This is a genomic window from Alphaproteobacteria bacterium (assembly GCA_016722515.1).
Lineage (GTDB): Bacteria > Pseudomonadota > Alphaproteobacteria > Rickettsiales > JADKJE01 > JADKJE01.
Genome location: JADKJE010000004.1, coordinates 1 through 56,613, shown reverse-complemented (window position 1 = coordinate 56,613; position 56,613 = coordinate 1). Strand labels below are relative to the sequence as shown.

The window sequence follows — 56,613 nt, the reverse complement described above, 5'->3', positions numbered from 1 at the left end:
AATTAACGATGAAGGTAATTTTGTAGTGCCGGTGGAAGCACGCGATTTCGGTCGCTGGCTACAGCTGCTGATGGGAAACCCTACCTCGGCCGGTGTCGCCGCGACAGGTGATATTACCTTTACCGCCAATCCGAGCGCGAGTCATACCATCACCATTAACGGTGTGGTGTGGACATTCGTGGTATCGGGCGCGACGGGTACACAGACCAATATCGGTGCAAACCTGAATGCTACGCTTACGCAACTGGCAACCGATCTCAATGCTTCGGTGAATGCGAGCATCACGCCCGCAACTTATTCCAACGGTGCTGGCACGAAACTTAACATTGTGCATGATACGCTCAGTGCGGTGGGCAACAGTTTCACGCTCGCCTCTGGCAACCCCAATGGTGGGCAAGCGGTGCCACGCTATCAGGCGGCGGCTTTACCCACACGTTCGTCAGTGGCGCAGCGGCACTACCATCATTCGCCGCTGAGATCGGCCATGTGAATGTGCCTGCTTATTTCGTGCATACGGGCTGCATGCTCAATTCGATGGCACTGAATTTCCAACGCTCCGGTGCGGCGAATGCCACGCTTAATATTCTGGCGCAGGGAGAGACGCGTTTTGTAGCATCGCAAGGCGGCACACCGACAAGCCGTATCTACAAGCCCTTCAGCCAGTTTAACGGTTCGGTCAAACGCAACGGTGCAGCACTGGGCAATGTGACGGGCGCGCAATTTACCTACAGCAACGGCATGCAGGGTGTGCCGACCATCCGTAATGATGGGCTGATCGATGGGGTTGACCCCACCACGATCACCACCACGGGCAGTATCGAAGTGCGCTTTGCCGATACCACGCTGGTGGATGATGCCATCAACAACACCGCCATCGAACTAGAGCTGGCTTACCGTCTGGCGGGGCTGGACGGCAATAACTTCAGCCTCACATGGACATTCCACGAGGTGTATCTGCCGCGCCCGCGCATCCCCATCTCTGGCCCTGGCGGCGTGCAGACCAGCTTCAACTGGCAGGCGGTCTATGACGATGCGCTCGGAAAATCCGTCACTGCCGTGCTTAAAAACGATGTCACCAGCTACCCATAAGGAGCCATTATGTTGAAACTCGACCTTAAAAAAGAACCGTTCTGGATAGCCCTGCAAGCGGATGCGCGCGTGAAGGTAAAACCGCTCACCTCCGCGCTTATGCATATGGCGCAGTCAGATGCGGTGCGCGCCATGCTCGCCCTGCAAGCCGAACGCAAAGCGCGCCTGGATGCAGGGGCGGATGCAAGTGATCTGCCCGATCTGGAAAATGATCGGGTGCGTCATGCGCTATCAGAAACCGCGCTCATTACGGCACTGGCCACCCATGCCATCATCGCGTGGGAAAATGTGATGAAGCCGGGAGGCGAGGAGCTGGCCGAGTTGACCCCTGCGAATATCACGGACTTAATGGACATCTGGTTCGTGAATCAGGAGTTCGGCAAAAAATACATGCGCCAGTTAGATCTGCTGGAGGCAGAGGGAAACGGCTTGCGGCCCGTTGTAAATGGCACTTCGGCGACGGGCCGCGCTACTGCAGGTCGTGCGCGGAAGAAAATCTCCCCTGCAGCCGAGGCGAAGCCAGCACCCTGAACGGCGAACGCTGCCCCTATATTGAGCATCAGGCGATCACCGAGGAAGGTCATGCGGTGTGGGATGTGATCCTGCGCGGTGCCAACCAGCTGCGCGTGGGTGCTGGCGGTCTCGTGCTTGGCTTCGATATCGAAGCCTTATCGGTTATTGGCGCTGCGATTGGTTACGACACCACGCCCTTACTGCTTCTTTTTCACCATGCCGAACATGGCCTTCACCAAGCGTTAAAAAATAATGGCGACAGCAACCACGAGAAATGTATCGATCCGACTGGCGGTGATCGAGGGTGATAAAGCGCGGCGTGAGCTGACACTCACCGGCGATACTGGCGAGCGTGCGTTAAAGAAGATTAAGGACGCGACGCAACCCGCATCCCGTTCGCTGGTTGCCGTTAATGCGGTGAGCCAGGAAGTGCGCCTTGGCATGGAAAGCCTTGCCGGTGGCGCAGGGTCGGTTGGCAGTGTGCTGGGTCGACTTGGGCCGATCGGCCTTGCCACCGCCGCCGTGCTGGGCGGTCTGGCGCTCGCCACGGCTAAGGGAATCGCCGAATTCAAGGAGGCTGAACAGGCACTCAATGGCTGAATGCCGCACTGAAAGCCACCGATCAGGCAGCGGGTGTGACTGCCCGTGAAATCACCGCGCTCGGCGAAGCCATCGAGGCCAACACTTTATTCAAGAAGGAGGAAATACAAAACGCGGCGGCGGCCCTGACTTCATTCCAGAATGTGGCGGGCGATGTATTCACCCGCGCGCTTGCACTTTCCACTGATCTCGCCGTGCGGCTTGGCACCGATGTGCCATCCGCCGCCGACATGCTGGGGAAATCGCTGGAAAATCCCGAAGAAGGCCTTGGGCGGCTGGCACGGAAATTCTCAGACCTATCGCCTGCACAGAAAGAGGTGATCGAGAATTTTATTAAACAAGGCGATGTCGCTTCCGCGCAGGCGGTAATACTGGAGCATCTGGAAGGCAAAACCCGTGGGCTGGCAGAAGCGCAAGCCAAAGGACTCACAGGTGCAGCGGATTCGCTCGGCGATGCATGGGACGATCTCATGGAGTCGTTCGGGCGCACGGTCGGTGAATCGGCAGCCGCACAATCGAGCCTCAGCGCACTTACCCGCGTGGTGCGTGGGCTGCAGGAAGCACTTGATCCCACACCTGCCAACCGCAAATCGCAGTTGGAAAAAGAAATCTCCGAGCTGGAAAACAGCTTCGGCACTCGGCTGGATCGCGCTGTGCTGGGCAGCGCACCCGCGCTCGATGCGAAGAAAGAAGAGCTGCGCCGTATTAACGAAGGTATTGCAGCGGAAGAATTACAGGCGGACAAAGAGCGCCGGGAAGCGCGTGCTGCCGCTGATCGTGCCGCTGCCGAGCGCCGCAACGAGACCTTGCTCGGCATCGAGCGGGAATACCAGAAAAAACTGAAAGAAAGCACGCAGAACGAACGTGACCGCATCCTTGAAGAAGCCACTGATGCCAAAAAGCGGATCGACGGATTATTCAAGGATAATCGCAACTCCGATTCCGCCCGCAGCGCACTCGAAGCGGTCGATGCTACCACCCGCGCCAAACTGACAAAGCTCGATGAAGAAGCGGCACGTCCCGCCCTGCAATTGGCGGAGGCCAATAAAAAAGTCATCGCCACGCTGGAAAAACGGCTAGAGCTGGAAGGCACTGCCGATCCGCGCGGGCGTTTTATCAAGGCCGAGACCGATAAGCTCAACGCCAATGCCACCAGAGAATATCGTAACCGCGTGGCCGATCTGGCAGGCTCGCTCTATGACCTGCAGGAGGCAGAAAAACAGGCAAAAGACGCCGAGGAAAGCCGCGTTAAGGCGATTGAGCAGATCACCGAAGCCATTTTAGATACCAGCACGGGCTATGATGTCGCTAAAGAGGCGCTGGATCAGTGGCGGGATAAGCTGATCGATGATCTTGGTGGTGCCACGGAAGCAAATCAGCGCTACCTAGAGCAGATCGAGCAGATATACGCTGTCCGGCTGAAGGAGATTTACGATAAGTCGCTGCTCGATAGTGACAAATGGGGAGATGGTGCCACGCGTGCGCTGAGGCGTTATGCCGACGAAGCCACCAATGCCGCCAAAAATGCTGAGGAATTGTTCGGCAGTGCTGCCCGTAAAGTCGAAGATACGCTGGTGGACATGGTGAGCAGCGGGGAAATCTCAGTCGGAAAGATCGGCGATCTGCTGCAATCACTGCAGCAGGATATTCTGCGCATGTTCATCCGCGAGAACATCACCGGCCCTATCGCGGGTGGTCTCAGCGATCTACTGAAAGGCGGCAGTGGCAGTAGCGGTGGTGGATTTCTTGGCGGGTTCTTCGATGATATTTTCGGCAGCCTGTTTCATGGCGGCGGCACGGTGGGTGAAGGAAGCCCGATGCGCCGCGCTGTTCCTGCCTATGCCTTTGCGGGTGCGCCGCGCCTGCATAGCGGCCTGATGCCCGACGAATTCCCGGCCATTCTGCAGCGTGGTGAAACCGTGCTGCCAAAGAATATAAAATCTGGCGGCAGCAACATTACCTTCAACATCACCACCCCGAACGCACAGAGTTTTATGGATAGCCAGGGCCAGATCATGAGCAAGCTGGCAGGCCAGATGCAGCGCTTTCGCACGAGGAACAACTGATGCCCGCTTTTCATGAAGTCCAGTTTCCGCCTAAAATCGCTTATGGGGCCACAGGTGGGCCGGAGTTTAACACCAGCGTCACCACGACATTTGCGGGGTTTGAGCAGCGTAATATTAACTGGCAAAAAGCCCGTGGCCGCTGGGATGTGTCAACAGGTCTCAAAAACAAAGCCGACATGGAGGCGCTGCAGGCGTTCTTCCGTGCGCGGTTTGGTAAAGCCTATGGATTCCGCTTCAAGGACTGGTCGGATTATCAGGCCGTGGCGCAGAATCTTGGGACAGGCAATGGATCGCAAACCACATTCCAACTGCTCAAATTATACAGTAGCGGCGGCTACAGTTACAGCCGCGAAATCAAGAAACCCGTTTCCGGCACGGTAAAGATTTACCTCAATTCCATCCTGCAATCCTCTGGCTTCAGCGTCGATCATGCAACAGGTATTGTCACTTTCAGCGCTGCACCGGCCGGTGGTGTGAATGTCAGTACCGATTTTGATTTCGATGTGCCGGTGCGCTTCGATACCGATGCGCTGGCGGTGCGTGCCGATGGGCCGGGTATTTTTGTGTGGGATGCAATCCCCATCGTGGAGATTCGCGCATGAGAACCGCATCTTCCAACCTCACGGCACATCTGGCAGGCGAAGTCACCAGTCTTGCCATCTGCTGGAAGCTCACGCTGGTGGGAGGCACGGTGATGGGTTTTACCGATCACACCTCCGACCTCACCATCAGCAGCCAGCTTTATAAGGCCGCGACGGGATTTTCCCCCACCAGTATTGAAACCAAGGATAGATTCTCCGTTGATAATCTCGATGTTGCAGGCATTCTCGATTCGGCTGCGATTACCGAGGCCGACATCATGGCGGGCAAATATGATTTCGCCGAAATCGAGATATTCATGGTGAATGTCACCGATCTCGCACAAGGCATCATCACCCATCGCCGTGGCTGGCTGGGCGAAGTGAGTGTTAAAAACGGCCAGTTTGTGGCCGAAGTGCGTGGTCTGGCTCAGAAATTCCAGCAGAATATCGGCGAGCTTTACAGCCCCACCTGCCGCGCTGTGTTCGGCGATACGCGCTGCAAGATCAATCTGGCAAGCTATACGGCGAGTGGTGCCATCAATACCGTGACCAGTCGTCAGGTTTTTATCAGCAACGCCATGACACAGGCGGCGGGCTATTTCTCTGGTGGTGAAATGGTATGGCTTACGGGTGCAAATGCTGGGCGGCAGATGGAGATTAAGGAATTCTCCAACAAGCAATTTACGCTTGTATTGCCCATGCCCAATTCGGTGGCAGTCGGGGACACATTTAATGCCATCGCTGGGTGTGATAAAACCTTCAATACCTGCTTTACCAAATTCGCCAATGCTGTGAATTTTCGTGGTGAGCCGCATGTTCCGGGGATGGACAAGGTGCTCGCTACCGCTGCAACCGCTAACGATCTACAACACTCATGATCTTAGAAAATGACATTGTCGTGCAAGCCCGCACATGGCTTGGCACGCCGTTTCATCATCAGGCCCGCCTGAAGCGTGTCGGCTGTGACTGCTTGGGCTTAATCATCGGCGTGGTGGATGAATTGGACTGGAAGGACAAGCATGGTCAGCCACTCGCGGCCTATGACGAAATCACTTATTCCAAAGAGCCGGACGGTGCGTATCTCACGCAGAAAATTGCCGCATTGCTGGATGAAGTGCCGATAGAGAACGCTCAGGCAGGTGATCTGGCTTTGTTCAATATGGCGGGCAACCCCCAGCATCTTGCCATTCTGACGGACTATGAAAATGCGCTCGGCATGATCCATTGCTATGCACAGGCGCGGCGCGTGGTGGAGCATCGTCTGGATGATGACTGGAAAAACAGGCTTGTGAAGGTATTCCGATGGCATCAATCGTCCTAGCAGCAGCGGCCAGTTCTGCCGCCACATCGCTGGGCGCAGGGACGTTCTTCGCTGCTGTTGCGGGTGGTGCTGGCGGCTTTCTCGGTGGGTTTGTTGACCGCGCAATCTTCGGTGGCGGCAAAACCCGCATCAATCAGGAGGGCTCGCGTCTCACTGACCTGATGGTGCAGTTTTCCACCTACGGGAAAGCCATACCCATCATTTATGGCAACAGCCGCATTGCCGGCAACGTCATCTGGTCGCGCCCGATCAAGGAAACCGTAACCACCAGTACGCAATCCTCTGGCGGCGGCAAAGGTGGTGGCGGTGGTGGCAGCGTGGAGACCACCACCACGACCTATAGCTACAGTGTCAGCATGGCGATTGCCATTTGCGAGGGGCCGATCACTGAGGTGGTACGGGTATGGGCGGATTCCAAGCCGCTCGATCTCACGCAGGGCAGCTATAGCCTTTATCTTGGCAATGAAACCCAGCTGCCTGATACTTTCATCTCGTCTTTCCACCCTGCGGGGCAAACGCCAGCATACCGGGGAATGGCCTATGTGGTGATTAAGGATTTCCCCCTAGCCGATTATGGTAACCGTATCCCCAACTTTACCTTTGAGGTACGCCGCACGCTGAAAAAACCCTTCGATCTTGAAGATAAAATCAAAGAGATAGCCCTAATTCCTGGCGCGGGCGAATATGTCTATGACACGGTGGTGCAGGAAAAGACGTTCGGCCAGCAGGATGTGGCGGGCAATTTCGTACAGGGCGGTAAGATCAACAAGCTGAACCTGAATAATCTCAGCAATAAAGCGGATAGCCTGGTCGCGTTGGATAATTTGAAAGCAACGCTGCCGAATGTCGAATATGTTTCAGTTATCCTAAACTGGTTTGCGGATTCAGTTGATCCCACCGTATGCATCATCAAGCCCGGTGTCGAGTTCGACAGTCAGGGCGCGCGTGTTGCCCCCGATGATTGGGTGGTGGCTGGGTTTACGCGCAACACTGGCCACCCCATCCTCGAATTCCCGGACGGATCGCCCACTTACGGCGGTACGCCCACCGACAAAAGCATCGTGCGCCTGTGTCAGGAATTGAAGGCGCGAGGCTACAAGGTGCTGTTTTACCCGATGCTGCAAGTGGATACGATCACGCCGCAAAGCAAGCCGTGGCGTGGGCGCATCACCCCCACCACCGCAACAGATGCCAATAATTTCTTCACGCGCAGCAACGGCTACAACGCTTTTATTAATCATTACGCCAATTTGAATGTCGGCGGCGTGCTGCTGAAAAACACCATCGACGCTTTCATGATCGGTTCGGAATTGGTGGGACTCACCACCTATATGAGCAGCGCAGGCGTATTTCCTGCCGTTGCCCAGCTAAAGAGTCTTGCCGCCAGCGTGAAATCAGCCGTGGGTTCGGGCGTGAAGGTGATGTATGGCGGTGACTGGAGCGAATATCATTCCTCGAACGGCTGGTATCACCTCGATCCGCTCTGGTCGGATAGTAACATCGATGTGGTGGCGATTGACTGCTATTTCCCACTCACACCCGACCTGCCGCAAACACAGATTGATTACCAAAAGGTTTATGACGGCTGGACGCAGGACGAAGGCTGGGATTATTACTATGCTGATTCGGTGAACCGCACAGGCTTCACCAGCTATGGCGGTTCGCCCACTTACGCATGGAAAAACGTCAAGCACTGGTGGAATTCCACCCATACTAACCCCGATGCCAGCGGCACGGCATGGGCTGCCAAAATGAAGCCCGTGTGGTTCTCTGAGCTTGGCTTTCCTTCTGTGGATTGCTGTGCCAACCAGCCGAACGTGTTCGTTGATCCTGATTCGGTGGAGAGTTTTTATCCCCGTGGCTCGCGTGCGCGGGTGGACTTTCTGGCACAGCGCACCGCGCTCGACGCCTCCATTGATTACCTTGATGACGAAAATGCGCTGGAAGCCAACTTTATCCCGCGCAAATTCATCTGGACATGGGATGCGCGGCCATTTCCATTCTGGCCAGATCTGCTCGGCGTCTGGTCGGATGGCGGTAACTGGAAAACAGGCCACTGGATTCAAGGAAAGCTGGGACTCTCTAATCTCGGGCAGATCGTCGCCGATTTGCTGAAGCGCGTTGGCTATGACAGCACTATGTATGATGTTACGCGCCTGACCGATATCGTCAGTGGCTACATCATCAATAACCGCCAGACGGTGCGCGGATGTTTGGAGCAGCTGGCGGCAGCGTATTTCTTTGACTGCGTGGAATCCGATGGGCTGCTGAAATTTATCAAGCGCGGCAAAGTATCGAATGTCACGCTGGATTTCACCGAACTGGTGGCACAGGACGATGCCAACGATACACTTGCCATCACCCGCACGCAGGAGCTGGAGCTGCCGCGTCAGGTAGATGTGATTTACCTGAACCGCACGGCAGATTATCAGGCAGGAACGCAGTCCTCGCAGCGGCAAACAGTCAAAGCCGTGGATTATGTGACGGTGAACCTACCCATCGTACTGTCCGATCAGGAAGCCAAGGTGGTGGCGGATGTGACCCTCTACAATGCATGGGTTGGGCGTGTGCAGTATCAGCTGACCGTGCCTCCGAAATATGCGCTGCTGGAGCCGACCGATGTTATTACCATCACCAAGGATGGTGCAGCCTATCTCATGCGTGTGACGGCATCCAAGCTGGTGCGAAACGGTGTGCAGGAGCTGGCAGCGGTCGCGGAAGATGTCAGCAGTTACGACTTTTACAATCCTGCAGGTAGTGGTGCACCCGCGATTCAGCCGCCCACAACGGTTTCCGCCACGCGACTGGATCTACTTGATCTGCCAGCATTCCCGACTGATGCGGTAACGGATGCATATCTGCGCTATGGAGTAGTTGGGCTTGGTGGTGAATGGACGGGATCGGCAGTCTACCGCTCCGACGATGGCGGTGCCAACTATGCTCTGATGCAATCCTTAACCGCGCAGGCAACGATTGGTGCCGCCTTAACCATTCTACCTGCTGGCACGGCCTACACATGGGATGTCACGGGCAGCGTTGATGTATTGCTCACCTTTGGCGAGCTGCAGAGCGTGACCGAGATTGCGGTGCTGAATGGTGCGAATGTCTGCGTCATTGGCGATGAGGTGCTGCAATTTCAAACGGCAACTCTCATCGGCGACAACCAGTACCGTCTATCGCGGCTTCTGCGCGGCAGGCTTGGCACGGAATGGGCAGTTTCTGGCCATGTGGCGGGTGAGCGTTTTATTCTGCTCACCAACGCCCTGGCGCGAGAGCTGGTGGCATCATCAGGATGGAGCATCAGCAAAAAGTACAAACCTGTTACCATCGGCTCCACGCTAGGGGCGACAACTGCGCAGGATTTTACCTATGCCGCAAGGCGCTCAAGCCATACGCGCCAGTGCATATCGTAGGCAGCCGAAATGTGGCTAGCGATCTGACCATCGGCTGGAAGCGTCGCACACGGATCGGTGGGGATTGGCGGGACGCGGTGGACATTCCGCTTTCCGAGGAGTCGGAACGCTACGAGGTGGAAATCATGCAGGGTGTAACGCTCAAACGCACGATTACTGGTCTGACTTCGCCCATAACCATCTACACCGCCGCGCAGCAGGTGACCGATTTCGGATCGGCGCAAAGCAGTGTCAGCGTGAAAGTCTATCAGCTTTCAGCAGCAGTCGGGCGTGGCAATGCAGGCATAGCCATGGCGCCTCCCGGCCTTCTCGCGGGGCCCGCCCGCTGCGGGGCCCCCCCGCCGCCCCTTTCCCCGCCCTCGCGCGGCCTCCCCCGCCGCGCCGGGCCCCCGCCCGGCCCGCCGGCCGCGTCCGGGTCCGGCCGGCGCCCGGGACCCGCTTTCTCACGGGTATCGTCTTTTTTTGTCAGAGGGTTCTCTTTGGTGGGTGTCTTCCTGGAGGGACTTTGGGGGGCGGGCCGGGGGGGGGGGCTGGGGGGGGGCAGGGGGGTGGGGAGGGCGGGGACCGGGTTATGTGGGGTGGGGGGGGGGGCGCGGTGGGGCGCGGGGGGCCGCCCCGGGGGGGCGGGGGCTTGGACGGGGGGGGGCGCGCCCGGCCGGCGGGGGGTGCGGGCGGGCGCGGCGGGGGCCGGCCCCCCGCGCGGGGCGGCCCTCCCCCCTGCGGGCGCCCCCCCCGCCCGACGCCGGCGTGGCCGTCCCAAAACTGAGCGTAACGCCCCACGAACGCATCTGAAAACTTACCAATGGCCCCTTCAACCAGGGGACCATCCGATGCCCAACAACACCGGACGATTACTGCTGCCTTATATTCTGCAATCGCAAAGCCAGAAGGAAGTGACACATAATGATGCACTCAATATTCTCGACGTGCTGATTCAGGCGGTCGTGCAGGATGTGGGTTTGAACACGCCACCTGGTAGCCCCACAGTCGGGCAATGCTGGGTGGTGGGTTCATCCCCCACAGGCGCATGGGCAGGCAAAGCAAGCCAGATTGCTCAAGCGGTGGATGGTGGTGGCTGGTTTTTTGTTGCCCCATTCAAGCGGCTGAAGCTCTGGAATGAAACCACCGACGAATATGTGATGTTCGATGGCACAAACTGGGTGCCACAAGGTTTGCTGCTCAAAGAAACCGGTGAATATCTGCGTGTGGAACATAAAACCGAGGATGTGACGGTCAACACGGGCGCATTCAAGGATACCACGATTCAGATTCCCGACCGCGCTATTGTGCTGGCGGTCAACGTGCGCGTGATTACAGCAATCACAGGCGCGACATCCTTTGGCATTGGGGTGGTTGGCGATACCACGCGATACGGCAACCTGATCGGCATTGCGCTTGATTCCACCAATATCGGTATCACCAGCCCTCTGGCGTACTACGCCAACACGGCCATTCGCTTGACTGCCAACGGTGGAAACTTCACGGGCGGCGTGATCCGCACCACGATGCAATATCTCAAACCACGCGGCCCATGGACATGGTAATTTTATGACCACACACCCAGCCAAGCATAATTTCTATGTGTATCGCGGCGCGACGTTCAGCGAGCAGATCGAATGGAAGGACGAAAGCGGCACGCCTGTGAACCTGACTGGCTTCACCGCCCGGATGCACATGCGTGAAACACTCGAAGCCGCTGATCCGTTCCTAACACTCACCACGGAAAACGGCGGCATCACCCTCGGCGGGGTGGCGGGAACCATCCAGCTACTGGCCAGTGCCACACAAACCACAACCATTACCGCCATCAGCGGCGTGTATGACCTTGAGCTTGTCTCAGGCGCGAACGTCACTCGCTTGCTGGAAGGGCTGGTGATCATCAGCCCGGAGGTAACGCGATGACGGAAGTAGTCACCATTAACGAAGTGATCCATATCGTCAAAGTCACCGAGCCGAAAGTGCAAGTGGTGACGGTTGGAACGCAGGGACCACACGGCACCGGCGGAGATATTGACCACGCCAGCCTGAACGGGCTGGAGGCCGATGATCATCCCCAATACCACACCGATGCGCGTGGCGATGTGCGCTATTACACCAAGGTGCAGGTGGATGCCGAGCTGGCTGGCAAAGCAAACGCAGCACACGGGCATAGCGTGGCGGATGTCGCAGGGCTTCAGGCGGCACTGGATGCAAAGGCAAGTACCAGCCACGGACACACGATTGCCGATGTCGCAGGGCTACAAACCGCGCTCGATACCAAGGCAGATCAATCGGCCATGCCAAACACGGCGCTGGCGCAGGTGGACTTTGGCCACGCATCCGGTGGGGAAAGCAACTTCGCCCGTGCATCGGTGTCTGCTGCATGGGTGGCAAGCGGGTCAGTGATCCTCTGCGCGGTGGCGTCAGGATCAGCGGATCATGATCCCGAAGATGGGGCGCTCGAAGGCATTACGGCCACGGCCTGCAATCTGGTGGAAGGTTCTGGTTTCGACGTGATTGCCCATGCGCCGGGTGGCAGCTGGGGACGGTACAACATCAACATAATGGGGTTATAGCATGAGCATCATTCTCAAATCGGGTGATTCTGCCGATCTTGCATCGGTGGACGCCAATAAACGTCTGAAGATCAACCTGCCGATGGAGCTGGTGGATGCTGGCTACTCGGTGCTTGCCGGGGAATCTCACGATGGGCAAAGCGGCGAGCCGCGACTGGTTCGTGCCGCACGGGTTTCAACCGATGGCCGCCTGCGCGTGGGCGTGGATAATATCTACTGGGCGGATACCTTCAATCACACGGTGGTGGATGGCAGTGCCTATCAATTTGTCAGCGTGACGGCCACCATCGCCATGACAGGCGGCTTTCTGGTGCTAAATGCTGGTAACTCGGTCGCATCGGCAGCGGTAGCACGGGCGCAAACCTTCCGAACTTTCCCACTGCATCCGGCAGGATCACTGGAAGTTGCCTTCAGGCAGCGCTTTGCCAATAATCCCATCGCCAACAATGTCTGCGAGTTCGGTGTTGGTTTTGCCGCAACGACTGCCACGCCAACGGATGGGGTATATTTCAAACTCAACACCGCTGGCGTGCTGGTGGGCGTGATGAATATCAACGGCACGGAAACAACCACCGCGCCGATGCCTTCGCCCGTGGCCGGACAAGTGAGCCACTACCGCATCGTGATTGATCAGGATCGGATCGAGTTCTTTATCGACGGGGTATTAGAAGGCGTGATCCTGTCACCAAATACTGCCGCCGCCGTATCGCTGTCACGCTGGCAGCCGCTGCTCATGCGCTGCTACAATGCCGCCGCAACCGGCACCGCTCAGCGCATGGAAGTGGCCGATGTATCGGTGATTGCCCGTGATCTGGCACTAAACCGCCTCTGGCCTACGGCAATGGCTGGCGCAGAGTGTGGCAGCTACAACAACCCACGCGGCGCAGCGGTGGCGCAGTCTGCCAACTATGCCAACAGCGCAGCGCCGGTATCCGCCACGCTTTCCAATACGGCGGCGGGCTACACCACGCTGGGCGGCCAGTTTCAGTTTGCAGCCGTGGCCGGTGCGGAAACCGATTACGCGCTCTTTGCCTTTCAGGTTCCAGTAGCGGCAGCCGGTGGCGGCAACCGCAATCTGGTGATCCGTGGGGTGCGGATTGAAACTTTCAATATGGGCGCGGCTTCTGCCACCACACCCACGCTTTTACAATGGGCATTGGGCATTGGCTCCACCGCCGTGTCGCTTGCCACAGCGGATTCCAACACCGCAGGCACACGCTCGCCGCGCCGGGTGCCGCTGGGTATCCAGTCCATGCCGGTGGGAACGCCGATTGGTGGCGCATTAACACCCATCGACGTGAACCTTGATGCACCGCTCTATGTGGCGGCAGGCACTTTTGCCCATGTCATCCTTCGCATACCGGTGGCAACCGCCACCGCATCCCAGATCATCCGTGGGTTGGTGATGATCAACGGCTATTTTGAGTAAAAACTTCTCAAAATACCCCCAAGACACCCACAAATCCCAAAATGAAACACCGCCCTTTGAGGCGGTTTTTTTATGCCCAAACTTAAGGAGGAACCATGTCACCAAGCGACGATATTGATGTGCGCTCACAGCTGGCTGTGATGAATGCGCAGATCCAAACACTCACCAAAACGGTTGATGTGTTGGCAGAGGAAGTGAAGTCGCTCACCGCGCTGGCCAACCAGGGCAAGGGCAGCCTGCGCACGCTGTTGATCGTTGGCGGCTTATGGACGGGCTTGGTGGCCTTTCTCAGCTTCGCCGCTGGTCATCTTTCCTGGAAATAATGGAGGTTCTTATGATTACGCTACTCGGTTCTTTACTCGGCTTCCTGTCTGCAGCCTTTCCTGATTTCTTAAAACTGTTCCGCGACGCGCAGGATCGCAAGCACGAGCTTAAAATCTTAGAGATGCAGATGGAGCAGCAGAAGCTCGGGGCTTCCCAGCGGCTGGAAGAAATCCAAGTGAACGCCGACATCGCCGAATCCCAAGCTCTTTATCGGACGTACAACACAGGCATTCGCTGGGTGGACGCACTCAACGGCACCGTGCGCCCCGTCATCGCTTACAGCTTCTTCATTCTCTATGCGCTGGTGAAGGTGATGCAGTTTTCGGCAGATCTTCCGTGGTTGCTATGGACGGCTGAAGACCAGGCGATTTTCGCAGGCATCATCAGCTTTTATTTCGGCCAACGCGCTATGGCTAAAGTTCGGGGTGGGAAATGAGACACGTCACACAAGAAGGCCTGAGCCTGATTAAGCGCTTCGAAGGCTTTTCTCCGACGATCTATGTGGATGCGGCAGGCCTGCCCACGATTGGCTACGGGCATTTGCTGCGTCCGAATGAAGCGGAGATGTTTCGGCGCGGTATCAGCCACGAGGCTGCTATCGCGTTATTGAACAAGGATGTGGAAGCCGCCGAGCGTTCGGTGCTGCGCCTGATCACCGTGCCACTCACCAACGGCCAGTTCGATGCGCTGGTGTCATTCACGTTCAATCTGGGCGGTGGGGCGCTCCAACGCTCCACCCTCCGCCGCAAAGTAAACCGCGAAGAACATGATGACGTGCCAGCCGAATTTCTACGCTGGGTCTGGGCTGGCAGGAAGAAGCTGCGCGGGCTGGTAAAGCGGAGACAGGCAGAGACCAAGCATTACGCATCATAGCAAGTGCGGTATTAAACCCACAACCTAGCCAGCTTTAACCGCTTCTAAGCAGCCTTTTCCAGTTCCTGACGCGGTCCGAAGAACTCGAAATGCACCTGCGATGCCGGGATGCCCCATTTTATCAGGTCGTGATAGATGGACACCATGAAGGGCTGTGGTCCGCAGAAATAATAGTCCGCATCCCGCGCTGGCAATAACCCTTCGATATACTCCGCAGTGACAAAGCCGGTACTGGCATTGCCTGTACGTTCTCCGGCATCACTGTAGCGATGATAGATTTTCAGATTTGCGTGCTGCTGTGCAAGCGTATCCACCGTTTTGCCAAAAGCCTGCACGCTTTCGTTCAACACGGCATGGACGAAAATGATGTCGCGTTTAGGAAATGCCTCCAGCGCCGAAAGCAAAATGCTCATGATCGGCGTAATGCCAACGCCAGCGGCAAGCAGTACCAATGGGCGTTCGTGCTTCTCGGTTACATCGAGGAAGAACTCCCCGCACGGCGGCGCGAGTTCAATCGTATCGCCCGGTTCCACTTTGTCGTGCAGCATGTTGGAAACATAACCGGCTGGCGTGTTTGCTTCAGGCGGAAGCTCGCGTTTCACGCTGATGCGGAAATGCGGCTGATCCGGTTTGTCAGACAGGCTGTAATTACGCATGGTGGTTTGGCCATCCGGGGTTTTGACCCGCACGGTGATATATTGCCCCGGCTTGAATGCAGGAAGCGGTGCGCCGTCGGCGGCAACCAGATAGAACGAGGTAATGTTGCTGCTTTCTTTTTCCTTACGACTCACTCGGAATGACTTAAAGCCTTCCCATCCACCCGGCTTTTTGGCGTTTTCATCATAAATTTGTTTTTCACGACCAATCAGAATGTCGGCAAGGAAACCATAGGCAGCAGCCCATGCGTTGATAATGTCATCCGTTGCTGCTTCGCCTAGCACTTCGCGAATGGATGCAAGCAGGTTTTCCCCCACAATCGGGTAATGCTCTGGCTTAATCATCAACGATGCGTGCTTTTGTGCGATTAGCTCTACTGCGCTACCCAATACTTCCAGATTGTCTATGTTAGCGGCATATGCCGTAATCGCGCCAGCTAAGGCGCGTTGCTGTTTGCCTGCGGTTTGATTCGCCGGATTAAAAAACGGGGCTACTTCCGGATTATGCGCGAACATACGCTTGTAAAAATGCCGCGTCAGGGTTTCACCATGCTCGGCCAGCACGGGTGCGGTGGATTTAACAATCGCAATGGTTTTTTCGTCTAACATGGCATCTCCTTTATAATATGTAGATAAAATACATATTATGGTTATGATCACTTCTCAGATATTTACAAGGCGATTATGCAACTCACCCAATTTACCGATTACGGCTTGCGAAGCCTGATGTATCTGGCCGCCCAGCCGGATAGATTATGCAGCGTGCGTGAAATAGCCGAGCATTACGCCATCTCCAGAAACCATCTGGTGAAGGTGGCGCATCGCCTTGCCCAGCTTGGCTACGTTACCAGCAGCAAAGGCAAAGGCGGCGGCATTCGACTGGCGTGTAAACCTCAAGAACTATGCTTAGGCGATCTTGTTCTCGCACTGGAGCCGAACATGTATCTGGTGGAATGCTTCAACCGTGCAGCCAATACATGCACGGTCGTCAGCGCTTGTAAGCTGAAGCATTTTCTGGCAGATGCAAGCAAGGTTTTTATTAACACACTTGACCAGCATACGCTGGATGACGTGGTGATAAGCAACCAATCGGTTGTGGGCTGTCGGTAAAAAACTTGGAGGACTCATCCGACGAAGATCAGCGGAAAGTGTTTTTTGTATTAATTTTAAACCCCGCCTTCTTGCGGGGCTTTTTATGCCAGAAGCATCTTCCCACCCGCTATCACCAATACCAGCGCCAGCATGATGCGGATGCCTGGGATGGTAAGAGTGCGTGTGCCAAGCTGTGTGCCTACAAGTCCACCAAGCAGCACTGCGCCTGCCCACACCGAAAGTGCTGATGGCAAAGCCTGAAGCGAAGATATATTCCCAAGAAGTCCCGAAATAGAATTAACGAGAATAAAACTGGCTGCAACTCCCGACACATTGCGCGTAGGTGCCCAGCCCATGAATAACAGCAATGGGCTAAGGAAAATGCCGCCACCTGTGCCGCTTAGTCCCGCAAGCAACCCAAGTCCTGCGCCTGTGGCGAGTGATGCTGCAAGCGGAGGTCGCTGCACCTTCCGATCTTTTTGTTTTGATGTTTTAGCAGTACGTAAAAGTTGAAATGCCGAGAGTAGTAATATGATTCCAATCAGAGGTTTATAAAAAGCAGGTGGTATATGGATCATCCCTCCGACAAACGCAGCGGGTATGGAGGCCACCACAAATGGTATCAGCAGCTTCAAGTCATTTTGGCCTGCGCGCGCGTAGCGATAGGTTGCAAGTGAGGCCACCAGTACATTCAGCGCAAGAGCGGTGGGGCGCATGGTTTCGGGGGCAAGCCCGAACAAGGCCATCGCCGCCAGATAGCCGGATGCTCCTGCATGACCCACGCTGGAATAAAGCGTAGCAGCGATAAAAATCAGAGCGGTAAGAATGAGTTCTTCTGGTGTCATGGTGTTTCTTTTATGTTTTTTCGTAGGCTATATTGCATAGCAGCACAGAATAAAAACTGATGCAGGTCAAATGCAAGCCCCTAGAATCGACTAATTTATCGCCATGACACACTATATCATCAGCCTTACGCTACTCTTTTTATCACATGCGCTACTCTCATGGCCGCAGGTCAGAAAAAAGCTGGTCGGCTTCTTTCCCAAACCAGTTTTTTATACGCTGTATTCCGCTATTTCCTTGGCCGCATTGTTTGCGGTGATTCACAGCTACCAGCAGTTTGATGACTATATACCGCTTTATGAGCCGGCATTGGCCATAAGGCCATGGGTCGTTGTCTGCATGCTGATTGCCTTTTTCTTTATGGTTTGCCGCATTAGTTCGCCATACCCAAAAACATCGGTGCCATATGGTATTTACCGCGTGAGTCGCTTTCCGGGAAGCGTTGGGATTGTGCTTTGGGCGTTGCTACACCTCTTAAGCATTGGAGATACAAAACGCGTCCTGCTGTTTGTGTGCATGCTTGTCATTGCGGTTTTTGCGATGGTTAAAAATACCCTGCAGATGAAGCAATCATCCCCAGCATTGCTTAAAAACACCTCCATTATCCCATGCGTGAAGATGCCAAGAGACACTATCGTAAGTGCCTTCAAGGAGATAGGTTTTGTGAGAGTTGTCGTCAGTTTGGCTCTGTATGGATGTGCACTGCTACTCCACGAGCACTTATTAGGTGTTAACCCACTAGGTGGCCTTTAGGAGCTAAGCAGCATTCTGAATTTCAGCGATAAAACTATCAATCTCGCGGTGTAATACCCCAGACTGCGCCGTCAAATCCGAAGACGACTGTTTCATGTCTTTTGCTGCCGTTCCTGTTTGTTGTGCAGCAAGGGACATATCACTCACTGCGCTTGAAACCTGTGCAGTATTCTGGGCCGTCTTTTGAATCGAGTTTGATATTTCTCGCGTGGCTGCTGTTTGCTCTTCCATAGCTGCGGCGATGGCGGTGGCGATTTCATCGACTTTTTGTACTACAGTCGCGATTTCTCTTACCGATGCCGTGGTCTGGTGAATAGCTTCGCGTGTTGCATTAATATATTCAGTGATTTCAACGGTTGCTTTTGTGGTCTGGTTCGCAAGCGTTTTTACTTCAGAGGCGACAACTGCAAAGCCCTTGCCAGCTTCTCCCGCGCGAGCAGACTCAATGGTTGCGTTGAGAGCCAAAAGATTAATCTGGCCAGCAATCCCGTTAATCATGTCAATAATCCCGCCAATTTTCTCCGCGCCGGTGGTCAGGTTGGCAAGCACCGTATTCGTCTGTGTTGCTTTATCCGTTGCCTGACGTGCAATCGTGCTGGATTGGTTGATTTGCTGATTAATTTCTCCAATCGACGCGGATAGCTCTTCCACAGCCGCCGCGACGGTGCTTACGTTTCTGGAAGCGTCATCACTGGCATTGGTAAGACCGGCTGCCTGCGTAGAGCTTTTTTCCGCAACAGTGGATAGCATATCCGACATTGCTTGCAGCTGGCGTGTGGAGGCGGCGAGATCATTCGCCGTCTTCTTTACGGTTTCCTCGAGTTTATTCGCTGCTTTCTGTACGGAGCGAATCATATTGCGGCGAATGGCATCCATGCCGCCATTCATGATTTCGGCACCATTTTTATAGCAGCCATCCATGCCCACCAGCACGATTTTGCGGTAGTATTTTTCCTCTGCTGCATGTTCCAGTGTCGCCAGCGATTCACGCACATAGGCATCAGCCATGTCGATGCTGTCGTTAATGCGGCTGATCATGTTAGCCAGATCGCCGCGTTCTTTGGGTAGCAGAATGCGTGATTCCATATCCCCCGCTGCGCACCGCCCCGTAATCTCAGCGATCACATGCGCCATCACTTTCATCTTGTGTATGTAATAGGCTTGCGCTCCCAGAAGAATGACGGCGACGCTTAGCAGCGGCGCGGCATAGTTGGTCTGAAACAGTGCAATCACAATAGCGATGGTTGATAAAATGCCAAGCCACCCCGTTTTAGAGAGAGAGGATAAATTCATCATAGCTGACTCCTTTCTCAGCAAGGACAGAGTTGAGCAGAGCAAGTGAAGCCGCCATGCCGTCTTTTGCCATGGGGTGTTTTTCTTCTTCCTGTTTCAATAGTTGATAAATCGGGGTGATCGTTTGAATCGCTTGTCTGTCTGGGCAGCGACGATTTGAATGTGCGCCGACGATATTCTTTGCGGCATCAAACGATGGAGTGATGTGCGCGAACACCCAGTAATGATCGCCATTCCTTGAGCGATTCACCACATAGGCAAATATCTCTTTGCCGCTTTTAACGCGCTCCCAGAGCAGTTTATAGACCAGTTTCGGCATATCTGGATGTCGTATGACATTATGTGGTTTTCCAAGAATCTCCTGAAGGCTATAATCCGCCAGTTTCAAGAAAACCTCATTGGCATAGGTGATGATGCCTTTGGTGTCAGTCTTGCTGACAATCACCTCATTCTTAGCGAATGTACGCTCAACTCCTGTCAAGCTCTGGCTTCTGCTCATAGATCACCTGCCGCCGCACCCGCCGCAGCAACCATGCTCGGCGCTGCTGGCGCTTTGTTTGAAGAGGAACTCATTTTCCAATCGGATATGCTCCATCAGATCATCGCGTAATTCGCCAACACCTGCATAAAGTGTACGCCAGCTGTTACATGCAGCCTCTGGAAATTGAAGTTGATGGGCAAGCATCAGCATTTTCTGAAGTGCCTCCATGTGCTGAACATGCTCGGATTCCATCACGGAGATGGGGCCAACAGCCATGTTTTTCTGACCACGCAGAATCATGGGAAACAGGATGTGCTCTTCCTTCTGCATATGACTTTCCAATTCCTGCAGCATATCCACGAGATGCGCTGCTAAGCCAACAGGCACATCCGGATGCTCGGCATGTACGCGCTCTACCTTCTCGGCCAGTCCAATCAACTCTGGTAACTGCTCACGGTGCCTGACATGATAACGCTCCAGCACATGGGCAATGAGTTCTTTATCAGTTGCTTTCGCCCAGTCTCGCGGGTGTTGCTGAGGTGCAGGTTGATTCGATGTGTGTGCGTGCAGCATAGCCAAAACTCCCTATTGTTAATTCAAGCCTATGGAGTTCGTGGCGTTTGTGGATTGATTCAGATCAACTGTTTTCAGTGAGAATGCAACCTTTGGTTAACAAGAGGTTAACGAGTTGGTTGCTTTCTGATTTCTAGTTCGTTCAATTGTGTTGACCCAGATCAATCACCAGAATCTTCCAGAATTCTAACGTGAGGATATGAACCGTTATGCTCGTCAAACAGTCCTTCCCGAAATGGGACAAGAAGGACAGGAACGTCTGAAATCCGCCTCGGTGCTATGCATCGGCGCGGGTGGGCTTGGCTCGCCTGCGTTGCTTTATCTGGCGGCGGCGGGCATTGGCTGCATTGGGCTGGTGGATGATGACGCGGTGGATATCAGCAACCTGCAACGGCAGGTGTTATTTAAGGAAGCCGATCAGGGAAAGCCGAAGGTAGAGGCGGCGAAGGCGGCACTGGCCGAGCTGAATTCCGAATGTCAGATTGAGGCGTATTTTGAGCGATTCAGTGCAGAGAATGCAGAAGCGTTACTGAAAAATTATGATGTCATTATCGACGGCACGGATAATTTCAGCAGTAAGTTTCTGATTAACGATGCTTGCGTGAAGTTTGGCAAGCCACTGGTTTACGGCTCGATACTGGGCTTTGTAGCGCAGGTGTCGGTGTTCTGGGCTGGTCATGGGCCATGTTATCGTTGTTTGTATCCCAAACCTCCAAGCGGCCATATTCCCAACTGCGCCGAGGCGGGAGTGATTGGTGCAATGGCAGGCATCGCCGGAACCGTGCAGGCGCTTGAAGCCATTAAAATGGCGCTGGGCTTGGAGTGGTGCAAAGAAAAAAATCTGGAGCCGCTGCTGGGTACGCTCTGGATACTCGATGCACGCAGCATGCAGACTAAAACGCTTAAACTTAATAAACGGCATCAATGTGCCGTATGCTCGGCTAATCCGAGCGATATTGTGCTCGAGCAGGCAGAAGAAAGTTGTGCGGCGAAGACGGACGTAAAAAATATCAGCGCAGAAGATGCGGCAAAACGGATGGGTAAAGCGGTGTTTATTGATGTGCGCGAGGCACATGAGCTGGCATCAGGCAGGATTCCAAAGGCGATGCATATACCGCTTGGCACATTGCTATCCAACGAAGATTCGGTGGGCGATATTACTTCAGACACTCCCGTGATCGTCTATTGTCAGCATGGCATACGCAGTTTCTCGGCGGCATCTCATCTTGTCGCGCTGGGCTTCAGAGACGTTGCCCACATCACTGGCGGCATTGTGCGATGGAAAGATGAACTAGCATGAGCGAAGTCATCGGCTTTCTGATTACGCTCTCTGCTTTCTGGCATGTGCTGGGCTTCGCGTTCGGGCTGATTTACATCCATTTCTCACTCAAAAGCCTGCTGGGCATTATTTCCTACGATAAAACATGGACGCGCATGATTCGCTCTGCCGACGTGCATTTATGGCTTTCAGGCTTTGCGCTTATCGGCCTTGGCATTTGGCAAAAGGGATTTGATGCGTATCTCGCCAATCCCAAACTCTGGTGCAAGGTCACCGTGGTTGTTCTGTGGTTTCTTTCCACGCAGGCCATGCGTCGTTACGCGGTGCCGAAGCTCAGATTGGGAAATCCTCGGCCAATGCTGCGGCTTGCAAGCGTCAATATTGCCTGCTGGATTTACGGTGCCATTCTTGGATGCGCCAAACCGCTCGCTTATGGCGTATGGTCTTATCCAGAATTCCTGGCAGGCTTTGCTGTAGTAGTGATGTTGTGCTTCGTTGCTTTAGGACAAATGGAGCAACGCGCGCAGCGTCAGCGTTTACGCCGGACATCCACTTCCAGCACTAGTTCAATCTGAGCGCCATTCATCGTGACCGTTTGCTCAATCCCTTCACGTGAGGGCAATGATGCCAGAAACTGACTAAAATCTTTGCGATCCACCAGCAGCTTCCACGCAGTTTTCTGTACGTCCAATGCCAAGGTTTGTTCTATCTCTGCAAGTGCCACGGAATATTCCACAGTCTGCGCGCCGAGATTGAGCGAGAAAGCAAGCACACCATCCTGCCTTAATAGTTCTGTCTCTCCTTGCGTGATGCGAAAGCGAAGCTGATTTTCACTGATGCGTAGATTCATGAGATGACCTCCTGCCATTCTTCCGGCGTGTTGGTGTTGGTGAGCGCCTTTTCCATCTGCCTTGATAGCGGTACTGATATTGCGTTTAGCCTCGCTAAAAATTCTTTTACGGACAATTTTTTCTTCTTTACCAACTCCTGAATGCAGCTATCTGCATGTCGTGTGGCCGCTTCATCCGTCGGAATAATGCAGGGAAGCGGATGATTTTCAATGTGGTGCGTTTTATGTGCAGGGCAATCCACAAGCAGTCGAATCAGTTCTTCTGTCAGGTAAGGCATATCAACCGGCACAAAAAGCAGCCGTTTGTAATTTATCGACAATCTTAAAATACAAGAACAGATACCACTCACCGGGCCGCACTCTGAAAGCAGATCGGGGAAACTTGGGTAATCAGCGATTTTACCACTCACATAAACACGCGATACACCAGCGGCTCGTATCGTATCCGCCACCACATCCACCAGCCGCTTGCCCTTGTAAGGCAGCAATGCCTTATCCTGCCCCATGCGCGAGGATTTGCCTCCGACTAGTATGACTGCGGCAACATCATCCATGGTGATGCCCACAGAGCGTATGGCCTTTGACCCACTCACTAACACCGTCCACGTAATGTTCCTGCTTCCAGATCGGCGCGCGGATTTTGAGTTGCTCGATCAGGTAACGGCAGGCCTGAAAGGATTCATCGCGGTGGGGCGAGCCGACAGCGATGATGACGCTAATGCCGCCAATCTCCAGCTTGCCTTTGTAATGCTCGATATAAAGCCGCAGACGCTCGCCGAATTGCGCCGTCGCTTCCGCGCAGATTTCCTGAAACACATTGCAGGCCAGCGGCGCGAATACATCGTAACTCACCGCATTCACGGCCTTGCCCATATTGTGATTGCGCACTTTGCCGATAAACATATTCAGCGCGCCATTCTCCGCCGCATCCACAAAATCGGCGGCTTTTTGGATGGATAGTGTTTCCTCGCTGATGCCCGTATAGATGGATTGCGTCATCGTCAGCCTCCGCACACGGGTGGCAGAATGGCGAGCTGGGTGTCGCGCTCGAATACCGCATCTTCGGGCAAAATTTGCGTTTCATCGGCCAGTGCGGAATCATCAATCAGCGGATTGTTATCAAGTGCGGCTTTGAGTGCACGCCGTGCCTCAATCAGCGTCGCGCCATGTGGCAGGCTAAGTGTGAGTGGTTTGCCATTCTCATGCCCACGAAACGCACCGAAGAGATTGACGGTAAGGGTTATGCTGCCTGACATAGTGTTTTATCCTCGTTGCGGCTTGTTGTTTTTAATGCGGCGTAAAGCACGACAGACACGCGATCACCCGCTTTGACCACTGTCTTTTCTTCCTCCAGCACCACCCAAGCATTATTCGCGGCCATCGGGCTGATCTTGAAGGACTCCTGACCATCGCTGATATTTGTGCGCAAGCATCCCGTTTCATCCAGCCAGACTGATGCTTTCAGGAATTGGCGGAAGTTACCTTTCTTGGTGAAGTTGTTTTCCAATGTCGCCATGAGCGGCGGTGCATCAGGCAGGCCTTGCAGTGCTCGCACCAGCGGCATCACGAAGAATGTAAAGCCAATCGCCGCTGAAATCGGATTCCCCGGCAAGCCAAAATAGAAGCTGCCGTTTGGCAATATTGCAAACAACACAGGCTTTCCAGGGCGAATGTTGACGCGGTGGAAGTGGATTGTTGCGCCCATATTTTTCAGACTCTCAGGGATAAAATCCCATACACCCTTCGAGACCGCGCCCGTGCTGATGAGTATCGCGGGTTCTTTGATCGCAGCAATTTTTCTCTCGAACAGTGCAGGATCATCGCGCACAATCCCTTCATATTGGGCATCCAGCCCTTGCTGCTTGGCTACAGCCAGCAAATACGGTACGTTGGAATTGTAAATCTGCGTGCCTTGTAGCTGCGTCGCATAATCATCCGTGATTTCATTGCCCGTGCTGAGGATATGAAGTTTTGGCGTGTGCGTAGTTGCCACTTCCACGATTCCCAAGCTGGAGAGCAGCATAATCGTTTCGGGCGTAATCGTCTCGCCACGGCGCAACACGGACTGACCCTTCGTCACATCCTCGCCCGGAAGCCTCACATGATCGCCCATGTGCGCAGGTCTGGTGAATGTCACCGTATCGCCGCTCGCTGTCACTAGCTCCACTGGCACAATAGCGTCATAGGGTTCTGGCACGATAGCGCCTGTCATGATCTGCGCGGCAGTCTCCGTGTGTCCGGCAGAAGCCACATCTCCTGCAGCAATAGCCGTCTGAATTTTTAAGGTCACGGGGCTTGGTTCGCTGGCGCTTGCGAGCTGCGCCGCACACACGGCGAATCCATCCATCGCGCTATTACGGAAGCTCGGCACCTGCATCGGGCTTGTCACGTCCTCAGCTGCAATCTTTCCCAATGCCTGCATGAGCGGAACTTGCTGCACCTTTGGCGCGCCTGCTTGGCCAGTGATAATCTTTAATGCTTCTTCGTATGAAATCATTATTTTTCTCCGTTTGAAATGCGGATAAGATGTGGAATGAGTTTCGGCAACAAGGTGCCTAAGCCCTCGCTGACAGCGGCAGGGTTGCCCGGTAGCGTGATAACCAGCGTAGAGCCGATAATGCCGCCGACTGCGCGACTGCTCCACGAAAGTGGTGTGTACTGTGCGCCGTGATTACGTAATAATTCTCCTACGCCAGGGATTACTTTATCGAACAGCGGCAACAAGGCTTCGAGTGTATAATCGCGGGGCGAAACACCCGTACCGCCCGTGGTGATAAGCAGATGCGGCGTGTGGCGCGTCACCATTTCCTGTACTGTCGCAGCGATACCGTCTTTATCATCAGGAATGACCTGGTAATCGCAAATGCTGCATCCGGCTTCTTCCAATTCGGCTTTGAGCGTCGCACCCGAAACATCCTCATATTCGCCCTTGGCGGCGCGATCACTTAAGGTAAGCACGGCGGCTTTACGGCCTGCTAGTAGTTTTGCAACTGGCGGATTCACCAGTTCCAGCACCCAATCTGGAACGCCAGCAGGGTTCAGCCACAAGCCAGATTTCCCGCCTTTCTTGGCGAGGAGCTTAATCTCGCGCATGGCAAGATTCGCCTCGATCATCTTGCTCAAATCCCAGATGGTGAGCAGCGCGGCGTTCACCCCCGCCAGCACCTCCATCTCAATGCCGGTTTTTGCATGCACCGAGGCCACGCAAACACACGCAAGGCATTCACTTCGGGCAAGAGTTCGGTGAAAACACGCACCATGTCCAACCCCATCGGGTGGCAGAGCGGGATCATCTCGTAGGCCTTTTTAGCCCCCTGAATACCAGCGATTTCCGCCAGCATCAGCACATCGCCTTTGGGTAGTTTGCGATCACGAATCAACGCAAATGCTTCTGCCCCGACGACAATTTCACCACTGGCAACAGCAATACGGTGCTTAATGGGTTTATTCCCGACATCGATCATTTGAAAACTAGGCTTCATCTATCCTCCGAGTGTCGCAAGGTGCGGCGTGGAGCCGGTGATTCCTTGCTGTAAATAATGTGTTTCATGTTTGAAATGCAGCGCCGAAGCAATGGCATCAATGAGTTCTTCGCGTTGGTCATCGGCTTGTAAGTATGGGCGTAGATCGTAGCCGCCTTCGCCAAACAGGCAGAGCATCAGCTTGCCGCGCGAGGTAACGCGCAGGCGGTTACAGCTTTTGCAGAAATCCTTGGAATACGGCGCAATGATGCCGATTTTCCCCGCATAGTCAGGATGGGTAAATTCCTGCGCTGGGCCACTATCGGGCTTGCGAAGCTCTGGCACGAACCCATGCTCTAAGAGCTGCTGAATAATCACACCAGCACCGATATGGTGTTGTTTGAAGAAGGCTAGATTCTCGCCCGTTTGCATCAACTCGATAAAGCGCACCGAGAGTGCCTCTCGCTGAATCCACAACAGGAATTCCGGCAGCGTGTGGTCAGTCACTTCTTTGAGAAGCACCGAGTTGATCTTGATATTGGTGAATCCTGCCGCTTTTGCCGCTTCGATACCTTCCAGTACATGCGTGAGCTTATCCTGACCGGTGATGGCGTGAAACCGCTCGCTATCAAGGCTATCGACACTGACATTGAGTGCATTGATGCCCGCATCGCGGAAGGCTCTGGCATTTTCCTTCAGATTATAGCCGTTGGTGGTGAGTGCTACCGTGCGAATGCCCGGAATGTTGCTGACGACGCGCGCAATCTGGGTCAAATCCTTCCGCACCGTTGGTTCACCACCCGTCAGGCGGATTTTATGGGTGCCAAGCTCAGCAAAAGCCGTTGCAAGTCGGGTGATCTCAGGGAGTGTGAGGAAGTCACGGTCAGTTTTCTGGTAGCCATTGGGCAAGCAATAGGTGCAGCGGAAGTTACACACTTCCGTCACGGACAGTCTTAAATAGGGGAATTTCCTCCCAAATGAATCCTTCAACACCTTCATATCCTTTCCAAACGCGGGAGGCAGAGACGTTTCCGCCGCTACCCGGTGAGCTTATGCCCACGGCCTGAAATCCTTGGACTGGCACATGTCAGCCGTTAGGCGTTTCAGGCTTCGGATGATGGAAGGGTAAAAAGGAAAGGCGTTTTAGCAATTGATGTGGATCAACTGCCTGAAACTAATTCATACAAACAGGGTTTGGGCATTCGGGTGTATTGTGGCGGCTGCACTGAACGGCAAGGTCACTATCACAGAAATCGCATAGTGCGAATACATCGGGCAGACTGATGCTGCTTCGCTCCACATCGATGCCTTGCTCTTTGAGTGTTTGAAGCGTGCGTGAGAACGTCTCAGGTTTCATGCCGAGATAGCCAGCAATCAGCGATTTATCATAAGGCAGCTTGAGATTTTTTGTACGATCACCGCTTTCTAAGAACAGCTTCAGTAGGAACCAGCCTACACGCTGTGTCACGGTTTTAAGCGTCAGTTGCTCAAACTGGCTAATCAGCGCCTGAGATCTGCCAGAAACGGTGGAAAGCATATTCACTGCCAATGCATGATTATTCTTAAGTTTCTCTCGAATCATTGAGGCTGGAATTGAGAGCAGCTTTACATTGTCGACTGCTTGTGCATTCACCGGCAGCGGCGTATCATTAAAAATGACGGTTTCCAGCAAATTGTCGCCCGTACTCAGCACCTGCAGAATGGACTCCTGACCATCAACATTGCCCTTAAACAGCTTCACCCATCCCTCTAAGATGATGTAAAAACGTGAAGCCTGTTCACCCTGCATAAAAATGAGGGTACCTTTATTGTGATTAGTGATGCGGGCATATTTCAGAATATCATTCAAGTTGGCGGCATCGAGTCCTGCAAAGAGCGGCAGCACTTTGATCGTATCCATATAAGCACGCACACCTGACTCAATTCCGCTTGCATCTGCAACGCCCTGACTGAGGGCTGGCACAGATGCTTCGGGTGCTTTGCCATTCGTCTTTGCGAGCTTCTGGGCAGGCTCATCTGCTTTAGAGAGCTGCTTAATCATCATGCGGCTGACTTCGTGCAGTACATCCATTTTTGCGGTAAACAAATTAAACCACTCGGTTGCGTTCAGGGCTTCTAGTTGTGGAGAAGTGCCGTTTTTAAGGGCTGAGTGAATCTCTTCCACACGCTTAAAGCTGTCATTTTCCTTCTTCAACTTCTCGATAGCTTCGCGGCCTTTGCTATCAGCCAGCATCATGAACATGCGCTCATAGGCTTGCTGCTCGGAAATGATGTATTGCAGCCGCTCTCTGAGTTCGGGGGACTCTTTCCAATCCATTGTCAGCAGTTGCGTTCCAAGTGCTCGTTCAAGCCCAACACGCTCTTTCCACTGCAAAAAATGCATAAGTGCCGCAACTTTGGCAGGTTGATTATCGGCATCAAACACCGCCAGTTCCTGCGTAATATCAATGGCAGGGGCAATAATCTCGCGGCTGTAAAAAGAGATCGCTTCCGGCGCTTCAATCATCCGCGCAATGATATATTTGCGTTTCGCCGCCAAATAATGGGCAGCATGCAAAAATGGCTCCAGCTTAGCATTTTGCTGCTTCGGCAATGTGTTCAGGGGCTTCAGGCGCGTATCAACGACCGCAAATTGTGATTCCAGCTCCTCGGAAAACTGTTGTCCATGGCTTCGCAGATACAGAGATACAGAGCCGCGTTCCTTCTGGGCTTCATGGATAAAATCACAAAAATCGTATAACACACTGGTCATCAGGCATAGTTCCGCTATTTTTTCAGTGACTATAGCCGTAACGGCAAAAATCTCAAATAGAAATCCAGGCCCCCTTCTCGGGGGGGCCGCGGCCCGCGGCGGGCCAAACCTTAGGACGTTAATTTTTCAGCTTTCTGAAGTTGACCTGCATCAAGTGAATTTACCCTCTTGCGCCTATTTTCAGGGAGAACTATGGAGGGCTAAACATGCAGAATTCCTACGATGTGGCGATTGTCGGTGCTGGCCCAGCAGGGCTTTGCTTCGCACGCACCCTTTCTGGTTTGGGACTATCTACGCTGTTAATCGAAAAACAATCCCGCACAGCAATCGAAAATCCTGCGATTGATGGGCGTGACATTGCACTCACACATTTCTCTCGGAAAATGCTCGATGCATTAGGAATGTGGGAATACCTGCCACCTGAAGCCATTTCAATCATACGCGAAGCAAAAGTGTTTGACGGAACATCGCCCCGCTACATGGGGCTTTCTGCTTCTGAAACCGATCAGCTGGCATTTATCGTATCCAACCACCATATCCGCGCAGCCGCCTATGCAGCAGTGAAGAACGATACCAATATCACACTGATGGATAACGTTAGTCTGGAGCAGATGGAGCTGGAAGACTATGTAACCAAACTTCAGCTTTCAAACGGTCAGGCGATACATGCTAAACTCGCCGCCGCTGCGGATAGCCGCTTTTCTGAAACTCGCCGCAAAGCTGGTATCTCTGCTTCAATGCATGATTTTGGCAAAACGATGATTGTTTGCCAGATGGCGCATGACTTAAGCCACGAGGGCGTGGCGCATGAATGCTTCCACCATGGACATACGCTGGCGGTGTTGCCATTGAATGGCAAACGATCTTCGGTGATTATTACCCTTGCGCCTGCTGAAGCTGAAAGAATGATGAAGATATCTGCGCTGGAGTTGAATGCTTGGGTCGCTAAACAATTTCAGTATCGGCTAGGCAACATGCGGCTTGATAGCGAACGCTTTGCATACCCGCTGGTGGGTGTGTATGCGGATCGCTTTGTGGCGCAGCGTTTTGCGCTGGTGGGCGATGCGGCGGTGGGGATGCACCCAGTGACGGCGCATGGATTCAATTTTGGCCTCAAAAGCGCGCACGCACTGTGTGAGTCGATCAGAGCCGCTATGAACACTGGCAGCGACATTGCTTCAGCTGCCGTGCTGGCGCATTATGAGCGAGAGCACAAACAGGCGACTAAGCCTCTCTATCTGGCCACTAGCGGTATTGTGCGCCTTTACACCAACGACAGTATGCCTGCAAAAATTGCCAGAAGAGTACTGCTGCGTGCGGCAGACCGTATGTTGCCTATCAAATCTATGATGATGGCAAAACTCACGGAGAAAGAATCGAGAGATAGAGGCTTAAGCATTCCAACGCCAATTAGTGTTGCTCGCCATTTGCTTAAGGTTGCAGCATAGCCTCGTACCAATCGTCATCACGCAGGTAATAAATGTGACGCTCGTGAATGCGATATGCGCCGTTACCCCAAAATTCAAAATAATCAGGTACGATCCGAAAACCTTTCCAGTACGGTGGTCTCTCAACGTTTCCCGTTGCCCATTTAGCCGTGTAATAAGCAATGCGCTTCATGAGTTCGGATCGGTCTTTAAGCGGCCTCGACTGCTGCGATGCCCATGCCCCGATTCGTGATTTGAGAGGGCGCGTATTAAAATACGCATCTGCCTCCGTATCGCTCAGGTTGGTTACAAAGCCCTCCACGCGAATCTGAAGGCCGCATTCAGGCCAATAGAAACACATGGCTGCCTGCGGATTATCATCGATATCGCAGCCTTTGCGGCTCTGTGCATTGGTATAGAAGGTGAAGCCCGACTCACTGAAATCTTTCAAAAGCACCATGCGGCAGGAAGGTGCGCCGCAGCGTGTGGCAGTTGCAAGACAAACTGCCGAAACATCCTGCTTTTCTTTTAATTTCGCTTGCCCATACCACTCAGAAAACTTGAGTGTTGGACTGGATTCTGCCCGCTCTCCATAGGGCGGATCGAATGGCATTTGTATGTCGATGCGCTTCATGCTCGGCCTTCCGAAAAAGGGTATAATCCGCGCTCTTCATGATCAATTCGGCGCTCAAGGTCCGCAATCAGCGCCTGCGTCTGCTCGCAAAATTGCTTTGGTTTGCGGGCAAGAGTCTGCGTATCAGGCCAGTCATTTAGATAGTGCTTAAGGCTATCCGCAAAGCAACCCATGCTTTGTGCGTGATTTCTGGCAAGCATTCTGGTGGGTTCATGTTCGCTGAGTAATAGCTCCTGATAAACGCTGCGGTCTTCATGAAGCAGATGCGCCAAGGTTTTTCGGGTCAACTGCGCAAGGAGCGCATGTAGCATGCCAGCATTTTTTGACACGTGATCTGGTTGCAGCAGATGGCGAATCTCATACGCAATTCCCAGTATTTCTGCATGTTCATGACGAAAACGATCCAAGTTTTTCATGTGGGATTCTCCATCGTTAGGATACTCTCGAATACTGAGCAGAGTCAGGTAGTTGATACTGATCAAATACCGCCGCGACCGCGCGCGATGCCATGCGATACGGCGTGGCAATCTGCACTAGGTTTCCCTTTGTATGTGCAATATCGCTGTAGGCACATTCCTGCAGCAATGTCAGCTCGCGCGCGCAAATATTTGCGTCCTGACCGTGCTTAGCAGCAATTTGGCCTATGTCGGCCTCCATGTAGCACATTAGCGTATCGATAATTTCTTTGCGGAAGCTATCCTGTGCGCCCGCTTTCCAGCCTCGGCATGTGGCGAGCTGACCCGCTTCAATCCGTTTACTGTACTCGTGTGTGGCGCTGTAATTCTGGGTATACCCGCCCGGAAACTGACTAATGGCAGAGGTACCAAAGCCCAGCAAAATATCGGTGGTATCGGTGACGTATCCTTGAAAATTACGCCGCATGCGATGAGAGTTCGCTGCAACTGTGAGGCTGTCATCCGCGCGCGCAAAGTGGTCGATACCAATCGCTGTGTAGCCATTTGCGAGCAAAAACTCTGTCGCCATCCGATAAAGCGTGAGCTTCGTGCGATCATCGGGTAGCGCATGTTCATCAATTAAGCGCTGATGCTTTTTCATATGCGGCACATGGGCATAAGAGAAGAGCGCAATGCGTGATGGTGTAAGCGACAGCGTTTGCTTTAATGTATGCTCAAAACTGGTCACGGTTTGATAAGGCAGACCATAAATCAGGTCGGTGTTGATCTGATGAATTCCTGCTTCATGCAGTCGCTTCATTAATCCTGCGACCATCTCAAACGATTGGATGCGATTCACCGCCTTCTGCACCTTTGGATCAAAGTCCTGAATTCCCATACTGACGCGCGTAAAGCCGAGGCTGCCGTAAAACGCTATTTTTTCTTCGCTGGTCGTGCGCGGATCAAGCTCAATCGCAAGCTCGCCGGGCGGCGCAAACTCAAACGCTGATGCCAGTGCATACAAAATTGACATGAGCTGTGATTCGTTCAGCAGGCTTGGGCTTCCGCCGCCAAAGTGAATCTGCTTCAATATTCCTTTCCCAGCGGCGTGCTTTCCAATCAGTGCAATCTCATCCAGCAATACGCGCACGTATTTTTCTATCGGTTCATCACGGTAGGTCATCTTGGTGTGGCAACCGCAAAACCAGCATAGCTCCCTGCAAAACGGAATATGTACATAGGCAGAAACCGTTTGATCCTTGCGTATGGAGGCAAGCCACGACGCATGTAGATCCGCATTCACGCCAGCATGAAAATGCTGCGCCGATGGGTAGCTGGTATAGCGCGGCGCTTGCAACCCCAGCCAAGTTGGCGGTTTCTCAGGTGTTTCAAAGGACGGCGCGGCTAGAGTGCTTGACACAGATCAACCTCATTTTCATGACACAGCCCGATTAAAAATCATCCTCCATTAAAAATACTTGATACGGATCAAATAGGTTTTCTCGGGGTTGGGACAGTCTGGGATCATCACAAATAGGTCGTGAGGTCTCTTATGGTTAACTTAAAAACAATCCCTGCCAGCCAGCAAAATCGTGCGCTTTACAGCACGACGCTGGAGTTTACGCTGAACTTTGCCGTCTGGACGATCTTCGCCATTATTGGGGTACAGATTAAACAGGAGCTGAATCTAAACGATACGCAGTTTAGTCTGCTTATCGGCACACCAATCCTCACCGGATCGCTGGTGCGGCTGTTTTTAGGCATCTGGGCGGATCAGTTTGGCGGTCGGAGAGTGATGCTGCTGGTTTCGCTTTGTGCAGCGGCCTCCACATGGATGCTCACCTACGCAGAAACCTATGAGATGATGTTGATCACGGCACTTGGCATGGGGCTATCAGGCGGTACATTCGTGGTGGGTATTGCATATCTCTCGAAATGGTACAGCAAAGACAGGCAAGGCACCGCGCTTGGCATTTTCGGTATGGGAAATATCGGTGCTGCCGTCACCAAATTCGGTGCGCCATTTATCATGGTGGCTTATGGCTGGCATAGTGTGGCGCAGATCTGGGCAGTTGCGCTTGCGGTGACCACCATCCTCTGGTTTCTGATGACCAAAGATGAGCCTGAGCTAGTCGAGCGCCGCAGAACGGGCGCACCTGCAAAAACCACTAAAATGGCGCTTGCACCTCTCAAAAAACTGCAAGTATGGCGCTTTTCGCTCTATTATTTCTTCGTATTTGGCGCGTTTGTGGCGCTCGCTTTATGGATGCCGCGCTATTATGTCGGAGCGTATGGGCTAGACATTAAAGTCGCAGGGATGCTCGCTGCCAGCTTCTCTATCGCCGCTTCGGCTTTCCGCGCTATCGGCGGCTGGATGTCGGATAAATACGGTGCGCGCAAAGTCATGTACTGGACGTTCAGCGTCTGCATCATCTGTTGCTTCATCCTCAGCTATCCATCCACCGATTATGTCATTCACGGCATTAACGGCGAAAACATAGAGTTCAGCACGGGGCTTAGCGTTGTTCCCTTCACAGTGATCATATTCGTGTTGGGTCTATTCATGTCGTTTGGCAAGGCTGCCGTTTATAAGCATATCCCTGTCTATTACCCCGATAACGTCGGCTCTGTTGCGGGAATTGTTGGGCTGATAGGCGGCCTTGGTGGTTTCTTCCTACCCTTAGCATTCGGCATTCTCAATGACCTCACCAACATCTGGACGAGCTGCTTCATGCTGCTCTTCGTGCTGGTGTCGGCAGCACTTATCTGGATGCATTTTGCCATCATGTTGATGGAAAAACAGAAACACCCCGAACTGCGTGGGCCGAAATTCCTGCCTGAGCTGGATGTAGCACCCAAGCATTAGCAATCCTCAAACCCAAGAAGGCCTTTTTATGTCAACACATCTGGAACAATGGAACCCCGAAGAGAATAGTTTCTGGGAAAAGCACGGCAAGAAAATCGCACGCCGCAATCTATGGATTTCGATTCCCTGTCTGTTTCTAGGGTTCGCCACATGGATGATCTGGTCGGCGGTCGCCGTCAATCTCAATAGTGTTGGCTTCAATTTCACTAAAGAGCAGTTATTTACGCTCGCGGCAGTGCCAGGGCTTACGGGCGCGACGCTGCGGATCATTTATTCGTTTGTCGTACCTATTTTTGGTGGGCGCAACTGGACAGTCTTAAGCACCATCACACTCCTGATTCCGGCGATTGGTATTGGGCTTGCCGTGCAAGACCCGAATACGCCTTATGAAACCATGCTGCTTTTGGCGCTGGCCTGCGGTTTTGGTGGCGGCAACTTCTCTTCTTCGATGTCGAATATCAGCTTTTTCTTTCCGAAAAAGGCGCAAGGAACTGCGCTGGGGCTGAATGCTGGCCTCGGCAATCTGGGCGTTAGCGCGCTCCAATTTCTGGTTCCCGTGGTCATCGGTGCCAGTGTGTTTGGTGATCTGGGGGGCATTTCGCAAACCATGACTGCTGCAGATGGCGCAACCAAAACCGTATGGCTACAGAATGCAGGTTTTATCTGGGTCATTCCAATTATTCTGTGCACCCTCGCTGCTGCATTTGGCATGGATAATTTGAAATCTGCCAAAACGCCGCTCGCTGAGCAGCTTATCATTTTCAAACGCAAGCATATGTATCTCACCACATGGCTTTATGTCATGTCGTTCGGTTCGTTCATTGGATATGCGGCGGCGTTTCCGCTGCTCATCAAAACCCAGTTCACGGATGTCAATCCACTTGATTATGCGTTTATCGGGCCGCTCTTAGGTGCGCTCATCCGCCCTGTTGGCGGCTGGATGTCGGATAAGACCAGTGGCGCATCGGTCACATTCTGGAACCTCATCGTTATGATTGCGGCGGTGGTTGGCGTTATTCACTTTATCCAACCAGAGACCAAACAATTCGCAGGATTCTTTGCCTGCTTCATGGTGCTGTTCACCACCACTGGCATCGCCAACGGATCTGTTTTCCGCATGATTGGTGTGATTTTCCCACCCAAGGAAAAAGCACCTGTTCTGGGTTTCAGCGCGGCCATTGCTGCTTACGGCGCATTCGTACTGCCCAAATGCTTCGGCTGGTCGATTGAAGCAACCGGTGCCGCTGACACCGCCCTATGGGGTTTCATCGGCTACTACGTCACCTGCCTGTTTGTGACCTACATCTGGTATTTCCGCAAAGGAGCCGAGGTAAAATGCTAAATTTCATGAAAAAGCGAGAAGTTGATCCACATCAATCACGCGAGGCAGTTCGCCACCTAACATCCAGCAGCATAACATCCTAGGAAGAGCACAATATGAGCTATTTAATCGACAAGCTGACCTTTTTCAAACAAGTGAAAGAGCCATTCGCGGGCGGCCACGGTATCACCACCGATGAGTCACGCGAGTGGGAGCACACCTACCGTGATCGCTGGCAGCATGACAAAATTGTGCGCTCCACCCATGGCGTGAATTGCACTGGCTCGTGCAGCTGGAAGATTTATGTGAAAAACGGTCTTGTCACATGGGAAACGCAACAAACGGACTATCCGCGCACCCGCCCGGATATGCCGAACCATGAGCCGCGTGGTTGTTCGCGTGGCGCAAGCTATTCCTGGTATCTCTATAGCGCCAACCGCTTGAAATACCCGCTCATTCGCAGCCGCTTGCTGAAAGCCTACCGCGATGCGAAAAAAATCGCCAAAGACCCTGTGAATGCATGGGCAGCGGTAGTGGGTAACGAGCAAACCCGCAAATCCTATCAGAAAGTGCGCGGTCTGGGCGGCTTTGTTCGCACCGATTGGGATGAAGTGAATGAAATCATTGCTGCCGCCAACGTCTATACGGCAAAGCAGCACGGACCCGACCGTATCATCGGCTTCTCGCCGATTCCTGCCATGTCAATGGTGTCCTACGCCGCAGGATCGCGCTACCTGTCGCTGATTGGTGGCGTATGTATGAGCTTTTACGACTGGTATTGCGATCTGCCTCCTTCCAGCCCGCAAACATGGGGCGAGCAGACAGACGTGCCAGAATCCGCTGACTGGTATAACTCCAATTTCATTATTGCCTGGGGCAGCAATGTGCCGCAAACGCGCACGCCGGATGCCCACTTCTTCACCGAGGTGCGCTACAAAGGCGCAAAAACCGTGGCCGTTACGCCCGATTATTCCGAAGTCGCCAAACTCTGCGATTTGTGGATGCACCCCAAACAAGGTACCGACGCCGCACTCGCCATGGCGATGGGGCATGTGATTGCCGCCGAATGGCATGTGAAAGGCAAAAGCGATTATTTCGATGATTACTGCCGCATGTACACGGACATGCCGTTTCTTGTGCGCTTAATCAAAAATAAGGATGGCTATCTGGTGCCGGAGCGTATGCTGCGCGCCTCCGACTTTGAAGGCAATATGGGTACGGACAATAATCCGGACTGGAAGCCAGTGATTATGTGCGGCCATGAAGAGAAAGTGCGTATCCCGAATGGCACGATTGGTTCGCGCTGGGGACAGAAAGGCAAATGGAATCTGGAGCCGAAAGACGAGGTCACGGGTGAGGAACTCTGGCCATTGCTTTCGCTTATGGAGCACAGCAAGCGCGAAGTGGTCAGTGCGGCGTTCCCATATTTCGGCAATCTGGAGCATGAGCATTTTAATTCGACCGATCATGCCAGTATTTTAGAGCGCAATATTCCTGCGATTAAAATGAAACTCAAAGACGGTGAAGCCATCGTTACCACCTGCTACGATTTGTTCATTGCCAATTATGGCGTGGATCGTGGCCTTGGCGGCGGCAATGTTGCCAGCTCGTTTGACGATGATGTGCCTTATACCCCCGCTTGGCAGGAGCATATTACTGGCGTCAAGCGTGAGCATGTGATCAACGTGGCGCGTCAGTTTGCAGAGAATGCCCATAAAACCCACGGCAAATCGATGGTGATTATCGGTGCGGCGATGAACCACTGGTATCACATGGACATGAACTACCGCGCGATCATCAATATGCTGGTGATGTGTGGGTGTATCGGTAAATCGGGCGGTGGCTGGAGCCATTATGTAGGTCAGGAAAAACTCCGCCCACAAACTGGCTGGGCACCACTGGCATTTGCCACCGACTGGAATCGCCCACCGCGTCAGCAGAACTCCACCTCGTTCTTCTATGCCCATACCGACCAATGGCGCTATGAGAAGCTCAAAATGGAAGAGATTCTCTCGCCGCTGGAAGATAATACGGATTGGAAAAATGCTTCTTTCATTGACTGCAATGCCAAGTCCGAGCGTATGGGCTGGTTGCCTTCTGCGCCTCAAATGGAGCGTAACCCGCTAGAGCTGGGTAAAATTATCAAAGATTCGGGTGAGGCCGTGGGGGCTGCGGTTGCGGCTGGGCTGAAATCGGGCGAACTAAAACTCTCCTGCCATAATCCCGATGCACCGCAAAACTGGCCGCGCAATATGTTTGTCTGGCGCTCGAATATTCTAGGCTCTAGCGGTAAAGGCCATGAATATTTCCTCAAGCATTTGCTGGGTACGCAGCATGGCGTTCAGGGCAAGGATTTAGGCGAAGAAGGAAGAAGCCTAAGCAAGGAAGTGGTCTGGCACGATAAAGCCCCTGAAGGCAAACTCGACCTGCTGGTTACACTCGATTTCCGCATGTCCACGACGTGTATGTACTCGGATATCGTGCTGCCGACCGCGACCTGGTATGAAAAGCACGATCTGAATACTTCCGATATGCATCCCTTCATTCACCCGCTTTCTGCGGCAGTTGATCCGGCATGGGAATCACGCACAGACTGGGATATTTATAAAGGCATTGCCAAGAAATTCTCTGAAGTTTGCGTAGGGCATTTAGGTGTCGAGCAGGATGTGGTCTTAAACCCCATCAAGCACGATACACAAAATGAAATTGCCCAAGGTATTGATGTCAAAGACTGGATGCGTGGTGAGTGTGAGCCTATTCCAGGTAAAACCATGCCAAGTGTACATCTGGTAGAGAGGGACTATCCAAATACCTATAAGAAATTCACCTCGCTTGGGCCAATGCTTGCCAAACTAGGCAATGGCGGCAAAGGCGTCTCGTGGAATACCGAGCATGAGCTGAAGGCGCTAGCGGATTTGAACTACACTGTTACCGAAGAAGGCATCAGCAAAGGTCAACCGCGTATTGAAACTGCGATTGATGCGGCGGAAACCATCATGATGCTGGCACCGGAAACCAACGGTGAAGTGGCGGTGAAAGCGTGGAAAGCGCTCGGTGAGGCCACAGGGCGCGATCATACGCATCTGGCGGATACCCGCGAGGATGAGAAAATCCGCTATCGTGATATTCAGGCGCAACCGCGCAAGATTATCTCGTCACCGACATGGAGCGGGATTGAATCTGAGCATGTGAGTTACACGGCAGGCTACACCAACGTGCATGAGCTGATTCCGTGGCGCACACTGACAGGCCGTCAGCAGCTTTATCAGGATCATTCGTGGATGCGGGCATTCGGCGAGCAGCTTTGCACCTACAAACCGCCGGTAGATTTGAAAACCACGGACGAGGTGAGCAAGCGCTTCGGCAAAGGCCGTAAGGAGGTGGTGCTGAACTTCATCACGCCGCACCAGAAATGGGGTATTCACTCGACCTATACAGATAATCTGCTGATGCTAACGCTATCGCGTGGTGGACCAATCATCTGGGTTTCGGAGATCGATGCGAAAAAAATCGGTGTCATCGATAATGACTGGGTGGAAGCCTACAATGCCAACGGCGCGCTCACGGCGCGTGCGGTGGTCAGCCAGCGCGTACCGGAAGGCATGATGATGATGTACCACGCGCAGGAGAAAATTGTGAACGTACCGGGCAGTGAAATCACCGGCGCACGCGGTGGTATCCACAATTCCGTTACACGCACCGTACTAAAACCTACGCACATGATTGGTGGCTATGCACAGCTTTCGTATGACTTTAACTATTACGGAACGGTGGGCAGTAACCGCGACGAATTCGTCGTGCTGCGTAAGATGGATAAGGTGGAATGGATGAACGAAGACAGCTACGGCGACAAGCTCTTCCACGGCGAGATTCCACGCTTAGAGCAAACCGCGCTTGGCAAACAGGGAGCATAAGGCAATGAGAGTAAGAGCACAAATCGGTAAAGTCCTCAATCTGGACAAATGCATCGGTTGCCACACCTGTTCGGTCACCTGCAAAAACGTATGGACGTCGCGTCGTGGGGTTGAATATGCGTGGTTTAACAACGTTGAAACCAAGCCTGGTATTGGTTATCCGAAAGACTGGGAAAACCAGAAGCGTTGGAATGGCGGCTGGACGCGCAAGAAAAACGGCAAACTGCAACCCAAGCAAGGCGGTAAATGGCGGAGCTTGGCGAATATCTTCGCCAATCCGAATATGCCGTCTATCGATGATTACTACGAGCCATTCACCTTCGATTACGAGCATTTGCAAAAATCGCCGGAATCGAAAACCATGCCTTCTGCCCAGCCCGTGTCGGTCATTACGGGTAAGAAAATGGACAAGGTGGTCGGTGGGCCAAACTGGGAAGAAATCCTTGGCGGTGAGTTCGAGCATCGCGGGAAGGATTACAATTTCGAGAACGTGCAGAAGGAAATGTACGGCCAGTTTGAAAACACCTTCATGATGTATCTGCCGCGCTTGTGTGAGCATTGCCTGAACCCCACCTGCGTGGCTGCGTGCCCATCGGGCGCGATTTACAAGCGAGAGGAAGATGGCATTGTGCTGATCGATCAGGATAAATGCCGTGGCTGGCGCATGTGCGTCTCCGGTTGTCCGTACAAAAAAATCTACTTCAACTGGGAGTCTGGCAAGTCAGAGAAATGTACCTTCTGTTATCCGCGTATTGAAGCGGGTGAGCCAACCGTATGCTCGGAAACCTGCGTCGGCCGTATCCGTTATCTGGGCGTACTACTCTATGATGCGGATAAGATTGAGGCAGCTGCAAGCACCGAAGATGAGAAGGATTTGTATCAGGCGCAGCTAAATATGTTTCTTGATCCAAATGATCCCGAAGTGATTGCCGCAGCGAAAGCGGAAGGGATTCCTGATAGTTGGATGGATGCTGCTAGACGTTCCCCCGTCTATAAAATGGTAATGGAATGGAAGATTGCATTCCCATTGCATCCGGAATACCGCACCCTACCAATGGTATGGTATATCCCGCCACTTTCGCCGATTCAGAACGCTGCAGAAAGTGGTGATATGGGGATGAATGGGGTGATTCCCGATGTAAAAAGCCTTCGCATTCCGGTGATGTATCTGGCAAATCTGCTCACGGCTGGTAAAGTTGAGCCGGTAGTGGTTGCGCTCGAGAGGATGCTTGCGATGCGTAGCTTCATGCGCTCCCGCCATGTGGACGGGGTCGTGAACACCGAAGTGCTGAAACAAACCAATACAAGCGAGGCAATGGTCGAGGAAATGTATCGCTATATGGCGATTGCAAACTACGAAGATCGTTATGTCATACCCACTTCGCACAAAGAATATGCGATGTCGGCCTTTGATGTCCGTTCTGGTTGTGGCTTCTCGTTCGGCGATGGCTGTAACAGCGGCGGCAACGATTACAACATGTTCAGTAAACCAAAACGTAAAAACCTGTTCGGAGGCACCCATGCCAGCAGCTAAATTTCAAACCTTCAAGGCCCTTGGCATCTTGCTTTGCTATCCGACAACGGAATGGCAGGAAGGAGTGGTCGAACTCGCCGAGCTTATTAACCGTGAGGCTATCTTAAAGCCGCAAGACAGAGAGGCAATTCATGCCTTTGCGGCAGATGCAGCGGAAAGCAACCTGTTTGATTTGCAGGAGGCGTATGTCGATGCATTCGACCGCGTGCGCTCGCTCTCACTGCATTTGTTTGAGCATGTGCATGGTGAATCGCGGGATCGCGGTCAGGCCATGGTCGATCTGGCAGGGATGTATGCGGAGCATGGTTACGAACTATCGGCGAGTGAATTGCCAGATTATCTCCCAGTGTTTCTGGAGTTTCTCTCTATTCTGCCAAACCATGAAGCCGTCGAAATGTTGGGCGACCCACTGCATGTGATTGAAGCACTCAGCAAACGTCTGGCCGAGCGTGGAGCGGCGCAGCACGTCATCCTCGATAGCCTGATCCGGTTTATGGGCAAAGAACCTGTAAAAGTAATACCAAGACCGCGACCAGAGGTGATTGATTTCGCTGCGATGGATAAGGAATGGGAAGAAAAACCCATTGAGTTCCTCGGCGCTAGCGCACCCGCAGCTTCTGCAGGTGGCTGCGGCGGAGGAAGCTGTGGTGGCGGTGGATGTGGCGGAGGGAAACCACAAGCAATGGAGCAACGGATATGATTACTTTCTTTCATGAGTTTTTCTTTGGCATGTTGCCCTACATTGTGCTGGTGGTGATGGTGCTTGGCACCATCATCCGTTATGACCGCGAGCCTTATTCATGGCGCGCTGCCTCAAGCCAGATTCTGGCGGATAAAGGCCTGCGTGTTGGCAATATCCTGTTTCATATCGGCGTGATTTTCCTATTTTTCGGGCATCTGATCGGGCTGCTCACGCCGCACAGCGTGTACCATCACGTCATCAGTGCAGAGAATAAGCAGATGGTTGCGATTGTGATGGGTGGGCTTTTCGGCACGATCTGTTTTATCGGCCTGACCATTCTGTGCGTCCGCAGATTGTTTGTAGCACGGGTACGCGTGACCAGTGCACCGGCAGATGTAGCAATTCTGGTTATCCTCTGGGTGCAGCTGGTGCTTGGGCTAACGACGATTCCATACTCACTCGGCCATTCTGATGGCAGTGTGATGATGGCGCTGTCAGAATGGTGCCAGAGCATCATCACCTTCCAGGGTGCTCATCCAGAGTTGATTGAGCCGCTGGCATGGCCTTACAAGGCGCATTTGATTCTGGGGATGTTCATTTTCTTCCTGTTTCCCTTCACCCGTCTGGTGCATATTTTAAGCGCACCAGTGCGTTATGTATGGCGACCTTATCAAGTCGTGCGTAGCCGAGCAGCGAGGAGATAACTATGCCCGTATTTGTGAATAAAGTTGAAATCACGGATGATGAAGTGTTTGCAGAAATGCAATACCATCCCGCCGAGAATGTTGCCGAAGCACAATATCAAGCCGCGCTCGCACTCACCATTCGTGAGCTTTTATGTCAGGAAGCGTCACGGCTTGGCATCACACCTCCGGTGGAGCAGGACGATACGGAGCTGGCACGGGAATATCTGGTGAACAGCCTTCTCGAACAGGAAATCACTGTACCAACGCCGACGGAAGAAGAATGCGAGCGTTATTATCAGCGCAATCCGTCCATATTCAGAGATCAGGGCAGCAACGTGGCACCTTTTGCTGCCGTGCGTGAGTCGATAGCAGAATATCTGCAGGAAGCCAGCGAGCAACAAGCGATGAAGCAGTATGTGAAGATACTCGCTGGACAAGCAAGTATTGCGGGTATTACTCTGGAGCGTGCCAGCAGTCCTCTGGTGAACTAATCCAAGGATTCTTCTTTGTCATTGATCTAAATCAATGACTTTTTCTTATTTTAACTCAGTATGGTAGAGGTGGGGTTCTATCCAGAAAGGCAGGTTCTTATGAGAGAAGATGCTGAAGATACGGCGATGCGGGTGGGGTTGGCGTTAGCGGTCGATATATGTCCCGGCTGCACCCATACAGATAAAAGCGTAACCCCACGTAATTACTGCCGAGGGCAGAAGCCTTGCCCAATGTTTCATCCAGATAACTTTTACTACGATAAAGAGATGCACCGCTTCTGGTGTCACAACTGGGTGGACTCAAAGGGACACGAGAAGCCTCAGGTAGGCTCTGTGTTATGCGGCTAAAAGGTGTTCTTGGCAATCGAGGCGGATATCTTCCAGATGCAGTGATTGTTGCAATAAATTGCAATAGGGTACGCCTTTGCGCTTTTCAAAATGCTGGCAGCTAAAGCACATCCGCAGCGGGATCACGCCAGTTTTTTGTAAATGCCCGATGAGCAATAGCAAGCCTTCCCATATCCTTTCGCGCTCACTTTCAGGAATCAAGGAAAGTGTTTCATCAAAACGCTTGGTAAGCGAGGCAAGTTCTTGCAGTTGCTTATGGCCGCCTGCGGTGAGGTGCAGAGAAAATGCTCTGGCATCATCGCCAGATTGCTTTTTGAGTAGTTTCTTTCCGAGAAGCGTCCGCACAGCATCGCTCACGGTTGCTTTTGTGACGCCAAATTCTTTTGCCAGGCACGACACATTATTCAGTGTTTGCGTATGAGACGCGATAAACAGCATGATCTGCACTTGCAGAGGGCTTAAACCACATTGTTTGGCCTCGTCCCACAAAGCAGCACGAAACAACGTTGATAGGCGTTCAATACCCAACACTATTTTTGTATTTTCATTCATGCTCTTACTCATCGGTAGGGATTGGGGCAGCCTTCCATTTGTAGAATGTAATGCCCGGATTTGGCAATCTCCGCTTCAACAAAAGGAGGGGCATTTTCGCTATGGCAAAAATTACAACGCTCGGATTTGACTGCATCTGCGGCTTCGCCAATCGATTCTAAAAACGTCCGCGCATGTTGCACGGCGGTTTCTTTACTACCGCCGCTTGGTAAGAACACATCAAAATGAATAGTCTTTCCTGCGTTGGATGTCGCGTAGGTGTCGTATACGTCAAATTTCATGAGTCCTCACAATGTGGTAAATCAGGCAAGCAGGTACAAACCCACTCGCCTGATTGCTGTATTACGCGACAGCTTTTTTTACATCGTTCATGCTCGCACCATAATTGATATGCAGAACATTACCATCAATGACGAGCGCGGGAACTGACTTAACACCAGCTTTTTCTGCTTCAGCAATCCGGTCTTTGCCACCTTGGGCAAAATGCACCACTTCAAGCTGGACTTTGTTACGATCAACAATGTCGAGCACTTGTTGTTCGGCGGAAACACAAACTGGGCAGCCAGCATGATAAAATACGGCTTTAGAAGACATAGGTAACTCCATAGTTAATGAGTCCCAACACCATTGCTGGGAAGTCATATAAGTAAGGAGTCCTAACTATATTGTCAACGGGCAATATCTAAAACTTCACCTGCAAGTACGGCATGATCTTCACCGTGTCGGTATAGAGATCATCGGCATTGTAAGCGCCGAGCTTGATGCCTGCCGTGTAGTATTGCTGGAAGGTTTGCTCGACTGAGGCATCCCACTCCGTGCCGTAATCGGCACTGCCGCGTTCGGCTGAGAAATCATGATACACCAACATCGCCTTCGTGCCGTTCAGCCACGCATTCTCCGACTTGGCGACATAGGTGATGCCGATATTGGCATCGACCAAGCCGTTTGCGGGTGTAGTGAGGAATTTATCCACCCAGCCATCGAACGCATGGTTGGTGCCGAGCGCAAATTGCATCGCATTCGTGCCGTCGCCCTCGATGGATTCATATTGTCCTTTAAGCGTCCACTGGCCAAACGTCACCCCAGGCTCGATAGAGTAATAATTGAAGCTGATGCTGTTGGGATTATCAGCATAATCATTCTGGTGGGCGTATTCGAGGTTCAGCAAACCAACGACGCCTTCCGCTACTGGATGTTTTCCTTCAAACCGTGCGCCGTAAGTGGCGCTGGAGAGCGCCAGTGAATCCTGAATATCGAGCAGGTAGCTATAACCCGTGATTTTGCCAAAAGGCAGACCAGCATAGGAGCCGTTGATTAAGTGGATATGGCTGTCATCCCATGTTCCCACAGGTGAATCCGTGCCAAAGATACGATTCACCTGATTGGCATAGGCGTAATACAGCGTGGTGTCTTTGAGCGTATTATTCTTCACGCTGATAGCATCGAATGTCTGGTCATTCTGCCGCCATGCGATACCACCCACGAAACGCTGGTTGTCCAGCACGATGTTTTGACGACCCAGCACCAGTGCCGTATCGGGCAGCCCCGTATAGGTCAGCTGCAGACGGTTAAGCGCGGTATCTTCCGGGTCAGCCACCGTTGGGTGGGACGTTTTCCCGTTGATTGTATCGTTGTAATTTTCTCCGCCAATATCGGTGATATTCTCAAACTCCAGCAGTGTGCTGAAATCTTTGAACTTGCCCGTTTCATAGCCCAAGCGCGTGCGGATCGTATGCGCGTTGGCTTCGTCAGCAAGTCCATCCTGATCGACATATTCATAGCGATAGCGCGCATCGAGGATTGGTTTACCCTCTGTCAGCGCCTTGGCGAATTCGCTCTTCGGTGCTGCGGACGTTGCAACAGGATCAGCAGCATAGGCTGGAAAGCTGGCAGCGATGCACAGTGTTAGTGCGCTTGTCAGTAGTAGTCGGCGGTTCGTCATAGTGTCCTCATAGAAGTGATCATCATGCACGAAAACCTAATGGGTAAAAGCGTCATACGAATTGATCCGGCTCAAGTGTTTTTGTGTGTTTGAGCCGTAGCATCGCCATCACATCCCAATATGGAAGGCGCTGCACATGACCTTAATCAATATCTCCGAGCCTGAAAGACCATTGCTAAACGGATTTGCCTTGTTCCGGCTTGGCTTTCGGCCATTCTTTCTGCTTGGCAGTCTGTGGGGACTCTTGGTGCTTGGCTATTTCATCCTGCTGATAAGCGGCATGGCGACGGAGCTGCCTAGCAGATGGGGTATGGTGGAGTGGCATCGCCATGAAATGCTGTTTGGTTTTGTGGGTGCGATTATTGCAGGGTTTTTGCTCACGGCAGTACCCAACTGGACGGGGCTTCCTACCGTGAAAGGATCACGTTTGGCAGCCCTCACAGGGCTTTGGTGCGCCGGACGTGCGTGCGTGTTCATGTCAGCAAAGCTGCCTGAAACGCTGGTAATGGTAGTGGATGCCAGTTTTTTCGTGGGCTGTGCGCTTGCGATTGCGCCTGCGCTCATTCGTTCAAACAATAAACGCAATTACGGATTCATCGCGTTATTGCTGCTTTTGGCATTGGCATCCGGGCTCACGCACGATGAATATGCCGATGCAGGCATCCGCCTTGGCCTTGGTGTCGTCACACTCATGATGACGCTGATTGGCGGGCGGGTGATTCCCTTCTTCACCGAGCGACGACTGGGTATTAGCGTCACACGCAACCCACGCATCGAAAAGCTCACGATGATTTGTACGGCGCTTGCTGTTCTGTGCAACGCCATTGCACCCGATGCGCCATGGCTGTATTTGCTTTTCATCGCAGCGGGCGTAGTGAATCTCTGGCGATTTACTTCCTGGCAAACAGCCAAAACCTTCAGCATTCCGCTGCTATGGGTGCTGCATGCAGGCTACATCTGGCTGATCTTCAGCTTCTTTGCCAAAGCAGCCGTGCTGATGGAGCTTTCAGTGCCTGCGGCCTTTGCCACCCACAGCCTGACCGCTGGTGCGATGGGCACACTCATTCTCGGTATGATTGCGCGTGTATCGCTGGGGCATAGCGGCAGGCCTCTGGAAATCGGAAAAGCCATGCATATCGCATTTGTGGCGATTAATCTGGCCGCATTGCTTCGCGTATTTGGCTGGTGTCTGCCGATGGATACGATGACAGGATTTCAGCTTGCGGCTTTGTGTTGGCTCACCGCTTACGGCATCTTTGTGGTGATGTATACGCCGATTCTTCTTCGCCCAAGACTGGATGGCAAAGATGGATAATCAACCACCACTTCTGACGCTGCCCGAAGATGACATGCGCCGTATGGCGGAGAAGGTATTTGGCCTGATTGTTGATCATTTCGCTGGTCTTAAGGACTTACCCGTCACCACACCATCCACGCTGGAGCATATTACCGAAGGCCTGCACGAGCCGATGCCGACGCAGGCCGTGCCTGTTGAACAGCTTCTCGCGCAGCTTAAAACCCATGTGTTTGACCAGATGACGCATCTGGATCACCCGCGTTATTTTGCCTTCGTGCCGGGGCCAAGCAACTTTGTCAGCGCCATGGCGGATGCGATTGCTTCCTCATTTAACGTCTTCAGCGGAGCATTTATCGGTCCGTCCGGTGTGGCGCAGATCGAAGTCACTACCATTGAGTGGCTGCGTGAGCTATTCCGCTTTCCGCAAGATGCAGGCGGGTTATTTGTCAGCGGCGGCTCGATGGCGAATATGACAGGGCTAGCGGTGGCACGGCATGTGATGTTGGCAGGCAATACCACCAACGCCACGGTGTATTTCTCGGATCAAACCCATTCATCCGTAGCCAAAGGTCTCAAGATTCTGGGTTTCCAGCAGTTCCAACTTCGCAAGATTGCCTCCGACGCGACCTTCCGCCTTTCAGTGGATGCATTGCGCCAGCAGATCGCGACGGATCGGCTGCAAGGGCTGGTGCCATTTTGCGTGGTGGCCAATGCCGGAACCACCAACGCCGGTGCGGCTGATCCTATCAAGGAACTCTCCGCGTTTTGCAAAGCCGAAGGCCTGTGGCTGCATGTGGACGGTGCGTATGGTGGTAGCGCAGCCATTACTGAGCGCGGACGCAAAGTGCTCGAAGGTATAGAGCTGGCAGACTCGCTGGGCATTGACCCGCATAAATGGATGTTCCAGCCTTATGAGATCGGCTGCGTACTGGTGCGCAACCGCGAGCATCTGAAAAACACCTTCCGCTTCTCGGCGGAGTATCTGAAGCTCAATGAGCAATGCGCCGAGCAGATCAATTTCTGTGATTACGGCGTGCAGCTGACACGTGGATTCCGTGCGCTCAAGCTCTGGCTGTCGCTCAAGGCCTTCGGCGTGGACGCGTTCCGTGCGGCCATCACCAAGGGCATAGAGAACGCCGAAATTGTCGAATCGCTACTACGCAACGGTGATTGCTGGGAAATTATCACGCCCGCACAGCTGGGCATCATCACTTTCCGTTACCGCGCAGATGGATTGGATGAATCGGCACTGAACGAACTGAATAATCATATTGCGCAAGACATCATCTATTCTGGCTATGCGATGCTCAGCCCAACCATCCTTGGCGGCAAACATGTTCTGCGCATGTGCACGATCAACCCCCGCACCACCCATGACGACTTGAAGCAAACGGTCGGGATGCTGAAATCCTTCGGCGAGCATATCGAAGTCAAACCAACATCTTAGAGGAAATATCACACCGTTTATCCCTTTTTTAGAGAACTTGATCTGGGTCAAATGCACCCATTAGACACAAGATGTAGTATCAGCTCCGCCTAAAGCACCAACATATAGTCAAAACAAGGGGGATTCTATGCAACTAACCGAAACTGCCACACCAACGCCCACCACTACCCAATTGCCGCGTGCGCTGCAGCCCGCTGCTCAGAAGCCGAATGTCTTTTCGCTCTCGGTACATGCGAGCCTGAAGGAGGCGTTTGTGGCATCGGGCGAAGGCAGTTTCGATGCGTTCATGTCGTTACTCTCCACCTCAAAAGAGGCACTGGCCGATAGCGCGATGGAAAGCGTGATCGAGGACGAGCTTGCAGCAGCGGGTTACGTTAAAACCCTTAAATCATTTATCCTAAGCCGCAATCGCGCCACCGCGCAGGACACGCTAGTAAGCTGCAAACAAGCGGTAGAGGAATATATTTTACAGCAGGATTGGCGGGTCAATGCCAATGCGAACACCGCTTACAGCAATGCGGGGCTGATCAATAACTCGGCAGGCAAGATTATCGCCAATTACTGGCTCGATAATGTCTATTCGCCCGAAGAAGGGCAAGCGCACCGCCGCGCCGATTACCACATTCACGATCTCGATTGCCTCACGGGTTACTGCGCGGGCTGGAGCCTGCGCGCGCTGCTCGATGAGGGCTTCAATGGTGTTGCTGGGAAAGTGTCGAGCCGTCCGCCGCGCCATTTCCGCGAGGCGTTGGGGCAAATGGCGAATTTCCTCGGCATTCTGCAATCCGAATGGGCGGGCGCGCAAGCCTTCAGCTCGTTCGATACCTATCTTGCTCCTTATGTGTTCAAAGATAGGCTGCCTTTCATCGAGATCAAAAAGGCCATCCGCCAGTTCGTTTATAACCTGAATGTTCCGGCGCGCTGGGGGCAAAGCCCGTTCACCAATATCACGCTTGATATCACCGTGCCGCCAGATCTGCGCGATAACTTCCCGACCGCGAACTGTACCCACCTGTTCCGTGATATTGATGATCCTGAAATTCTGGCGGAAGCAGCTAAACGTGGCGTCACCAACCTCGAAGACATGACGTACAAACACTTCCAGCCGGAGATGGAGCAAATCGTCATCGCCTACTACGAGGTGATGACGGAGGGTGATTCGCACGGCCAGCCCTTTACCTTCCCGATTCCGACCGTCAACGTGATGGAGGATTTCGATTGGGAAAGCCCTGTCGCCAAGGCACTGTTCGAGAACACCGCCAAAATCGGCAGCTCGTATTTCCAGAACTTCATCGGCAGCCAGTATATGCTGAACGAACAGGGCGAAAAGGTGCAGAATCCCGATGCCTATGCGCCGCACGCAGTGCGCAGCATGTGCTGCCGCTTGCAGCTTGATCTGCGTGAGCTGATGAAACGCGGCAACGGCCTGTTCGGCTCGGCGGAGATGACGGGGTCGATAGGCGTGGTGACGCTCAATATGGCACGGCTTGGCCACCGATACCAAGGCGATATGCTGGGGCTAATTCAGGAAACCGAACGGCTGATGACTCTCGCTAAATCCACGCTGGAGAAAAAGCGCGTCTTTATTCAGGAAATGTATGATCGTGGCCTGTTTCCCTATACGCGCCGTTACCTACCACACCTACGTAACCATTTCAGCACCATTGGCGTGAATGGCATGAATGAGATGGTGCGTAACTTCACCGGCGATACCTATGATATCACCGATCCGCGCGGCATGAAAATCTGCGAGGAGATTCTCGATTATATGCGCGTAGAGCTGAAGAAGTTTCAGGAAGAAACAGGGCATCTCTACAATCTCGAAGCCACACCCGCCGAAGGCACCACCTACCGCTTTGCCAAAGAAGACCGCAAGGCGTATGGCAATACCATCATCCAGGCGGGCTGCGAGGAGAATATCTACTACACCAACTCCACGCAGATTCCCGTAGGCTATACCGAAGACCCGTTCGAGGCGCTGAACCTGCAGGACAAGCTGCAATGCAAATATACTGGCGGCACCGTGCTGCACCTTTATATGAGCGAACAGATTTCCTCCGGTGAAGCCTGCAAACGGTTGGTGCGGAAGGTGATTGAGAATTATCGCTTACCTTACATCACCATCACGCCCGTGTTCTCGGTGTGCGAAACCCACGGCTACCTCACGGGTGAGCAATCCCATTGCCCTGACTGCGGCAAAGAGACGCTCGTCTGGACGCGGGTGATGGGCTATCACCGTCCGGTGGCCAGCTTCAACCTCGGCAAGAAAGGTGAGCATAAGGAGCGCAAGCATTTCAAAGAAAATGCGTCGCCACACCTGCCGCTCTTTACCACGGAGAGCGCGTGTTGCAGCGGGCATTAAACAAGCTCCCCATCACGAGCATCACTCCCTTCACCTTTCAGGATTACCCTGAGCATACCGCCTGTATTTTGTGGTTCTCCGGGTGCAATATGGCATGTAGCTATTGCCATAATCCTGAACTGGTGAAGGGAGAGCTTGCCAAATTACCGTCCGCACAGGTGATCGAATTTCTTGAATCACGCAAAGGCCTGCTCGAAGGCGTCGTGCTATCGGGCGGTGAGTGCATGATGAGTGTGCAGCTTCCAGAATTCGCTCGCTACCTTAAATCACTCGGCTTCAGAGTGAAGGTGGATACCAACGGAACTAACCCCGACATGCTGGAAGAAATGCTCGACGAGCAGCTGATTGACTATGTGGCACTGGATTACAAAGCACCGCCCGATCTGTTCCAGAGCATCACAGGGTTTGATGGCTATACGCTATTCGAGCGTTCCCTGAAGCTGCTTATCGCGTCTGGCATTCCGCTTGAAATCCGCACCACCGTCCACGCTGATCTGCTGGATGAAGAAGACATCAATTCCATATTGAAACATCTGGAAAATCTTGGATTCAGCGGCACTTATTATGTGCAGAATTTTAGAGCCGGAAAGACGTTGGGCAATCTGGATGAGCCGTTTAATCGCTTCGATGTCAGTCGCTTGAACAAGCAGACTATACGATGTGAAACACGAGGATTTGGAAGGGTGGCGACAAACTAATAAGTTGTGCAAACCTTATCCATATCAATTATGGGTTGTCAGCTCGTGAATATGGTTATTCCCCCGCTTGGGGAATTTCATCAACCATATCACAGGAGTAGACAATGGAAAATCCTTATTTAAAATTCGCCGATCATTTTTATAGCCTCAGCCCCTATGACCTACAGCATCTGAGCGAGTGCGTGCTTTGCAAGATAGAGCAGGTCTTTGAGGACAAGCTCTGCAGCAAGTGTAGCCATATCGAGCTGACCGAGAAGGATATCAAATTCGCCATCACCGAAGCGATGAAAGATATCGTCCTCGATCTGCGAAAGCAGGAGCTTGAAATCAAGAGAATCCAGCTTCAGCAGGCCGAAGCCTTACTGCATGTCGACAGACGAATTGTTGGCTGATTGCTTTGACATTGATTGCTCAACATTTTATCGTATCTCCTGAGGGGGCTGTAATCCCCTAAATACTGCGATTAAGTTTTTAAAGTAGGCTCGTATCACAAAGCCCTGCTTCCGCACGCTCATGCGTCGGGAGTAGGCTCAATACAATACCCGCAAGGGGAATAGGCCTGCGCTCGTATTTAGGCGATTACAACTCCCGGCACCATGCCGAGGTGTGGTAACTTAAAGATGACATTTGAATCCGCGCAGCAGAAATGCTCGCGGATTTGTTTTTGTATCAGTGATTTTTGAGGGAAATGGTGCCGCCTATAGGATTCGAACCTACGACCCCATCATTACGAAAGCCATTTAAGTTATTGATTAACAATAACAATAAATGCCAAACAATACCAAAATCAGCGGGTTTCAGCCCCTAGCGGCACGAGGTCAATCTACGCACATTTCCAAACATTGCCAAGCCTATTGTTGACATCGTGCTGACACGATGCGCGTGCATGTTTTTTGTGCTGATATGGAACACGTCTAAATGCGATTTGCCAAAACAAATCTTTGCGACTAATTTATCTGCAAATGTATGAAATAGTATAGCATTCTGAGGTAGATTATGGGTCGCAAGGTTTTTTTCAGTTTCCACTACAAGCCAGATAATTGGCGCGCGTCGCAAGTTAGAAACATGGGCGTTGTAGAGGGCAACCAAGCCGTCTCCGACAACGATTGGGAAAGCGTAACCAAAGGTGGCGACTCTGCAATTGAGACATGGATTGATGACCAAATGAAAGGAAAGTCCTGCATTGTTGTTCTAATCGGCAGTGAAACGGCTGGACGAAAATGGATAAAGCATGAAATCAAAAAAGCGTGGGATGCCAAAAAAGGCGTCGTTGGTATTTACGTTCACAATCTAAAAGATAAGGATAGCGCGCAATCCACCAAAGGCTCTAATCCTTTTGACAGCGTAACAATCGACGGGAAGAAACTTTCTGACACGGTGAAGGTCTATGATCCGCCATACTCAATCAGTACAAATGTGTACGATCACATCAAAACCAACATTGATGGATGGGTTGAGAAAGCTGTAGAAATCAGAGACAATTACAAGGCTTAACGGCCAGCTTGTCGTGCGGCGGCTTCCACCCACTTCCCAAAGTTGTTATAGCCATCGTTGTCTACCCAATCGTAGATCGCAAATTTACCATCCAGCGCGAACGAGTCGGCGGTGGGAAGGTACAGGGCGGCCTTTCGTGAAATCTCACCAAGCATAGGCGCATTTTTCCATCCGCCTTCTTTATAGTTGATCATAGGCTGAATATTCCCCTGCCGATCACCGTAACCTAAAGCGTAGAACGGACTACCGCCCGCAGTATCTGCACCAGTTTTGGGGTCTTTAACTTGATGAATCCGGATACCAAAAATGCCCATGCCGTTCTCAACTGCCTTCAGGATTTCGTAAAGTACCCAGCGACGAGACCAAGTTTCATTCCCGATGAGGACGCACAAAACGCTGGAGCCTACCATGCCTTTGTCGATCATATTTTTAACAGCTTGATCGCCATCTTTTTTGGCCTTTTCCTCGAGTGACCCATCAAAGAAGCCAGCATTTGTATAACTGCCTTTGGTAACGTGATGGTTCATCACCTGCTGTACACGGAAAACATCGCGCTGGTAATGGAAGCTAAAAAATACTGTGCGAGCCATTGTTAATTCCTCTTTAAAATATCAATAATGGTCGTCACCGACTTTACATGATCGGCGGTTGGATCATTCAGCTCGGCAAATGCGGTTTTTAACGCGTCCGGTGCTTTCGGATAATAGCTCTCAAAATCTGCATTCATTTCGGCCCACAGCTCCTGTGCCATAAAACCTGTAGCGCCAATCGGCAGCAAGCGAAGCCCCTGTGCTTTGGCAATCTCAAACTCGCTGCGCATGCCGTCTGAAAGTACCACTTTACCGCCTACTAATTTATTGCCGAATAGAAAAATAGCGATGCCAGCGTAACTGATCATATCCGCACGGTAAGCAGCCCACGCTTCTTTGCCTTTTTCACTTTGGGGAAATGGCCGCAATAGCAGCTGGTCGTGCAGCTTCTGGCTTTTTGCCTCATAGATATGTTGAAGAACCCCGGTGATTACATGGCTCCCGACACCAAGGCCGAAACCTGAAACAATTTTATAATCCTTCACAATAATCGCTTCGCTGAGCTTGCGGATAAACTCCTCTGCACCTGAAGGCGTGTACCCGTTGCCATATTCATGCGCCGCGCCAGAAATGAAAATGGTGCGCTGGCGGAAGCGATCTTCGATGTGACGCAAGATCGCCGTCAAATCCTCGTACCGATCTATTTGCAGGGTCTGTACGCCGAAGCGCTTTAAATCGTTGATCTGCAGATTCAGCTTCAGAGTGGCATACTGAAAGGTAGTATCGTCAGGATATTCGTCCCGCAGTGGACGCTTCAGAATGCAGTAATGCTGACGCGGCTTATCTTGTAGGCTGAGGCGCACACGGCTCAGAATGTAATCCAAATTGGGATCAGTGAAGCTGAAGCCAAGAAAGAGGAAGGCTTTAGAAACCAGATCGCCGCGCAATGCGGTGGCAAATGGCTCACGCGTTGAACTATAGCGCTCGTAGTCATCCTTGGTTAGTACCGCATCGTCTGGATGGTCGATATCACCATGCATTTTATAGACCAATGCATCACGCTTAGGCTTGGTATTCTTTAGCTGATCGACGGTATATTTGACATCCGGAATCTTACCAACACTGGCGAGCGTTTCCTCGATCAGCTTATCATAGTTTGTTGTCCAATAGGTTTTGATCGGAAGCCGCGCAAGGATACGGTGGTTATCACTCGCCACATGGCCGCGTGAAAACTGTTCAATCAATTCCTGGTTAAGATCGGAACGACTTTGTTTTTCATTCAGATGATACTGAGCAATGGAAATTAAATCCGTTTCGGCATCAATGTTTAGGCCGAGTGCATGTGCTATAGGCGTAAGCAAGCCCTTCCAGCTTACAAAGCCTGCAGAAATCGAGAGGCCAGCGCTCGCAAAGATAGCGGCGTTCTCTTCCTCCAGCTCCTTAACGAACTTATTTTGGCGAAAATGTCGATGTCGCGTGCCGCATTCATTAAGTTAACCTCGCAGGGCCAATCATCATCTTGGTGGCATCTTCTGCGATGGCTAGCGCCTCAAACCGCTTACCGCTTTTAGCAAGCTGGCGAGCCGCTCGGCCTGAACGGCAACGTGCGGCGCAGTCCGGCTGGACGTCGCCGCGTTCACAGATCACCTGCGACAGGCGGGCAAGGCGTGGCAGCGCGGCGCGCGGCGTACATCAGGATGCCCACGAATTTCCCGCACCTCATCACTGATGATCACACCCTTATAAAGGCTTGGGCGGTTTGATTGCTTTGCCGAAAGTGGAATTTTCTCATTCAACACAGCACTGAATTTTGATTCTTTCATCAGCTGATTGAACACAGCAGCTTCGAGCGCGTTAAGGTGCGCTTTCACCTCGGCATCACTGCCCGACCGCGCTTCAAATTCTGGCAATGGCCATACCGCGACAGCATAAACCTCGTAGGGATCAAGCACATTCATTGCCACCGCGTCGGTACGCTGGTTGGTCAGATGCCTGCCGATACGGCCAGAGAGTTTTTCGCGGGTCTGTCCGACATAGATCGGCTCATCATCATAATCGTAAAACGCATATACGCCGAACTTATAACCGCCCAGACGCTTGACGCCGGGCGCGCGCGGATCACTCACCGGCTGGTCGAGGAATGCCTTTAAACCTTTGCGCAGAGCATTGGTGTCGAAAGGCATTTCGACAGTATCGATGGCGGAGGATGGCGAACGTGAGTTTGATGACATACCGGCAGAGATTAACCGGATTTATTTTCAGTCCGCTACAACGGATTATGCAGTTGTAAAACTGAGAATTCTTGGCTTCCGATGCGTCAATCCGCGCCAATACCGGCTCAAATACTGTCTTTGCGAGGAAATGCACGACCGGTACTGCTACACCACGCCGCAGAGCTGGTACGCATCATTATATTTTTGCGGCAATTTATAGTGATCCGGCAGTCCCATGAGGCGTGCGGCCTCACGCGGCGCAAGCAACCGTGAGCGAACTTTCTTGCCTTCCACGATCATGACGGTTTGGCGGCTGCTGCCGCCCGTTGCAGTACGTAGGCATCCAGCGATCCCATCGAACCGCACCTCGGCGCGCTGTTGGCCGTTGCGAACGCGTTTATACAACGTGCCGATGGATCGTTTGCCTGTGGCCTGGTTGTTCGCGGAGTTTGCGACGGTTTTCTCGACATCATGCTAATCAGCCGGTTGGTCGCTCAGCGGTATGCCACTCTACGCCCTCAGCCTGATCGGTGATGATATCTTCCGCTGTCAGTCGTTTGCGGAAGGCTTTTGGCATTTCGAGCCAGAACCATTTGTCCGCGCGCGCTTAAGTGATGTTCAGGCACGCGCCATAGACTCTGGATGCCAGGATTTGGGGATTTTGAACGATGGTACCGAGATGACGCTTATCAAGCCGGATACCGACCACAAAAAAGACGCTCACGGCTCAGGCGGGAAAATCTGAAGCATCGATCACTGCCGATCCGATCCAATAACCAGCTTTTGCCAGCGCCTCACAAATGCTGCAAAATCATTACCAGCATTGGAGGTTAGCAGCCCCGTATACTTACACACACGATATCGAACGGCTTTCCAGCATTGGCCATGCCTTCCACGATACGCATCCATGCCCAAAACATGCCGCTACGCTCGCCAGCAAGCCCAGCATAGCCGCCAGCCAGCGACGTATCCTGACAAGGAAA

General features: G+C 52.8%; 62 protein-coding genes and 1 riboswitch (1 of these 63 only partly in view). Of the genes, 36 read left to right on the top strand and 26 right to left on the bottom strand.

All coding sequences use genetic code 11. The features are described from left to right. The 17 genes from IPP74_10885 to IPP74_10805 form a co-directional block, all read left to right on the top strand. Window positions 1–490, top strand: partial view of a hypothetical protein gene (locus IPP74_10885; GenBank protein MBL0319775.1) — the 3' portion only. The gene continues 185 nt to the left of window position 1, outside the view; 490 of the gene's 675 nt are visible here — the last part of the coding sequence; its start codon lies beyond the left edge, outside the window; its stop codon occupies window positions 488–490. Further along, the gene (locus IPP74_10880) at window positions 487–1,089 is read left to right on the top strand and encodes a hypothetical protein (GenBank protein MBL0319774.1); all 603 of its coding nucleotides are present in this window, start codon (window positions 487–489) and stop codon (window positions 1,087–1,089) included. Before IPP74_10885 ends, IPP74_10880 begins: the two co-directional genes overlap by 4 nt. 9 nt (window positions 1,090–1,098) lie before the next feature. Continuing rightward, a complete protein-coding gene (locus IPP74_10875) occupies window positions 1,099–1,620 on the top strand; it encodes a hypothetical protein (GenBank protein ID MBL0319773.1) in 522 nt (173 codons plus the stop codon). A 56-nt stretch (window positions 1,621–1,676) separates the two neighbouring features. Beyond that, window positions 1,677–1,910, top strand: coding sequence for a hypothetical protein (locus IPP74_10870; protein MBL0319772.1), 234 nt, complete (start codon window positions 1,677–1,679; stop codon window positions 1,908–1,910). After that, window positions 1,897–2,202, top strand: coding sequence for a hypothetical protein (locus tag IPP74_10865; GenBank protein MBL0319771.1), 306 nt, complete (start codon window positions 1,897–1,899; stop codon window positions 2,200–2,202). Before IPP74_10870 ends, IPP74_10865 begins: the two co-directional genes overlap by 14 nt. Before the next feature lie 35 nt (window positions 2,203–2,237). Further along, window positions 2,238–4,268 (top strand): hypothetical protein, encoded by a 2,031-nt coding sequence (locus IPP74_10860; protein ID MBL0319770.1) that lies wholly within the window; start codon window positions 2,238–2,240, stop codon window positions 4,266–4,268. Beyond that, window positions 4,268–4,870, top strand: coding sequence for a DUF2460 domain-containing protein (locus IPP74_10855; GenBank protein MBL0319769.1), 603 nt, complete (start codon window positions 4,268–4,270; stop codon window positions 4,868–4,870). The genes IPP74_10860 and IPP74_10855 overlap by 1 nt, the downstream gene beginning before the upstream one ends. Then, the gene (locus IPP74_10850; GenBank protein ID MBL0319768.1) at window positions 4,867–5,727 is read left to right on the top strand and encodes a DUF2163 domain-containing protein; all 861 of its coding nucleotides are present in this window, start codon (window positions 4,867–4,869) and stop codon (window positions 5,725–5,727) included. Before IPP74_10855 ends, IPP74_10850 begins: the two co-directional genes overlap by 4 nt. After that, window positions 5,724–6,170, top strand: coding sequence for a peptidase P60 (locus tag IPP74_10845; GenBank protein ID MBL0319767.1), 447 nt, complete (start codon window positions 5,724–5,726; stop codon window positions 6,168–6,170). Before IPP74_10850 ends, IPP74_10845 begins: the two co-directional genes overlap by 4 nt. Then, window positions 6,152–9,583, top strand: coding sequence for a glycoside hydrolase TIM-barrel-like domain-containing protein (locus IPP74_10840; protein MBL0319766.1), 3,432 nt, complete (start codon window positions 6,152–6,154; stop codon window positions 9,581–9,583). Before IPP74_10845 ends, IPP74_10840 begins: the two co-directional genes overlap by 19 nt. Window positions 9,584–10,413: 830 nt before the next feature. Further along, a complete protein-coding gene (locus tag IPP74_10835) occupies window positions 10,414–11,127 on the top strand; it encodes a DUF2793 domain-containing protein (GenBank protein ID MBL0319765.1) in 714 nt (237 codons plus the stop codon). 4 nt (window positions 11,128–11,131) lie between these two features. After that, window positions 11,132–11,485, top strand: coding sequence for a hypothetical protein (locus tag IPP74_10830; protein MBL0319764.1), 354 nt, complete (start codon window positions 11,132–11,134; stop codon window positions 11,483–11,485). Then, complete coding sequence (locus IPP74_10825; GenBank protein MBL0319763.1) at window positions 11,482–12,138, top strand: hypothetical protein; 657 nt, start codon at window positions 11,482–11,484, stop codon at window positions 12,136–12,138. Before IPP74_10830 ends, IPP74_10825 begins: the two co-directional genes overlap by 4 nt. Before the next feature lies 1 nt (window position 12,139). Continuing rightward, complete coding sequence (locus IPP74_10820; GenBank protein ID MBL0319762.1) at window positions 12,140–13,567, top strand: hypothetical protein; 1,428 nt, start codon at window positions 12,140–12,142, stop codon at window positions 13,565–13,567. Between the two features lie 95 nt (window positions 13,568–13,662). Next, entirely contained in the window at window positions 13,663–13,890 is a 228-nt protein-coding gene (locus tag IPP74_10815; protein ID MBL0319761.1) for a hypothetical protein, read from the top strand. A 128-nt stretch (window positions 13,891–14,018) separates the two neighbouring features. Beyond that, complete coding sequence (locus tag IPP74_10810; GenBank protein MBL0319760.1) at window positions 14,019–14,327, top strand: hypothetical protein; 309 nt, start codon at window positions 14,019–14,021, stop codon at window positions 14,325–14,327. After that, entirely contained in the window at window positions 14,324–14,764 is a 441-nt protein-coding gene (locus tag IPP74_10805; protein ID MBL0319759.1) for a lysozyme, read from the top strand. Before IPP74_10810 ends, IPP74_10805 begins: the two co-directional genes overlap by 4 nt. 44 nt (window positions 14,765–14,808) lie before the next feature. On the opposite strand, the gene hmpA is transcribed toward IPP74_10805, so the two are convergent. Further along, window positions 14,809–16,029 carry an NO-inducible flavohemoprotein gene (hmpA, locus tag IPP74_10800; GenBank protein ID MBL0319758.1) on the bottom strand — a complete coding sequence of 407 codons (1,221 nt, stop codon included), beginning with the start codon at window positions 16,027–16,029 and terminating at the stop codon, window positions 14,809–14,811. Between the two features lie 75 nt (window positions 16,030–16,104). Between hmpA and IPP74_10795 the strand changes: the two genes are divergently transcribed. Further along, the gene (locus tag IPP74_10795) at window positions 16,105–16,530 is read left to right on the top strand and encodes an Rrf2 family transcriptional regulator (GenBank protein MBL0319757.1); all 426 of its coding nucleotides are present in this window, start codon (window positions 16,105–16,107) and stop codon (window positions 16,528–16,530) included. A gap of 83 nt (window positions 16,531–16,613) precedes the next feature. On the opposite strand, the gene IPP74_10790 is transcribed toward IPP74_10795, so the two are convergent. Beyond that, window positions 16,614–17,357: a sulfite exporter TauE/SafE family protein gene (locus IPP74_10790; protein MBL0319756.1), complete on the bottom strand. Its 744-nt coding sequence runs from the start codon at window positions 17,355–17,357 to the stop codon at window positions 16,614–16,616. A 103-nt stretch (window positions 17,358–17,460) separates the two neighbouring features. On the opposite strand from IPP74_10790, the gene IPP74_10785 reads away from it, so the two are divergent. Continuing rightward, window positions 17,461–18,108: a hypothetical protein gene (locus IPP74_10785; GenBank protein MBL0319755.1), complete on the top strand. Its 648-nt coding sequence runs from the start codon at window positions 17,461–17,463 to the stop codon at window positions 18,106–18,108. 3 nt (window positions 18,109–18,111) lie between these two features. On the opposite strand, the gene IPP74_10780 is transcribed toward IPP74_10785, so the two are convergent. The 3 genes from IPP74_10780 to IPP74_10770 are packed head-to-tail and all read right to left on the bottom strand — an operon-like array spanning window position 18,112 to window position 20,455. Further along, the gene (locus IPP74_10780; GenBank protein MBL0319754.1) at window positions 18,112–19,404 is read right to left on the bottom strand and encodes a methyl-accepting chemotaxis protein; all 1,293 of its coding nucleotides are present in this window, start codon (window positions 19,402–19,404) and stop codon (window positions 18,112–18,114) included. Next, window positions 19,379–19,900: a PAS domain-containing protein gene (locus IPP74_10775; GenBank protein ID MBL0319753.1), complete on the bottom strand. Its 522-nt coding sequence runs from the start codon at window positions 19,898–19,900 to the stop codon at window positions 19,379–19,381. Before IPP74_10775 ends, IPP74_10780 begins: the two co-directional genes overlap by 26 nt. Before the next feature lie 3 nt (window positions 19,901–19,903). Continuing rightward, window positions 19,904–20,455: a hemerythrin domain-containing protein gene (locus IPP74_10770; GenBank protein MBL0319752.1), complete on the bottom strand. Its 552-nt coding sequence runs from the start codon at window positions 20,453–20,455 to the stop codon at window positions 19,904–19,906. 199 nt (window positions 20,456–20,654) lie between these two features. Here IPP74_10770 and IPP74_10765 point away from each other — a divergent pair, with 199 nt between their 5' ends. Both IPP74_10765 and IPP74_10760 read left to right on the top strand, forming a co-directional pair. Then, window positions 20,655–21,755: a HesA/MoeB/ThiF family protein gene (locus IPP74_10765; protein ID MBL0319751.1), complete on the top strand. Its 1,101-nt coding sequence runs from the start codon at window positions 20,655–20,657 to the stop codon at window positions 21,753–21,755. Beyond that, complete coding sequence (locus IPP74_10760) at window positions 21,752–22,309, top strand: hypothetical protein (protein MBL0319750.1); 558 nt, start codon at window positions 21,752–21,754, stop codon at window positions 22,307–22,309. The genes IPP74_10765 and IPP74_10760 overlap by 4 nt, the downstream gene beginning before the upstream one ends. Here the strand turns inward: IPP74_10760 and IPP74_10755 are convergent. From IPP74_10755 to IPP74_10715, 9 genes are all read right to left on the bottom strand, one after another. Beyond that, window positions 22,264–22,584: a hypothetical protein gene (locus IPP74_10755; protein ID MBL0319749.1), complete on the bottom strand. Its 321-nt coding sequence runs from the start codon at window positions 22,582–22,584 to the stop codon at window positions 22,264–22,266. The genes IPP74_10760 and IPP74_10755 overlap by 46 nt on opposite strands. Beyond that, entirely contained in the window at window positions 22,581–23,138 is a 558-nt protein-coding gene (locus IPP74_10750; GenBank protein MBL0319748.1) for a molybdenum cofactor guanylyltransferase, read from the bottom strand. Before IPP74_10750 ends, IPP74_10755 begins: the two co-directional genes overlap by 4 nt. Next, entirely contained in the window at window positions 23,131–23,583 is a 453-nt protein-coding gene (locus tag IPP74_10745; protein ID MBL0319747.1) for a molybdenum cofactor biosynthesis protein MoaE, read from the bottom strand. The genes IPP74_10750 and IPP74_10745 overlap by 8 nt, the downstream gene beginning before the upstream one ends. 2 nt (window positions 23,584–23,585) lie before the next feature. Then, the gene (locus IPP74_10740; GenBank protein ID MBL0319746.1) at window positions 23,586–23,840 is read right to left on the bottom strand and encodes a hypothetical protein; all 255 of its coding nucleotides are present in this window, start codon (window positions 23,838–23,840) and stop codon (window positions 23,586–23,588) included. Next, on the bottom strand, window positions 23,825–25,081 hold the full coding sequence (locus IPP74_10735) for a molybdopterin molybdotransferase MoeA (protein ID MBL0319745.1): 1,257 nt from the start codon (window positions 25,079–25,081) through the stop codon (window positions 23,825–23,827). The genes IPP74_10740 and IPP74_10735 overlap by 16 nt, the downstream gene beginning before the upstream one ends. Then, window positions 25,081–25,788, bottom strand: a complete 708-nt coding sequence (locus tag IPP74_10730; GenBank protein MBL0319744.1) for a bifunctional molybdenum cofactor biosynthesis protein MoaC/MoaB — start codon at window positions 25,786–25,788, stop codon at window positions 25,081–25,083. Before IPP74_10730 ends, IPP74_10735 begins: the two co-directional genes overlap by 1 nt. Continuing rightward, the gene (locus IPP74_10725; protein ID MBL0319743.1) at window positions 25,734–26,066 is read right to left on the bottom strand and encodes a hypothetical protein; all 333 of its coding nucleotides are present in this window, start codon (window positions 26,064–26,066) and stop codon (window positions 25,734–25,736) included. The genes IPP74_10730 and IPP74_10725 overlap by 55 nt, the downstream gene beginning before the upstream one ends. Beyond that, on the bottom strand, window positions 26,067–27,044 hold the full coding sequence (moaA, locus tag IPP74_10720) for a GTP 3',8-cyclase MoaA (protein MBL0319742.1): 978 nt from the start codon (window positions 27,042–27,044) through the stop codon (window positions 26,067–26,069). It lies immediately after the preceding gene. Next, window positions 27,032–27,173, bottom strand: a riboswitch (molybdenum cofactor riboswitch). Its footprint overlaps the gene before it by 13 nt. 46 nt (window positions 27,174–27,219) lie before the next feature. Next, entirely contained in the window at window positions 27,220–28,797 is a 1,578-nt protein-coding gene (locus IPP74_10715; protein MBL0319741.1) for a nitrate- and nitrite sensing domain-containing protein, read from the bottom strand. A gap of 206 nt (window positions 28,798–29,003) precedes the next feature. Between IPP74_10715 and ubiM the strand changes: the two genes are divergently transcribed. Beyond that, a complete protein-coding gene (gene ubiM / locus IPP74_10710) occupies window positions 29,004–30,245 on the top strand; it encodes a 5-demethoxyubiquinol-8 5-hydroxylase UbiM (protein ID MBL0319740.1) in 1,242 nt (413 codons plus the stop codon). Here ubiM and pdxH read toward each other — a convergent pair. Genes pdxH through hemN form a run of 3 tightly spaced genes read right to left on the bottom strand, consistent with a single transcriptional unit; the run spans window position 30,229 to window position 32,673 of the window. After that, on the bottom strand, window positions 30,229–30,837 hold the full coding sequence (pdxH, locus tag IPP74_10705) for a pyridoxamine 5'-phosphate oxidase (GenBank protein ID MBL0319739.1): 609 nt from the start codon (window positions 30,835–30,837) through the stop codon (window positions 30,229–30,231). The genes ubiM and pdxH overlap by 17 nt on opposite strands. Before the next feature lie 17 nt (window positions 30,838–30,854). Further along, on the bottom strand, window positions 30,855–31,274 hold the full coding sequence (locus tag IPP74_10700; protein MBL0319738.1) for a hemerythrin domain-containing protein: 420 nt from the start codon (window positions 31,272–31,274) through the stop codon (window positions 30,855–30,857). 16 nt (window positions 31,275–31,290) lie between these two features. Further along, the gene (hemN, locus tag IPP74_10695) at window positions 31,291–32,673 is read right to left on the bottom strand and encodes an oxygen-independent coproporphyrinogen III oxidase (GenBank protein MBL0319737.1); all 1,383 of its coding nucleotides are present in this window, start codon (window positions 32,671–32,673) and stop codon (window positions 31,291–31,293) included. A 132-nt stretch (window positions 32,674–32,805) separates the two neighbouring features. On the opposite strand from hemN, the gene IPP74_10690 reads away from it, so the two are divergent. The 7 genes from IPP74_10690 (at window position 32,806) to IPP74_10660 (ending at window position 42,747) form a co-directional block, all read left to right on the top strand. Beyond that, on the top strand, window positions 32,806–34,119 hold the full coding sequence (locus tag IPP74_10690) for a NarK/NasA family nitrate transporter (GenBank protein ID MBL0319736.1): 1,314 nt from the start codon (window positions 32,806–32,808) through the stop codon (window positions 34,117–34,119). A gap of 28 nt (window positions 34,120–34,147) precedes the next feature. Next, window positions 34,148–35,461, top strand: coding sequence for a NarK family nitrate/nitrite MFS transporter (locus IPP74_10685; protein MBL0319735.1), 1,314 nt, complete (start codon window positions 34,148–34,150; stop codon window positions 35,459–35,461). Window positions 35,462–35,556: 95 nt separating this feature from the next. Continuing rightward, window positions 35,557–39,354: a nitrate reductase subunit alpha gene (locus IPP74_10680; GenBank protein ID MBL0319734.1), complete on the top strand. Its 3,798-nt coding sequence runs from the start codon at window positions 35,557–35,559 to the stop codon at window positions 39,352–39,354. A gap of 4 nt (window positions 39,355–39,358) precedes the next feature. Then, window positions 39,359–40,888 carry a nitrate reductase subunit beta gene (gene narH / locus IPP74_10675; GenBank protein ID MBL0319733.1) on the top strand — a complete coding sequence of 510 codons (1,530 nt, stop codon included), beginning with the start codon at window positions 39,359–39,361 and terminating at the stop codon, window positions 40,886–40,888. A 28-nt stretch (window positions 40,889–40,916) separates the two neighbouring features. Next, window positions 40,917–41,588: a nitrate reductase molybdenum cofactor assembly chaperone gene (gene narJ / locus IPP74_10670; GenBank protein MBL0319732.1), complete on the top strand. Its 672-nt coding sequence runs from the start codon at window positions 40,917–40,919 to the stop codon at window positions 41,586–41,588. After that, on the top strand, window positions 41,585–42,274 hold the full coding sequence (gene narI, locus IPP74_10665) for a respiratory nitrate reductase subunit gamma (GenBank protein ID MBL0319731.1): 690 nt from the start codon (window positions 41,585–41,587) through the stop codon (window positions 42,272–42,274). Before narJ ends, narI begins: the two co-directional genes overlap by 4 nt. Before the next feature lie 2 nt (window positions 42,275–42,276). Further along, window positions 42,277–42,747 carry a peptidyl-prolyl cis-trans isomerase gene (locus IPP74_10660; GenBank protein MBL0319730.1) on the top strand — a complete coding sequence of 157 codons (471 nt, stop codon included), beginning with the start codon at window positions 42,277–42,279 and terminating at the stop codon, window positions 42,745–42,747. A gap of 336 nt (window positions 42,748–43,083) precedes the next feature. Here IPP74_10660 and IPP74_10655 read toward each other — a convergent pair whose 3' ends face one another. The 4 genes from IPP74_10655 to IPP74_10640 form a co-directional block, all read right to left on the bottom strand. Further along, on the bottom strand, window positions 43,084–43,647 hold the full coding sequence (locus IPP74_10655) for a winged helix-turn-helix transcriptional regulator (GenBank protein MBL0319729.1): 564 nt from the start codon (window positions 43,645–43,647) through the stop codon (window positions 43,084–43,086). A gap of 8 nt (window positions 43,648–43,655) precedes the next feature. Continuing rightward, window positions 43,656–43,928, bottom strand: coding sequence for a DUF2024 family protein (locus IPP74_10650; protein MBL0319728.1), 273 nt, complete (start codon window positions 43,926–43,928; stop codon window positions 43,656–43,658). 61 nt (window positions 43,929–43,989) lie between these two features. After that, complete coding sequence (locus tag IPP74_10645) at window positions 43,990–44,241, bottom strand: thioredoxin family protein (protein MBL0319727.1); 252 nt, start codon at window positions 44,239–44,241, stop codon at window positions 43,990–43,992. 88 nt (window positions 44,242–44,329) lie between these two features. After that, window positions 44,330–45,589 carry an alginate export family protein gene (locus tag IPP74_10640; GenBank protein MBL0319726.1) on the bottom strand — a complete coding sequence of 420 codons (1,260 nt, stop codon included), beginning with the start codon at window positions 45,587–45,589 and terminating at the stop codon, window positions 44,330–44,332. 136 nt (window positions 45,590–45,725) lie between these two features. Between IPP74_10640 and IPP74_10635 the strand changes: the two genes are divergently transcribed. The 6 genes from IPP74_10635 to IPP74_10610 all read left to right on the top strand — a co-directional run bounded on the left by IPP74_10635 (window position 45,726) and on the right by IPP74_10610 (window position 52,887). Next, window positions 45,726–46,904 carry an NnrS family protein gene (locus IPP74_10635; protein MBL0319725.1) on the top strand — a complete coding sequence of 393 codons (1,179 nt, stop codon included), beginning with the start codon at window positions 45,726–45,728 and terminating at the stop codon, window positions 46,902–46,904. After that, entirely contained in the window at window positions 46,888–48,333 is a 1,446-nt protein-coding gene (locus IPP74_10630; GenBank protein ID MBL0319724.1) for an aminotransferase class I/II-fold pyridoxal phosphate-dependent enzyme, read from the top strand. Before IPP74_10635 ends, IPP74_10630 begins: the two co-directional genes overlap by 17 nt. Window positions 48,334–48,619: 286 nt before the next feature. Further along, complete coding sequence (locus IPP74_10625; protein ID MBL0319723.1) at window positions 48,620–50,695, top strand: ribonucleoside triphosphate reductase; 2,076 nt, start codon at window positions 48,620–48,622, stop codon at window positions 50,693–50,695. Next, window positions 50,677–51,393, top strand: a complete 717-nt coding sequence (locus tag IPP74_10620; protein MBL0319722.1) for an anaerobic ribonucleoside-triphosphate reductase activating protein — start codon at window positions 50,677–50,679, stop codon at window positions 51,391–51,393. The genes IPP74_10625 and IPP74_10620 overlap by 19 nt, the downstream gene beginning before the upstream one ends. Before the next feature lie 104 nt (window positions 51,394–51,497). Then, window positions 51,498–51,785: a hypothetical protein gene (locus IPP74_10615; GenBank protein ID MBL0319721.1), complete on the top strand. Its 288-nt coding sequence runs from the start codon at window positions 51,498–51,500 to the stop codon at window positions 51,783–51,785. A gap of 604 nt (window positions 51,786–52,389) precedes the next feature. Further along, window positions 52,390–52,887 carry a TIR domain-containing protein gene (locus IPP74_10610; GenBank protein MBL0319720.1) on the top strand — a complete coding sequence of 166 codons (498 nt, stop codon included), beginning with the start codon at window positions 52,390–52,392 and terminating at the stop codon, window positions 52,885–52,887. Here IPP74_10610 and IPP74_10605 read toward each other — a convergent pair. The 4 genes from IPP74_10605 to IPP74_10590 all read right to left on the bottom strand — a co-directional run bounded on the left by IPP74_10605 (window position 52,884) and on the right by IPP74_10590 (window position 55,996). Then, window positions 52,884–53,477: a TIR domain-containing protein gene (locus tag IPP74_10605; GenBank protein MBL0319719.1), complete on the bottom strand. Its 594-nt coding sequence runs from the start codon at window positions 53,475–53,477 to the stop codon at window positions 52,884–52,886. The two genes, IPP74_10610 and IPP74_10605, sit on opposite strands and share 4 nt — an antisense overlap. Window positions 53,478–53,479: 2 nt before the next feature. Next, complete coding sequence (locus IPP74_10600) at window positions 53,480–54,778, bottom strand: SIR2 family protein (GenBank protein ID MBL0319718.1); 1,299 nt, start codon at window positions 54,776–54,778, stop codon at window positions 53,480–53,482. Between the two features lie 282 nt (window positions 54,779–55,060). Then, entirely contained in the window at window positions 55,061–55,648 is a 588-nt protein-coding gene (locus IPP74_10595) for a GIY-YIG nuclease family protein (GenBank protein MBL0319717.1), read from the bottom strand. 147 nt (window positions 55,649–55,795) lie between these two features. Next, window positions 55,796–55,996 carry a DNA cytosine methyltransferase gene (locus IPP74_10590; GenBank protein MBL0319716.1) on the bottom strand — a complete coding sequence of 67 codons (201 nt, stop codon included), beginning with the start codon at window positions 55,994–55,996 and terminating at the stop codon, window positions 55,796–55,798. Between the two features lie 136 nt (window positions 55,997–56,132). Here IPP74_10590 and IPP74_10585 point away from each other — a divergent pair, with 136 nt between their 5' ends. After that, on the top strand, window positions 56,133–56,375 hold the full coding sequence (locus IPP74_10585; protein MBL0319715.1) for a hypothetical protein: 243 nt from the start codon (window positions 56,133–56,135) through the stop codon (window positions 56,373–56,375). 85 nt (window positions 56,376–56,460) lie between these two features. Here the strand turns inward: IPP74_10585 and IPP74_10580 are convergent. Beyond that, window positions 56,461–56,613 (bottom strand): DNA cytosine methyltransferase (locus IPP74_10580; GenBank protein ID MBL0319714.1); only part of this gene is annotated, 153 nt, incomplete at its 5' end.

Excerpts from the sequence above, each read along its gene's own strand:
- IPP74_10875 (MBL0319773.1), top strand. The coding sequence starts at position 1,099 with ATGTTGAAACTCGACCTTAAAAAAGAACCGTTCTGGATAGCCCTGCAA.
- IPP74_10855 (MBL0319769.1), top strand. The coding sequence starts at position 4,268 with ATGCCCGCTTTTCATGAAGTCCAGTTTCCGCCTAAAATCGCTTATGGG.
- IPP74_10850 (MBL0319768.1), top strand. The coding sequence starts at position 4,867 with ATGAGAACCGCATCTTCCAACCTCACGGCACATCTGGCAGGCGAAGTC.
- IPP74_10845 (MBL0319767.1), top strand. The coding sequence starts at position 5,724 with ATGATCTTAGAAAATGACATTGTCGTGCAAGCCCGCACATGGCTTGGC.
- IPP74_10840 (MBL0319766.1), top strand. The coding sequence starts at position 6,152 with ATGGCATCAATCGTCCTAGCAGCAGCGGCCAGTTCTGCCGCCACATCG.
- IPP74_10835 (MBL0319765.1), top strand. The coding sequence starts at position 10,414 with ATGCCCAACAACACCGGACGATTACTGCTGCCTTATATTCTGCAATCG.
- IPP74_10830 (MBL0319764.1), top strand. The coding sequence starts at position 11,132 with ATGACCACACACCCAGCCAAGCATAATTTCTATGTGTATCGCGGCGCG.
- IPP74_10825 (MBL0319763.1), top strand. The coding sequence starts at position 11,482 with ATGACGGAAGTAGTCACCATTAACGAAGTGATCCATATCGTCAAAGTC.
- IPP74_10820 (MBL0319762.1), top strand. The coding sequence starts at position 12,140 with ATGAGCATCATTCTCAAATCGGGTGATTCTGCCGATCTTGCATCGGTG.
- IPP74_10815 (MBL0319761.1), top strand. The coding sequence starts at position 13,663 with ATGTCACCAAGCGACGATATTGATGTGCGCTCACAGCTGGCTGTGATG.
- IPP74_10810 (MBL0319760.1), top strand. The coding sequence starts at position 14,019 with ATGGAGCAGCAGAAGCTCGGGGCTTCCCAGCGGCTGGAAGAAATCCAA.
- IPP74_10805 (MBL0319759.1), top strand. The coding sequence starts at position 14,324 with ATGAGACACGTCACACAAGAAGGCCTGAGCCTGATTAAGCGCTTCGAA.
- hmpA (MBL0319758.1), bottom strand. The coding sequence starts at position 16,029 with ATGTTAGACGAAAAAACCATTGCGATTGTTAAATCCACCGCACCCGTG.
- IPP74_10795 (MBL0319757.1), top strand. The coding sequence starts at position 16,105 with ATGCAACTCACCCAATTTACCGATTACGGCTTGCGAAGCCTGATGTAT.
- IPP74_10790 (MBL0319756.1), bottom strand. The coding sequence starts at position 17,357 with ATGACACCAGAAGAACTCATTCTTACCGCTCTGATTTTTATCGCTGCT.
- IPP74_10785 (MBL0319755.1), top strand. The coding sequence starts at position 17,461 with ATGACACACTATATCATCAGCCTTACGCTACTCTTTTTATCACATGCG.
- IPP74_10780 (MBL0319754.1), bottom strand. The coding sequence starts at position 19,404 with ATGATGAATTTATCCTCTCTCTCTAAAACGGGGTGGCTTGGCATTTTA.
- IPP74_10775 (MBL0319753.1), bottom strand. The coding sequence starts at position 19,900 with ATGAGCAGAAGCCAGAGCTTGACAGGAGTTGAGCGTACATTCGCTAAG.
- IPP74_10770 (MBL0319752.1), bottom strand. The coding sequence starts at position 20,455 with ATGCTGCACGCACACACATCGAATCAACCTGCACCTCAGCAACACCCG.
- IPP74_10765 (MBL0319751.1), top strand. The coding sequence starts at position 20,655 with ATGAACCGTTATGCTCGTCAAACAGTCCTTCCCGAAATGGGACAAGAA.
- IPP74_10760 (MBL0319750.1), top strand. The coding sequence starts at position 21,752 with ATGAGCGAAGTCATCGGCTTTCTGATTACGCTCTCTGCTTTCTGGCAT.
- IPP74_10755 (MBL0319749.1), bottom strand. The coding sequence starts at position 22,584 with ATGAATCTACGCATCAGTGAAAATCAGCTTCGCTTTCGCATCACGCAA.
- IPP74_10750 (MBL0319748.1), bottom strand. The coding sequence starts at position 23,138 with ATGGATGATGTTGCCGCAGTCATACTAGTCGGAGGCAAATCCTCGCGC.
- IPP74_10745 (MBL0319747.1), bottom strand. The coding sequence starts at position 23,583 with ATGACGCAATCCATCTATACGGGCATCAGCGAGGAAACACTATCCATC.
- IPP74_10740 (MBL0319746.1), bottom strand. The coding sequence starts at position 23,840 with ATGTCAGGCAGCATAACCCTTACCGTCAATCTCTTCGGTGCGTTTCGT.
- IPP74_10735 (MBL0319745.1), bottom strand. The coding sequence starts at position 25,081 with ATGATTTCATACGAAGAAGCATTAAAGATTATCACTGGCCAAGCAGGC.
- IPP74_10725 (MBL0319743.1), bottom strand. The coding sequence starts at position 26,066 with ATGAAGCCTAGTTTTCAAATGATCGATGTCGGGAATAAACCCATTAAG.
- moaA (MBL0319742.1), bottom strand. The coding sequence starts at position 27,044 with ATGAAGGTGTTGAAGGATTCATTTGGGAGGAAATTCCCCTATTTAAGA.
- IPP74_10715 (MBL0319741.1), bottom strand. The coding sequence starts at position 28,797 with ATGACCAGTGTGTTATACGATTTTTGTGATTTTATCCATGAAGCCCAG.
- ubiM (MBL0319740.1), top strand. The coding sequence starts at position 29,004 with ATGCAGAATTCCTACGATGTGGCGATTGTCGGTGCTGGCCCAGCAGGG.
- pdxH (MBL0319739.1), bottom strand. The coding sequence starts at position 30,837 with ATGCCATTCGATCCGCCCTATGGAGAGCGGGCAGAATCCAGTCCAACA.
- IPP74_10700 (MBL0319738.1), bottom strand. The coding sequence starts at position 31,274 with ATGAAAAACTTGGATCGTTTTCGTCATGAACATGCAGAAATACTGGGA.
- IPP74_10690 (MBL0319736.1), top strand. The coding sequence starts at position 32,806 with ATGGTTAACTTAAAAACAATCCCTGCCAGCCAGCAAAATCGTGCGCTT.
- IPP74_10685 (MBL0319735.1), top strand. The coding sequence starts at position 34,148 with ATGTCAACACATCTGGAACAATGGAACCCCGAAGAGAATAGTTTCTGG.
- IPP74_10680 (MBL0319734.1), top strand. The coding sequence starts at position 35,557 with ATGAGCTATTTAATCGACAAGCTGACCTTTTTCAAACAAGTGAAAGAG.
- narH (MBL0319733.1), top strand. The coding sequence starts at position 39,359 with ATGAGAGTAAGAGCACAAATCGGTAAAGTCCTCAATCTGGACAAATGC.
- narI (MBL0319731.1), top strand. The coding sequence starts at position 41,585 with ATGATTACTTTCTTTCATGAGTTTTTCTTTGGCATGTTGCCCTACATT.
- IPP74_10660 (MBL0319730.1), top strand. The coding sequence starts at position 42,277 with ATGCCCGTATTTGTGAATAAAGTTGAAATCACGGATGATGAAGTGTTT.
- IPP74_10655 (MBL0319729.1), bottom strand. The coding sequence starts at position 43,647 with ATGAATGAAAATACAAAAATAGTGTTGGGTATTGAACGCCTATCAACG.
- IPP74_10650 (MBL0319728.1), bottom strand. The coding sequence starts at position 43,928 with ATGAAATTTGACGTATACGACACCTACGCGACATCCAACGCAGGAAAG.
- IPP74_10645 (MBL0319727.1), bottom strand. The coding sequence starts at position 44,241 with ATGTCTTCTAAAGCCGTATTTTATCATGCTGGCTGCCCAGTTTGTGTT.
- IPP74_10640 (MBL0319726.1), bottom strand. The coding sequence starts at position 45,589 with ATGACGAACCGCCGACTACTACTGACAAGCGCACTAACACTGTGCATC.
- IPP74_10635 (MBL0319725.1), top strand. The coding sequence starts at position 45,726 with ATGACCTTAATCAATATCTCCGAGCCTGAAAGACCATTGCTAAACGGA.
- IPP74_10630 (MBL0319724.1), top strand. The coding sequence starts at position 46,888 with ATGGCAAAGATGGATAATCAACCACCACTTCTGACGCTGCCCGAAGAT.
- IPP74_10625 (MBL0319723.1), top strand. The coding sequence starts at position 48,620 with ATGTCGTTACTCTCCACCTCAAAAGAGGCACTGGCCGATAGCGCGATG.
- IPP74_10615 (MBL0319721.1), top strand. The coding sequence starts at position 51,498 with ATGGAAAATCCTTATTTAAAATTCGCCGATCATTTTTATAGCCTCAGC.
- IPP74_10610 (MBL0319720.1), top strand. The coding sequence starts at position 52,390 with ATGGGTCGCAAGGTTTTTTTCAGTTTCCACTACAAGCCAGATAATTGG.
- IPP74_10605 (MBL0319719.1), bottom strand. The coding sequence starts at position 53,477 with ATGGCTCGCACAGTATTTTTTAGCTTCCATTACCAGCGCGATGTTTTC.
- IPP74_10595 (MBL0319717.1), bottom strand. The coding sequence starts at position 55,648 with ATGTCATCAAACTCACGTTCGCCATCCTCCGCCATCGATACTGTCGAA.
- IPP74_10585 (MBL0319715.1), top strand. The coding sequence starts at position 56,133 with ATGCCACTCTACGCCCTCAGCCTGATCGGTGATGATATCTTCCGCTGT.